The sequence below is a fragment of the Aureimonas phyllosphaerae genome, assembly GCF_900113065.1.
In the GTDB taxonomy this organism is placed as follows: domain Bacteria; phylum Pseudomonadota; class Alphaproteobacteria; order Rhizobiales; family Rhizobiaceae; genus Aureimonas; species Aureimonas phyllosphaerae.
The window spans coordinates 112,044-167,231 of record NZ_FOOA01000004.1 but is presented as its reverse complement, the minus strand read 5'-3'; the positions used below and the strand labels follow the sequence as shown (position 1 = coordinate 167,231).

The following is a 55,188-nucleotide window of genomic DNA, read 5'->3' as shown; positions in this document are numbered from 1 at the left end:
TGCGGGGCGCCTGACCATGGCGCCGCGCATCACGGTGGTGGAGGACGAGGAGGCGCTCTCGATCCTCCTGCGCTACAACCTGGAGGCCGAGGGATATGCCGTCGACACGATCGCGCGCGGCGACGAGGCGGACCTCCGGCTCAAGGAGCAGGTGCCCGACCTCCTCCTCCTCGACTGGATGCTGCCCGGCCTTTCGGGCGTCGAGCTCTGCCGGCGCCTGCGCGCGCGGCCCGAGACCGAACGGCTGCCGATCATCATGCTGACGGCGCGGGGCGAAGAGTCCGAGCGCGTGCGCGGCCTGTCGACCGGTGCCGACGACTATGTCGTGAAGCCCTTCTCGACGCCGGAGCTGATGGCCCGCGTGCGCGCCATGCTTCGCCGGGTGAAGCCGGAGCGGATCTCCTCGCAGCTCGTCGCCGGTGACATCGACCTCGACCGCGAGACGCATCGCGTTCGCCGGGCGGGCCGCGAGCTGAAGCTCGGGCCGACGGAGTTCAAGCTTCTGGAATTCCTGATGCAGTCGCCGGGCCGCGTGTTCTCGCGCGAGCAACTGCTCGACGGCGTCTGGGGCCGCGACATCTATGTCGACGAGCGCACCGTGGACGTCCATGTCGGACGCCTGCGCAAGGCCGTGAACCGCGGTCGCCAGCGCGATCCGATCCGCACCGTCCGCGGCGCGGGCTATGCGCTGGACGAGACGTTCACGGCCGCCGCGCCGCGCGCGTCGAGCGTTCGCCCGGAAGCCGTCTGACGGCTCGACGAGGCAGTTCGGCGGGCGGCCGGGTTCCGGCCGCCCGCATCGGATCGTCAGGCGGCGTCGCCCTTCAGGAAGGGCTCCACGGTCCCTTTCAACTTGAGGAGGATCGGCTTGCCCTTGCGGTCGCGCGCCGTGCCGGCCGCGACCTTGATCCAGCCTTCGCTGACGCAATACTCCTCGACATTGGTCTTCTCGGAGCCGTTGAAGCGGATACCGATGCCCTGCGACAGGAGTTCCTCGTTGTGGAACGGGCTGTCGGGATCGATGGCGAGGCGGTCGGGGAGGGTGTCCTGGGTCATGGGCGCCCCCATAGCGCAAGCGCCCCGCGCACGCCAGTGCCGGACAACGGCTGTTCCACCCTCCGCCGAAAACGAAAAAGGCCTCGTGCGAAGACGAGGCCTTTCTCGATGTCGCACCCTTGCCGCATCAGCGGACGCGGCGGCGCTCCGAAACGGGCTGGAAGGCGATGCGCGCGTGATACTGGCAATAGGGCGAAGCGTCCGGCGCGTGGTTGCCGCAGAAGCGGAACTCGTCCGACAGCGGATCGCCGAGCGGCCACTTGCAGGTGCGGTCCGACAGCTGGACGAGCGTCAGGTTGCGCGAGATCGGTACCACCTCGCCGGGGCCGTGGGCCACTTCGGCGCGGCCGACGATCTCGACCTGCTCGTCCGGCTCGACCTCGATCTTCAGCGCGGTCGCGCCGAGGGTCGCCGAGCGCACGGGGCGCGGCGCCGCTGCGACGGCCGGCGTGATGACGGCGACGGTCGGGGTCTGGACCGGCAGGACGCGCTGTGCCGGCACCTCGTCCGGCATCGCCTCGACGAGAACCGGCCGGACGGCACGCGGGGCGACCACCGCCTCGAGCGGTGCGGACGCCTTGAGGCGGCTGTCGAGCTTCAGGCGATGGACCTTGCCGATCACGGCGTTGCGGGTCACCCCGCCCAGTTGCGCGGCGATCTGGCTGGCGCTCAGCCCATCGCCCCACAGTTGCTTCAGAAGATCGATCCGCTCGTCGGTCCAGCTCATGAACTGACTCCTAACTCTTGACCCATGCGACGCATCGCCGATCCGCGCAGCATGAAAGAGGATGATCCTCGAACCACCAGATCTGGTAGACAGCCGGTCTCGTCGCACGAAATATGGTGTCCAGACCCAACTTAACGCGTGGCGGGGCGCTGTGGCAAGGTGCGCACAGTGTTGCACGAATCGCTTTTGCGGTTTTTCAACAGGTCAATGCATCGGCGCGAGCGGGCGAAACGGCCGCAAATCCGGGGTTTCGATTGACAATCCCGCGTTGCGACATGGTATAGCGGGCCGCTGCCGCGGGCCCGTTTCAAGGGCCCGTCCACCGTGAGGGCGGCACGGCGGCAAGCCCCCATGCGGGCCGCCATGTGCCGTCGCCCCGAACCCGTTCCGGGAAAACCGAAGAAGTCAGCCCCATGTCCGAGCACGACAACCCGCTTTTCGCCACCTTCGCCCGTGCGGACCTGCGCGTCGAGCGAGGTGAGGGCGTGTGGCTCGTGACCGAGGACGGCCGGCGGTTCCTCGACTTCACCGGCGGCATCGCCGTCAATTCGCTGGGCCATGCGCACCCGCATCTCGTGGCCGCCTTGAGCGAGCAGGCCGCCCGGCTCTGGCACGTCTCGAACCTCTTCCAGATCCCGGGGCAGGAGCGCCTGGCCGCGCGTCTCGTCGAGGCGTCCTTCGCCGACAAGGTGTTCTTCACCAATTCGGGCGCCGAGGCGCTGGAGTGCGCGATCAAGACCGCGCGGCGCTACCAGTACGTCTCGGGGCATCCCGAGCGCTTCCGCATCGTGACCTTCGAGGGTGCCTTCCACGGCCGGACGCTCGCGACCATCGCGGCCGGCGGCCAGAAGAAGTATCTCGAGGGCTTCGGCCCGAAGGTCGAGGGCTTCGACCAGGTGGCCTTCGGCGACATCGAACTGGTGCGCGCGGCCGTCGGGCCGGAGACGGCCGGCATTCTGATCGAGCCGATCCAGGGCGAGGGCGGCGTGCGGTCCGCTGCGCCGGAGTTCCTCCGCCAGCTTCGCGCGCTCTGCGACGAGCAGGGCCTGATGCTGATCTTCGACGAGGTGCAGACCGGCGTCGGGCGCACCGGCCGCTTCTTCGCCTACGAGAACGCAGGGGTCGAGCCCGACATCCTGGCCTCGGCCAAGGGCATCGGCGGCGGCTTTCCGCTCGGCGCGTGCCTTGCCACGGCGGAAGCCGCCAAGGGCATGACGGCCGGCACCCACGGCACCACGTTCGGCGGCAACCCGCTCGGCATGGCGGTCGGCAATGCCGTGCTCGACGTCATCCTTGCCGACGGCTTCCTCGACGAGGTGCGCCACACGGCGCTTCTCTTCAAGCAGAGCCTCGCCTCGCTGAAGGACCGCTTCCCCGATATCGTCGAGGAGGTGCGCGGCGAGGGGCTTCTCATCGGCCTCAAGCCCCGCGTGCCGAACGGCCAGTTCGTCGAGACGCTGCGCCGCCATCAGATGCTGGCGGCCCCCGCCGGCGACAACGTCGTGCGCTTCCTGCCGCCGCTGGTCGTCAGCGCGGACGAGGTGCGCGAGGCGATGAACCGGATCGAGGCGGCCTGCGCCGAACTGTCGGCCGGCTCCAGCGAAAGCTCCGCGGCATGAGCGCCCTGATCCAGTCGCCCCGGCACTTCCTCGACCTGTCGGCCATGTCGGCGGGGGATCTGCGCGCCATCCTCGACGATGCGGGCGAGCGCAAGACGCTCGGCCGCGCCGGGCCGAAGCCGCTCGACGGGCGGGTGCTCGCCATGATCTTCGAGAAGCCCTCGACGCGCACCCGCGTGTCGTTCGACGTCGCCATGCGCCAGCTCGGCGGCGAGACGCTGTTCCTCTCGGGATCGGAAATGCAGCTCGGCCGCGCCGAGACGATCGCCGACACGGCCCGCGTCCTGTCGCGCTATGTCGACGCGATCATGATCCGCACCACCGAGCACGCCCGCCTTCTGGAAATGGCCGAGGCGGCGACCGTGCCGGTGATCAACGCTCTGACCGACGACACACATCCCTGCCAGATCATGGCCGACCTCCTCACCTTCGAGGAGCATCGCGGGCCGGTCAAGGGCCGGACCTTCGCCTGGACCGGCGACGGCAACAACGTCCTCAACTCGCTGATCGAGGCGGCGGGCGCCTTCGACTTCTCGCTGCGCATCGCGACCCCCGAGGGCTCCGACCCTGATCCGCGCTACGTCGAGCGCGCGCGCGCCGCCGGCACGCGCCTGCACCTCACGCGCGACCCCGAGGACGCCGTGTCGGGCGCCGACTGCGTCGTCACCGACACCTGGGTCTCGATGGGCCGCGAGGCCGAGGCGCGGGGGCACAACGTCTTCATGCCCTATCAGGTCAACGCGGCGCTGATGAGCCGCGCCAACCCGCAGGCGCTCTTCATGCACTGCCTGCCCGCCCACCGCGGCGAGGAGGTGACCGACGAGGTGATCGACGGACCGCAGTCGGTGGTCTTCGACGAGGCCGAGAACCGCCTCCACGCACAGAAGTCGATCCTGGCCTGGGCCTTCGGCGAGGTGGCCGCGCATGGCTGACCATAGCCCCGAACTCGGCGAATTCGGCTTTGCCGGCGACGACGCGGTTGTGCCGTTCGCAGTCGAGGCGCTCGATGCGCGCGGGCGTGCCGTGCAACTCGGCTCGATGGTCGACGCGATCCTGGCGCGTCACGACTATCCCGAGCCGGTCGCCCGGCTTCTCGCCGAGATGATCGTCCTCACCGTCCTTCTCGGCACCTCGCTGAAGTTCGACGGCAAGTTCATCGCGCAGACGCAGACCGACGGGCCGGTCGATCTCCTCGTGGTCGACTTCACCATGCCGTCGAGCGTGCGAGCTTATGCGCGCTTCGATGCCGATCGCCTCGCGCAGGCGATCGAGGCGAAGCGGGTCGAATCCGCCGAGCTTCTCGGCAATGGCATTCTTGCCCTGACGATCGACCAGGGCCCCCACATGCAGCGCTACCAGGGCATCGTGGAACTGTCCGGCGCCTCGCTGGAGGCGGTGGCGGAGACCTATTTCCGCCAGTCCGAGCAGATCCCGACCACGGTTCGTCTGGCGGTCGCGCGCATCGCGCGCCGGCAGGACGGCGGCGGCTTCTCGCAGGGCTGGCGCGCCGGCGGCCTCATCGCGCAGTTCCTGCCCGAGGCCCCCGAGCGCATGCGCATGGCCGATCTGCCGGGCGGCGACGCGCCGGAAGGCGCCGAGGTCGAGGCCTATGCCGAGGACGACGCCTGGACGGAGGTGCAGGCGCTCGTCGGCACCGTCGAGCCCTCGGAACTCGCCGATCCCGATGTGGGGGTCGAGCGTCTCCTGTTCCGCCTGTTCCACGAGCGGGGCGTACGGGTCTTCCCGGCGACGCCGGTGCGCGACGATTGCTCGTGCAACCGCGAGAAGATCCGCGGCGTGCTGCAGGGCTTCTCGGCCGACGACCTTGCCCACAGCACGCAGGACGGCCGCATCCAGGTGACGTGCGAGTTCTGCGGCGAGGCCTACGAGTTCTCGCCCGACGAGTTCGAGCCGCAGGCCTGACGGGATCGGCGGGCTAGAGCCCGCCGTAGCGCTGCAGAAGGTCCCACGCCCCGATCGCAAGCGCGATTGTCGCAAATCCGCCGCCTACCACCATCGCCGTCAGCAGAAATGCCGTGGTGAGGCGGTCGCGCGGGCTTTCTTCCGGGGTGGTGCGGGTCTCGTCCGTCATGCCGGAGTTACGATCGAAGCGGCCGGCCGGTTCCGGCCGATCGCCTTGCCGATGTGGGCGCTTCGCATCATCCTTGCGTGATCGCACCATCCGAGGGATCAACGCATGGATGCCGACACCTTGCGCGGGCGACCGATCCGTCTCACCGCCTTCGATTGGGTCCCGCGCTTCGCGCAAGGTCATGTACGCGACCTTCGGCTGCGCTGGGCGCTCGAGGAGACCGGGCTGCCTTACGAGGTGGATCTCGTAGCGCAGGGCAGCCAACGGCAGGCCGAGAACCTCGCCCGTCAGCCCTTCGGTCAGGTTCCGGCCCTGACCATCGGCGCCGACACCCTGTTCGAGACCGGCGCCTGCGTCTGGCGCATCGCGGCGGCGAGCGACGCCCTTCTGCCTCAGGCGCCCGGCGACCGCGACGACTGCCTCGCCTGGGTCTTCGCCGCGACCGATACGGTCGAAAAGCCGATCGCCATGCTGGCGATGCTACGCTTCTTCACGACGGACAAGGCGGCCGCCGCGGGCATCGAACCCGACATCCAGGCGCTTCTCCACGAGCGGCTGGGTCGGTTGTCGGACGCGCTGGGCGACGCTCCGCATCTCGTCGCCGACCGCTTCACGGTTGCCGACCTGATGATGACCTCTGTGTTGCGCGATGCGGAAGCCGAAGACCTCGACCCGTTTCCGCAGCTCGCCGCCTATGTCGCACGGCACGAGGGACGCCCGGCGTTCCAGCGGGCGCTCGCTTCGCAGCTTGAAACGTTCGAACGCCATGCGGACCGCTATCGCCGACCGAAACCATAGGTTGGCTCGCTCGCAGGCAATAGCGCCATTGGCAAACCGGATCCACTGGCATACTAGTATACCAGATAACCGTCCTGCTGTTACCGTCTCATGGCGTCCGATCCTCCCGTCTCTCCGTTGAATGAAAGCACCGCAGTTGCATCGCGACCGGCGCGACGGGTCACGTCCGCGACGCAGGTCTTCGAGACGCTTCGGGGGGAGATCGTCGCCGCACGGCTGCCGCCGGGAACGCCGCTCGCAGACCGCGGCCTCGTCGAGCGCTTCGGCGTCAGCCGCACGCCGGTGCGCGAGGCGCTGATCCGTCTGGCCGAGATCGGACTGGTCGACGTGCGGCCGCAGTTCGGGACCTTCGTGTCGCGCGTCGCGGTTTCGGCGATTCCCGAAGCGGTGCTGATCCGCAAGGCGCTGGAGGGCGTGACGGTGGAGAAGGCGGCCGAGCGGACGGGCACCGGGCGCCTCGATACCCTCGAGCACGCGATCCGCCGCCAGAAGGCCTGTGCCGCGGTCGGCGACAACGACGGGTTCCACGAGGCCGACGAAGCCTTCCATGCGGCGATCGCCGATCTCGCGGGGCATCCGGGCATCTGGGCGCTGGTGACGCAGGCCAAGATCCAGCTCGACCGCGCTCGCCGCCTGACGCTGCCGATCCTCGGCAGGGCCGAGCAGGTGATCGTCGAGCACGAGGCGATCCTTGCGCGGATCGCGGCCGGCGATGCGGCGGGCGCGCGGAGCGCGATGGAAGGGCATCTCGGCGCCGTCATTCCGGATGTCGCCGAGATACGCAGCCGCCATCCCGACTTTTTCATCTGAGGACTGCCGGCATCGCGCCGGGCAAGGGGGAGTATCGATGCGCCAGGGCTGGAGATGGTTCGGACCACGGGCCAACGTGACGCTGGACGAGGTGCGGCAGGTGGGGGCGACAGACATCGTTTCCGCCCTGCACGAGGTGCCGATCGGCGCGGTCTGGACGCGCGAGGCCGTCGAGGCGCGCCGCGACATGATCGAGACGACGCCTGCCGGCCGTGCGCCGCTCTTGTGGTCGGTGGTCGAGAGCATCCCGATCCCCGATGCCGTCAAGCGCACCGGAGGCGCTGCGAAACCCGAGATCGAGGCTTGGATCGCCAGTCTCGAGAGCGTTGCCAAGGCGGGCATCGGCATCGTCTGCTACAACTTCATGCCGGTGGTGGACTGGTGCCGCACGGACCTCGACTTCGTGACCGACACCGGCGCGACGGCGATGCGTTTCGACTTCGAGACCTTTGCCGCGTTCGAGTTGCATATCCTCCAGCGGCAGGGCGCCGAGCGCGACTACACGCCGAAGGAGCAGGCGCGGGCCCGCACGCGCTTCGATGCGATGGGCGAGGGCGAGGTCGCCGATCTCACGCGCAACATCGCGAGCGCTCTGCCGGGCTCGACCACCGAGCCGATGACCATCCCGGCCTTCCGCGACAAGCTCGACCAGTACCGGGACGTCGACGCCGCGCGTCTGCGCCGTCACCTCGTCGAGTTCCTGGAAGCGGTGACGCCCGCAGCCGAAGCTCTGAAGGTAAAGCTCACGCTGCATCCCGACGATCCGCCGCGCCCGCTCTTCGGCCTGCCGCGCGTCGCCTCGACGCAGGACGATTACGCAGCCCTTTTCGACGCCGTGCCGTCCGCCGCCAACGGCATGTGCTACTGCACGGGAAGCCTCGGGGTGCGCGCCGACAACGATCTGCCGGTGATCGCCCGCCGTTTCGCGTCGCGCATCCACTTCGCCCATCTGCGCGCCACCAAGCGCGAGGCGGACCCGCGTACGTTCCACGAATCGGCCCATCTCGAGGGCGACGTCGACATGGTCGCCGTCCTCACGGAACTCGTCGCCGAAGACCGCCGACGCGACAAGGGCGCGACGATCGTGTTCCGCTCCGACCACGGGCACCGGATGCTGGACGACCTGCGCAAGGACGTAACGCCCGGTTATCCCGCGACGGGGCGGATGCGGGGCCTTGCCGAACTGCGAGGCATTCTCCACGCCCTCGGCCATCCGCCGGAGCGCCCCGCCGCCTGAGCCCGGTTGTGCTCGGGCCCCGCCAGCCTCTACACGTCGTCGGATCGATGAGAGGAGCGGGACGGGCATGACGGAATTGGCGGAGCGGCTGGCGAAGATCCTTGGGCCCAAGGGCTGGATGCCGGCGGCCGAGGCCGGGCCCTTTCAGCGGGACTGGCTGGATCGCTACGGGGCGCCGCCGTTCGGCGTCGCGCGGCCCGCCTGCACCGCCGAGGTCTCGGCGGTACTGGCAGCGGCGCATGCCGCCGGCGTCGCCGTCGTCCCGCAAGGGGGAAATACGGGCCTTTGCGGCGGCGCTGTGCTGGGCAGCCCCGGCGGCGTGATCCTATCGCTCGGGCGCATGAACGCCTGCGGCGTGCCCGATGCGGCCTCGGGTTCGATCGAGGTCGAGGCGGGGCTGGTGCTGCAGATGCTGCACGATCGTCTCGACGGGTCCGGCCTGATGTTCCCGATGCATCTCGGCGCCGAAGGCAGCGCGCAGGTGGGCGGGCTGATCGGCACCAACGCCGGGGGCAGTCACGCCTTCCGCTTCGGCATGATGCAGGATCTGGTGCTCGGCCTCGAAGTGGTGCTGGCCGACGGCACGGTCTGGAACGGCATGCGCGCGGTCCAGAAGGACAATGCGGGCTACCAGCTCCGCCGTCTCTTCTGCGGCTCGGAAGGCACGCTCGGCATCGTCACGCGGGCCGTCCTGAAGCTTCATCCCGCGCCCCGCCAGCGCGCCACCGCGCTCCTCGTCCTGCCGGACGAGGCGGCGGCCGTCGCCTTCGGCACACGGCTTCGCGCCGAGGCCGGCGAGGTGCTCACGGGGCTCGAATTCTTCTGCGAACTCGGCCTCGACCTCGCGCTGCGTCACGTGACCTCGCTCGGTTATCCGCTCGAGACGCGCGGCGGCACCTATCTCCTCGTCGAGATCGCCAGCGCTTCGGCGCGGATGCCGTTGGAGGACATCCTTACCGCGACGCTCGAATGGGGCATGGAGGAGGGCCTCGTTCTGGACGGAACGATCGCGGCCTCGGACGCGCAGCGCGGCGCCTTCTGGCGGCTGCGCGAGGAGCAGCCGGAGGGCCAGCGGCTCGAGGGCGCGCAGCTCAAGCACGACGTCGCCGTGCCGCCCGGCCGGATCGCGGAGTTCGTCGCGGCGGCCGGTGCCCGCTGCGAGGCGATCCTGCCCGGCGTGCGGATCAACCCGTTCGGGCATCTCGCCGACGGCAATATCCATTACAACCTGTCGCCGCCGGAGGAGGCCGCCGACTTTGGCGGCAAGGCGCAGGAGCTCGGGCTGGCCATCGCGGGCCTTGCGACCGAGATGAGCGGCAGCTTTGCCGCCGAGCATGGTCTCGGTCAGGCCAAGATCGCGCTTGCCGACGCGCTTCGCTCGCCCGTCGAGCGCCAGCTCATGCGCTCGATCCGCCGGGCGCTCGACCCGGCGGCCGTCCTGAATCCATGGGCCGTGGCGCCGGCGCGCGACTAGTCGAGCGCGGCAGCGACCGCGTCGAAGAAGACCAGCGGGTCCACCGGCTCCTTGCCGGTGGGCTTGGGCTGCGCGCCGAAGGTGACGATGACGACGTTGCGCTTCGGGTTGATGTAGATGTTCTGGCCCTGGATGCCGATCGCGGCGAACGCCCCATCGGCGATCGAGGGCTCGGTCCAGCCGGTCCACCACATGTAGCCGTAGTCGAGCTTCGAGCCGTCCTTGAGCGTCGTCGGGCCGGCCGCTTGCCGGACCCAGCCGTCTGGCAGGATGGACGCGCTGCCGATCACCCCGTTCTCCAAAAAGAACTGGCCGAAGCGCGCGAAGTCACGCAGTGTCGCCGACAGGCCGGAGCCGCCGATCTCGTGGCCGTCCGGCGAATCCAGCCACCAGTTGGCGTCGGCCTCCATGCCGTAGGGCACCCAGATCGTCTCTGAGAGGTATTCGGCGAGCGGCTTGCCGACCGCGCCGCGCACGATCTCACCGAGCACCTGCGTCTCGCCGGTCGAGTAGTTGTTGACCGTGCCGGGCTCGGCGGCGCGCGGCAGGCTCGCCATCAGCTTCATCGCCGAGCCCGGCTCCTGCGAGATCTGCGCCTTCAGAAGAGCGCGCCGGTCGGAGGTGGGGTCGGTGTAGGTCTCGTTCCAGCGCACGCCTGAGCTCATCATCAGGATGTCGCGCAAGGTGACGCCCTCGTAGGCGCTGCCCTTCAGCGCCTCGACATATTGGGTAACCGGCGCGTCGAGGCCCGAGAGCTTGCCCTCCTTGATGGCGATCGCGGCGAGCGTCGAGGTGATCGACTTGGCGACCGACATCGACATCCAGCGCGTTTCCGGCGTGTTGCCGCGCTGGTAGGTCTCGTAGGCGACCTTGCCGTCCTTCAGGACGATCATCGCGGTGAAGCTGTCGAGCGCCATGACGTCGTAGAGGTCGTAGGTCTCCTCGCCTAAGCGGAAGCTGACCTCGCCGAGCGGTTTGTCCGCCGGCCGCAGCTCGCGCACCGTACCGCCGGCCCGGATCGTGCGCGTCGGGAAGAGGCGGTCGATGTTGCGAAAGGTCGAGACCGCGTCATCGGGCAGGAGCTTGCCGTCGTAGATCTGCGAGACGGTCCCGATGCGCTCGCCGCCGTGAGGATTGTCGGCGGCGTCGGCCGGCAGGGCGGCCATCAAGGCCGAGACCGCGGCAAAGGCAATGCCCGTCGTTGCAAACCGTTTCGTCATGGAACGTCTCCCCAAATCAGTCGGGGGAGTGTTTCGCGAGAGGACCGGCGGGGCAACCCGTCCGATGGCGATTTGGCTATTGGACCAGCGTCAGCCGGCCGTCGGAGACCTCGAACCGCGACAGGCGCGTCAGGAAGCTCATGCCGAGAAGCGTCACGCCGGGACCCTGGCCCTCAAGGACCATGACGTCGACATCGGCGGCCTCGACCGGGCCGATCGACAGGCGGCGGACCTTGGCGAGCGCGGCGCGCACGGTCCCTTGCGCGGTCTGGGCGCGATGCACGAAGTCAGACGGGTCGACGCGGACGCCGAGCCGGCGCGCGGTTTCCTGCCCGAGCGCGACATAGGTCGCTCCCGTGTCGACCAGGACCTCCTCGTTCCGTCCGTCGAACCGTGCCTCGACGCGAAAATGACCGTCGGAGCCGGCGGGAAGCCGGACCATCCGGCCGCTCGGTCGGGGAACGGCGGCCTCCACCACTGCGACCGGCGGCTCCAGGCGCTCGACCTCGCCCTCGGACACGAGGCTCGCCCGGTAGCGCTCGAAGGCGGAGGGGAAGACGAGCGCGACGGCCGTTGCGCCAATCAGGAGGGGAAGGAGCTTCGTCATCGGCCGGCATCCGGAAGGAGCGCGACGGAACGAGGCGCCGGAAACAGCCTGACGGAGCCGGGTTGCGAAAGGGTTGAAGAGTGGAAAACGAAAGAACCCCGCCAAGGCGGGGTTCGGAAACGGCTACTTGCCGCGCGGATCGTGGGTGTGGTGGCTGTCCTGCTCGCCGCCGCCACCCGACACGCGGGCCTGCGGGCCGTTGGTCGGCTGGCCGGGTTTCGGTCCGCGGCCTTCGGTCGGGTCGGGCCGATCGGCTCGCTGATGGCTGGAGCCGGGGCCGCCGTGATGGCGGTTGGTTTCCTCGATCTTGGATGAACTCGACATGGCGCTCACCGATCCTGCTGAAAGCCCTGATGCGTCGTGTTCTGCTTGATGTTGCCCTGTCGGTCCTGCTCGTCGAGATTGCCGGGAACGCCTCCGGCCGAGACCTGCGACATGTCGGCAACGGCGGGTTCGCCGGTGCCCTTCGGGCTGCGGTTCTCGGCCGGGACGGGGGGTGCCTTGGCACTCATGGGTCTCTCCTCGATGGGGTGTCGAGAGGTGAACCCGTGCGGAATCGGCCGGTTCCTCGGCGTAGAGACGGCTTCGATGGACGGCTATTTGGTGCCGTACATGCGGTCGCCCGCGTCGCCGAGGCCGGGGATGATGTAGCCCTTCTCGTTCAGCCCCTGGTCGATCGAGGCGGTAAAGACGGGAATGTCGGGATGGGCCTCGCGGAAGCGCCGGATACCTTCCGGGGCGGCGAGGAGGCACAGGAAGCGGATGTTGCGCGCGCCGCGGTTCTTCAGCATGTCCATCGCGGCGACGGCCGAATTGGCCGTCGCCAGCATCGGGTCGACCACGATGATGAGGCGGTTCTCGAGGTCTTCCGGCGCCTTGAAGTAGTATTCCACCGGCTGCAGCGTCTCGTGGTCGCGATAGAGGCCGACATGGGCGACGCGCGCCGCCGGCACAAGGTCGAGCATGCCCTCCAGTAGCCCGTTGCCGGCGCGCAGGATCGAGGCGAAGACGAGCTTCTTGCCCTCGAGGATCGGTGCCGACATCGGCCCCATCGGCGTCTCGATGTCGATCGTCGTGATGTCGAGATCGCGCGTCACCTCGTAGCAGAGGAGCGTCGAGATCTCGCGCAGGAGGCGGCGGAAGCTCGCCGTCGAGGTCTCCTGCTTTCGCATCAGGGTCAGCTTGTGCTGGACCAGCGGATGATCGATCACGGTGACGCCGTCCATGCGGGCAGTTCCTTCGGCTGATATCGTGGCAGAGCGTGTAGTGCCTGGCGACGCCGCCGCCAAGATCACGGGCGCGAAGCTCTAGAGAAAGCTTGTTCCGTGCGGGCCAGGCGCGAGCCCGAGATGGGCCGCGACGCTTTCCCCAATGTCGGCGAAGGTCGGGCGCAGGCCGATCGCCGACGGGGCGATGCCGGGGCCGAAGCCGAGGACGGGCACGCGCTCGCGCGTGTGGTCGGTGCCGGGGAAGGTCGGGTCGCAGCCGTGGTCGGCGGTGAGGATCACGAGATCGCCGGGCTTGAGGTACGCGGCGAGTTCGGGCAGGCGCGCGTCGAAGGCTTCGAGCTCGGCGGCGTAACCCGCGACGTCGCGCCGATGGCCGTGCAGCGTGTCGAAATCGACGAAGTTCGCGAACACGAGATCGCCGTCGCGGGCATCCTCGACCGCGCCGAGGAGCTTGTCAAACAGCGCCATGTTGCCGTCGCCCTTGCGCACCTCGCTGATGCCGCGATGGGCGAAGATGTCGCCGATCTTGCCGACCGCGATGACGCGGCCGCCGGCGTCGATCGTCCGGTCGAGGACGGTCGGTTCGGGCGGCGGCACGGCGTAGTCGCGCCGGTTGGCCGTGCGCCGGAAGCTTGCGGCGTCGCGGCCGACGAAGGGCCGCGCGATGACGCGGCCGATGGCGAGCGCATCGACATGGCGCCGTGCGATTTCGCAAAGGGCGTAGAGGCGTTCGAGGCCGAACGCGTCCTCGTGCGCGGCGATCTGCAGGACACTGTCGGCCGAGGTGTAGAAGATCGGCCGGCCGGTCCGGATGCTCGCCTCGCCCTCGGCCGCGATGATCTCGGTGCCGGAGGCATGGCGGTCGCCGAGAATGCCGGGAAGGCCTGCCTCCTCGACGATCGCGGCGACGAGTTCGGCGGGAAAGCAGGGCTGCGTGCGCGGGAAGTAGCCCCAGTCGAACGGGACCGGAACGCCCGCGATCTCCCAGTGACCCGACGGAGTGTCCTTGCCGCGGCTGGTCTCCTCGGCCGAGCCGAACAGGCCGCGCGGATCAGGCCCGCCGTCGATGCCGGCCACGGCCAGAAGCCCGAGGCCTTCCAGGAACGGGATGCGGAGAGGACCCTGCCGCAGCCCGGCGCGATCGGCGTGTCCGATCGATGCGGCCCCGCGGATGTGCCCGAACGTGTCGGCCCCCTCGTCGCCATAGGCTGCCGCATCCGGCGCGCCGCCGATTCCGAAGCTGTCGAGCACGATCAGGATGGCGCGGGGCAAGCATGTTCTCCTCTGGACGCGGCTCTTTCTGTCACGAAAAGGCGGCGAGCGGGAGGAGGGGCGTCGTAGCTGTCAGTTGCTGGACTGAGAGAGCGCGTCGTGCCTCTGCACCTGCAAAGTGGTGCTTTCAAACGTAATCGGATCATCGCCGATCGTCACCTTCGGCTCGCAGGTCGGGGCGCAGGCGAAGGTCTGGCGCGATCCCTGACGATAGACCCGAAGCGAATGGTCCTCGACCGTCGAGACCATGACGCTGTCGTCGAGCACCACATCGCCATTCGTGTCGAGAACGACAAGGTTGGTCAGGCCGTACGAGCGACCGGTCAGCACCAGCGTCCGCGCGTCATGGATCGTGATGTCGGCGATCGAGGGATTGCCGATGATGACGCTTCCGGCCTGCCGCGGGATGCGCAAGATGCGAGCCTGATCGATCGGGACGGTCAAAGGATCGGCGCTGTCTGCCAAGGCAAGGGACGGGGAGCCGAGAGCCAGGATCGAGGCAAGAACGAGGTGACGCATCGAAAGAACTCCGCCGGAACCACGCAGCCGGCCGCCATTCTTAATTTGCGGATGCTTAAAGGAAAGTTGCCGGTTCCTGTTTGCAATGCATTCACCCTAAGTTGGATGTCGCCGACTTAATCGATCGTTAGGGCTGTTCCTTAAGCCGCCGGCAAACGCTCCTCTGTAATTTGAAGACCACCGAACGACGGACGATGTCGGGTCGTCGGGACGGGTTTCCATCGAACGGGCAGGAGTTTCCATGTTCAAGCTCATCAAGCGTTTTCGCAAGAACGAGTCCGGCGCGACCGCGATCGAGTACGGCCTGATCGCCGCTCTCGTCGGCATCGCCATCATCACCGGCGCGTCGGCCCTCGGCACGCAGCTCGGCTCGACCTTCAACTTCATTTCCGGCGAGTTGAAGGACGCTACCAAGTAAAGCAGGTTCGTAGTCTGCGGAAACCCGGAAATCGGCTCGCGGCGAAGGGGGATCGGTTCCATGGCGATGGTCCTCCTTCTCGCGTTCCCGCTGGCCATGGTCGCCGCTGCGGCGAGCGACCTTGCGTCGATGACGATCTCCAACCGGCTGGTCGTGCTTCTTTCCGCGGTCTTTCCGCTCTTCGCCTTCGCCGCCGGCATGCCCCCTGGTGCGATCGCGCTCCATGGGGCGGCCGGATTGGCCGTTCTCGCGATCACCTTCGGGTGCTTTGCCGCCGGCTGGATGGGGGGCGGCGATGCCAAGCTTTTGGCGGCAGCGAGCCTGTGGCTCGGACCCACGCCCCTTCTCCTGACCTTCGTCGTTTGGACGTCGATCTTCGGCGGCGCGCTGACGCTCATGTTTCTTCTGGCGCGCGCTTGCCTTTCTCCCACCACCGGCCGTCCGGCGGTCGATCGCCTGCTCGAGCCTTCCACGGGCATTCCTTACGGCGTCGCGATCGGCCTTGCGGGCCTCGCCATCACGCCGGCCCTCATCGCGTCCATGACAGCCTGACAGCGATGGTTTCCGGATTCTGACGCACGGGAAGCCCTCGGCAGGAAACCGTTAACCATGCCTTGAGGATTTATCCTCCATAACGCCTCATCGGTCGATTTCCAAAGGACCGCAGGAGGAGTTGAGAGGATGCAGGCTTCGCGCTTGGCGATCTTCGGCGTCGCAGCCGTGGCAGCAGTGGGTGCCGGCTTCCTCGCGCTGCATTTGGGCGGGCCTGCGTCCGAGCCGATCATCATCTCCGCCCAGCCTGTGCAACCTCCGATCAAGCTCGTCGAGGTGCTCGTCGCCTCGCACGACATCGGCATGGGCGCGGGCACCGAAGGTGGCCTCGACTGGATGAAGTGGCCCGAGGACGGCGTTTCAGCGACGCTGATCCGCCGCGACCAGCGCCCCGACGCCATCGCAGAATTGAAGGGCACCATCGCTCGCCAGAGCTTCTTTGCCGGCGAGCCGATCCGCGAGGCCAAGCTGATCCGCTCCGATCGCGGATTCATGTCGGCCATCCTGCCATCGGGCAGCCGCGCGGTCGCGGTCCAGATTGCACCCGATACATCGGCCGGCGGCTTCATCCTTCCGAACGACCATGTCGACGTCATCATGACGCGTGCCCGGCCGCCGGTCGAAGGGCAGGCGGTGACCTACGACACGCAGACCGTCCTCAAGAACCTGCGCGTCCTCGCCATCGACCAGTCGGTGGAGGAGAAGGAGGGCGAGCGCGTCGTCGTGGGCACGACCGCGACGCTCGAAGTCGACGCGGCACAGGCCGAGGCGCTGACGGCCGCACAGCGCATGGCCGATCGGTTGGTCCTGTCGCTCCGTTCGCTCGCCGATTCCGTACCCGGCTCGCCGGGCTACGCGGCCTTCCTCCTCGAGCAGCAGAAGCGAACCACGAACACCGAAATCCGCCTCGTCCGCTACGGCAAGACGACCAATCTGACCGCGGGGAACTGACCATGGCGACACGCATCCTGCGCCCCCTGGCCCATCTCGCGCTGGCCGTCACCGCCGCGGGGCTGCCCGAGATGGCGGTCGCTGCTTCGAACGACGCGATCATTTCGGTCACCCGCCTCAATCAGTCGGTCCCGCTCGGGTTGAACAAGTCCAAGGTCATCGACCTGCCGCGCGACGCCCATGACATCGTCGTCGCCGATCCTTCGGTCGCCGATGCGGTGACGCGGACCGCGCGGCGCATCTATCTCTTCGGCAAGCGGGTCGGGCAGACCAACATCTTCGTCTTCGACGCGGCAGGGCGCGAGATCGCGGTCCTCGACCTGCGGATCGAACGCGACATCGCCGGCCTCGCGGCCACCATCCGCCGTTTCATCCCGACCGCCGACGTGAAGGCGGAGATGCTGAACGACAACGTGATCCTGACCGGCACGGTGGAGAATGCCCAGGACGCGGCCCGCGCCGTCGATCTCGCCACGATCTACACGCGCGGCGGCGAGGCGACCACCGGCCAGTTCGTGCAGACGGCAACCTCGAGCAGCGGCAGCGGGACCAATTCGTTCAATTCGGTCTCGCAGATCAGCCCCTCGCTGCAGCGCAGCCAGATCGTCAATCTCCTCCAGATCCAGGGCGAGGATCAGGTCACGCTGAAGGTGACGGTCGCCGAGGTCCAGCGCTCGGTCGTCAAGCAGCTCGGCCTCAGCGGCTCGATCGGCGGCACGAGCGACGGCGTCAGTTTCTTCGGCGGTGTGGACAACCCGTTCGCGCTCGGGAAGGCGCTGTCGACGTCAGGTATCGCAGCCGCTGGTGCGGTCGGCGATGTGAACTTCGACGCGATGCTGTCGGCCATGGAGCAGGCGGGTGTCATGCGCACGCTGGCCGAGCCGAGTCTCACCGCGATTTCGGGCGAGAGCGCCAGCTTCAAGGTCGGCGGCGAGTTCTCGGTCCCGACCGGCCAAAGCTACAGCTACGGCGAGCCGGAGCGGCGTGAGTTCAAGGGGTACGACGGCAGCGGCCAGCCCATCTACGAGACCATTCCGGCCACCCGCGACCAGCGCACCATCCGGTCGAAGGAGATCGACTACGGCATTGGTCTCGACTTCACTCCCGTGGTGCTGTCACCGGGCCGTATCAGCCTGAAGATCCGGACAGCGGTTTCAGAGCCGACCTTCGAGTCTCCGCTCAACATTCCTGGCGGCAGGGATGGCGGCGTCGGCTCGGTCGGCATCCGCAAGCGCCTGGCCGACACCACGGTCGAGCTGCCGTCCGGTGGCTCGATGGTGATCGCCGGCCTCGTGCGCGACGAGATGCGGCAGGTCATCTCGGGCTATCCGGGCCTCTCCAAAATCCCGGTGCTCGGCACGCTGTTCCGCTCGCGCGACTTCCAGCGCTATGAGACCGAACTCGTCGTGATCGTCACGCCCTACCTCGTGCGGCCCGTGGCGCGGCAGGACCTCGCCCGGCCCGACGACAACCTCGCCTTCACCTCGGATGGCTCCGGCAATCTCCTCGGCCGGATCAACCGCGTCTACGGCCAGTCCGAAACCGCCCTTCCGTCCGGCCGCTACCACGGCACCGTTGGATATATCTACAAATGAGCGTGCTCGCGAATGCCCCCGCCGCCCGCCGCTTCGCCACGGCCGGCCTGATCCTCGCGACCCTCGGTCTTGCCGGCTGCGCCGAGCGGCCGGACGCCCGGCTGAACTTCGTGCCGGACGACTACCGGTCGCGCCACCCGATCATCGTGGCCGACGCGACGCAGGACCTCGACATCCTCCCGTCCTCGTCCGAAACGCGGCTGACCCATGCCGACTCGACGCGCGTAGAAAGCTTCGCGGCGCGCTTCCGGGCGTCGCGCGCCGGCGCGATCAGCGTCCAGGTGCCGGTGCGCACCCGCAATGCCGCCGCCGCCAGCCTCGTGGCCAAGGACACGCTGCGCGTCCTCCATCGCGAGGGCGTGCCGCGCTCGCGCATCGTCTTCTCCTCCTACGAGGTCGCGGGCGGCGACGACGCCTACCCGATCCGGCTGTCCTATACCGGCCTTGCCGCCGGTCTCGACCATCCGTGCGGGCAGTGGCCGAGCGATCTCGGCGACACGTACCAGAACCGCAACTACGAGAACTTCGGCTGCGCGACGCAGGCGAACCTCGCCGCGCAGATCTCGGACCCGCGCGACCTCCTGGGGCCCCGTGGCATGAGCGAGATCGACGCCGAGCGCCGGACGACGGTGATCAACGACTACCGGCAAGGCAATGCGACGGCTTCCCAGCGCAGCCGCACCGAATCGAACTACGACTGGTAGGAAGGCTGATAACCGATGTCTCTCCTGTCCCATCCCGAGACTACCTACCACCTCGACGACGAGACGCTGCGCGAACGGCTCGAGGCCTTGCGGCCGATCCCGCGCATCTCGATCCAGGCCTTCTGCGAAACGCCCGAGGTTGCGGGTGCGATCGAGGCGGCAGGCTCCGATCGGCGCATGGCCAAGGCGCACCTGCGCGTCCACACCGGCGGCATCCGCGCGGCTGCCGAGCACTACGCCTCGGCTCCGACGCCCAATCTCGTGATCCTGGAATCGCAGTTGACGCCGACCGAGCTTCTGGCGGAACTCGACACGCTGGCGGACGTCTGCGATCCCGGTTCCAAGGTCGTGGTGGTCGGCCACTGCAACGACGTGTCTCTCTACCGCGAGCTGACGCGGCGCGGGATCTCGGAATACGTTCTGGCACCGCTGACCCTGTCCGAGTTCATCGGCCTCGTTTCCCAGCTCTTTGCCGCGCCCGATGCCGCCCCGCTCGGCCGGTCCGTCGGCTTCGTCGGCGCCAAGGGCGGCGTCGGTGCCTCCACGATCGCCCACAACGTCGCCTGGTCCATCGGCAAGCTGTTTTCCTCCGACGTGATCCTCGCGGACTTCGACCTGGCCTTCGGCACAGCCAACATCAACTTCGACAAGGACCCGCCGCAGGGCATCGCCGAGGCCGTGTTCTCGGCCGACCGGCTCGACGACGTGTTTCTCGACCGCCTTCTGGCGAAATGCGCCGACCATCTGTCGCTCCTGGCCGCGCCGTCGACGCTCGAGCGGACCTACGACTTCTCGGCGGAGGCCTTCACGCCGCTGATCGAGGCCGCCCAGCGGGTGACGCCCTCCGTGGTGCTCGACCTGCCGCATACATGGAACGACTGGACGCGCGACGTGCTGCAGCGGATCGATGAGATCGTGCTCGTGGCGACGCCGGATCTGGCGAACCTTCGCAACGCGAAGAACCTCGTCGAGACGCTGAAGCGGTTGCGCCCCAACGATGGGCCGCCACGGCTGGTGCTCAACCAGACGGCGATGCCCAAGCGTCCCGAGATCGACATCGCCGAGTTCTCCGAACCGCTGGGCCTCACGCCGCTCGCGACGATCGCCTTCGACCCCGCCGTGTTCGGCGCCGCCGCCAACACGGGCCGGATGGTCTGCGAGGCCGAGCCCAAGCACCCGTCGGTCGAAGCCTTTGCCGCCATCGCCCATGCCGTGACGGGACGCGCGTCCGCAAAGCGCGCCCCGAAGTCCGTGCGGTCGGGCCTGTTCGGCCTGATGCGCCGCCGTTAGTCCCGGAGGGAACATGTTCGGAAAGCGCGGACCCGATACACCGGCCAAGGCTCCCGCGCCGGCCGTCGCGCTCGCAGCCGTTCGCGCGCCGGTCGCAGCGCCGACAACCCCTGCCGCCGCGCCCGCTCCCATGCGACGCGCACCGGAGGCGGCGCCCGCGCCGGCGCCGGCCGCCAAGGTTCGGCCCGACAGCTACTACGAGACGAAGAGCAAGGTCTTCGCGGCGCTGATCGACACGATCGATCTCAGCCAGCTCGCGCGCCTCGAGACCGAGGCGGCGCGCGAGGAAATCCGCGACATCGTCAACGACATCATCGCGATCAAGAACTTCGCGATGACGATCGCCGAGCAGGAGGACCTGCTCGCCGACATCTGCAACGACGTCCTCGGCTACGGCCCGCTGGAGCCGCTTCTGGCGCGCGACGACATCGCCGACATCATGGTCAACGGCGCCCGCCAGACCTTCATCGAAGTCAACGGCAAGGTGCAGGAAGCCGGCGTGCGCTTCCGCGACAACCAGCAGCTCCTCAACATCTGCCAGCGCATCGTATCCCAAGTCGGGCGACGCGTCGACGAATCCTCGCCGATCTGCGATGCGCGCCTGCCGGACGGCTCCCGCGTCAACGTCATCGCGCCGCCGCTCGCGATCGACGGCACGGTGCTCACCATCCGTAAGTTCAAGAAGGACAAGCTCACCCTCGACCAGCTGGTCGGCTTCGGCGCGATCTCGCCGGAGGGCGCGGAGATCCTCCAGATCATCGGCCGCGTGCGCTGCAACGTCGTCATCTCCGGCGGTACGGGCTCGGGCAAGACGACGCTCCTCAACTGCCTGACGCGCTATATCGACGAGGACGAGCGCATCATCACCTGCGAGGACTCGGCCGAACTCCAGCTCCAGCAGCCCCACGTCGTGCGCCTCGAAACGCGCCCGCCCAACATCGAAGGCGAGGGCGAGATCACGATGCGCGACCTCGTCAAGAACTGTCTGCGCATGCGCCCCGAGCGGATCATCGTCGGCGAGGTGCGCGGCCCGGAGGTCTTCGATCTCCTGCAGGCCATGAACACCGGCCATGACGGATCGATGGGCACGATCCACTCCAACTCGCCGCGCGAGTGCCTCAACCGTATCGAATCCATGATCGCCATGGGCGGCTTTTCGCTCCCCTCGCGCACGGTGAAGGAGATCGTGACCGGTTCGATCGACATCATCGTCCAGGCCGCGCGCCTGCGCGACGGTTCGCGCCGCATCACCCACATCACCGAGGTGCTGGGCATGGAAGGCGACGTCATCACCACGCAGGACCTCTTCGTCTACGACATCCTCGGCGAGGACTCGCGCGGCAAGCTTCTCGGCCGGCACCGCTCGACCGGCGTCGGCCGTCCCGCCTTCTGGGACCGCGCGCGCTACTACGGCGAGGAGCAGAGGCTGGCCCGCGCGCTCGACGCCGCCGAGGTCAAGGGCGCGGGGCCGCAATGATCGTCGGCCTTCTCTTCGCGCTTCTCGTCGCCGTCTCGCTCGGTGCCCTGACCTATGCGATCCTGGAGCCGAGGCTCCAGACCGAGAAGAACGCCCGCAGCCGTCTCGGTCTCTACAAGCAGAGCGAAAGCGAGGCGAACGCCAAGCGGGTCGCGCGTGATCGCCTCCAGGAAGTGGCCAAGCGCCGCAAGTCGATCCAGAGCTCGCTCGACGAGCTTGACGGCAAGCAGAGGGCCCGCAACCGCCACACCCGGAACCTGTCGATCGAGCGACGCATGACGCAGGCCGGCCTGAAGCTGTCGATGCGCAGCTTCGTCCTGGCGAGCATCGGGCTCGGCTTCGTCATGATGCTGGTCACGCTCATTATGGGCGCGCCGCTTCTTCTGGCCGTCGGCCTCGGCTTCGTCGGCGGCTTCGGCGTGCCGCGATGGGCCCTGACGTTCCTGCGCAAGCGCCGGCAGAAGAAGTTCACCGAGGAGTTCGCCAACGCCGTGGACGTCGTGGTGCGCGGCATCCGATCCGGTCTGCCTTTGAACGACACGCTGCGCATGGTCGCCTTCGAGACGCCCGAGCCCGTCCGTTCCGAGTTCGCCCGTGTCGTGGAAGGTTTGCAGATGGGCCTGTCGATGACCGAGGCGGTGGAGCGGCTCTACCAGAACATGCCGCTGCCCGAGACGAACTTCTTCGCCATCGTGGTCTCGATCCAGAGCCAGGCGGGCGGCAATCTCGGCGAGGCGCTGTCCAACCTGTCGCGCGTTCTTCGCGAGCGCAAGCGCATGAAGGGCAAGATCCAGGCGATGTCGATGGAGGCCAAGGCGTCCGGCGCGATCATCGGCGCCCTGCCGTTCATCGTCGGCTTCCTCGTCTACCTGACGTCGCCCGACTACATCTCGATCCTGTTCACGACCTCAATGGGCAACGTCGTCCTCGCATGTGCCGGCTTCTGGATGTCGATCGGCGTCATGGTCATGCGCAACATGATCAACTTCGACTTCTGACGCTCGCACCCGGCGCCGCTCGCGGCGCTGCGCGACGCTCCGTTTTCCCGCAAGGTGCAGCGCCCATGGACGCAGTCCTGAAACTTTTCGGTCTCTCGCCGGAGGCAGCGCTCGGGCTCCTCGTCGCGGTCGCCGTGTTCGCGACCTTCCTGTCGATCGCCCTTCCCCTGATGAGCGGGCGCGAGATGAAGACGCGCATGCGATCGGTGGCGCTGGAGCGGGACGAGCTGCGCGCTCGCGAGCGCGCGCGCATGGCGAGCGAGCGCGATGCCGGGCGGGGCAAGGGGCTTCGCAAGGAGCAGGACCGCTCCTTCGCCGCGCGCGTCGTCGAGAAGCTCGAGCTGCGCAACGCGCTGCTCGACGACGCGATGCTCACGAAGCTCAAGGTCGCGGGCCTTCGCACGCAGCGCGCCACCACGCTCTTCCTGTTCTGCCGCGTGGCGCTGCCGCTGGTCTTCGGCCTTCTGGCCGCCTTCTACATCTTCGGCCTTGGGCTGATGGACGGCTACAAGCTGCCGGCCCGCATCTTCGCCTGCATCTCGGCGGCCTATGCCGGTTTCTACGCACCGAATTTCTATGTGAAGAACCGGGCAGCCAAGCGCGGGCAGTCGATCGGCCGCGCCTGGCCGGATGCGCTCGACCTTCTCCTCATCTGCGTCGAATCGGGTAATTCCATCGAGGCCGCGTTCCGTCGCGTCGCCGACGAGATCGGCATCCAGTCGATCGAGCTCGCCGAGGAACTGGTGCTGGTCTGCGCCGAGCTGTCCTATCTGCCGGAGCGCCGGCAGGCCTACGAGAACCTCGTCTCGCGCACCGGCATGGAATCGGTGCGCTCGGTCTCGACCGCGCTGATCCAGGCCGAGCGCTACGGCACGCCGCTCGGCGTCGCGTTGCGCACCATGTCGCAGGAAAGCCGCGACATGCGCATGATGGCCGCCGAGAAGAAGGCGGCGGCCCTGCCGCCCAAGCTCACCGTCCCGATGATCCTGTTCTTCCTGCCGGTGCTCTTTGCCGTGATCATCGGCCCCGCCGTGATCCAGATCATGCAGCGCTGAAGCCCGACGACGAAAGGCCCGCCTCCTTGCGGGAGCGCGGGCCTCTTCATCTCGTCTTCAATTCGGTTGGTCGACCGCCTAGCCGCGATCCTCGGCAGCCAGTTCCGACCACGTGTTCTTCTGCGACAGCATCTGGCGGAGATAGGCGACGTTGGCCTTCGCCTCGTCCGGGCTGAGCACGGCCGACGCCGTGCGCTCGGCTTCGTCGAAGCGACCCTGAAGACCCATCACCAGCGCCAGGTTCTGGCGCACGCGTGCATCCGCGCCCGGCAGCTTCACGGCGCGTGCGAGATAGGTCTCGGACTTCGGCAGGTCCTTCGACAGGAGGTAGGACATGCCGAGGTTGGAGAGGATCGAGGGCTCGTTCGGCTGAAGCACAAGGGCTCGCTCGTAGAGGACCCGCGCCTTCTCCGGCTGGCCGAGCTGATCGAGGATCGCGCCTTCCGTCGACATGAGGCGCCAGTCCGGACGGTCCGGCGTCTGGGCCCGGCGGACGGTTTCCAACGCCTTCGGCAGGTCGCCGGCCGCGGCCAAGGCCTTGCCGTAGGCCGCAAGCACGTCGCGATCGTCGGGATGGGCGATCGCCACCTGGCGCATCACGGCCAGCGACTGCTCGTTGCGCCCGGTCATCTGCAGCGCCGAGGCGAAGGCGAGGCCGTTCGCCTTGTCCTTCGGATTGCCCTCGTAGCGCGCGCCATAGGCGCGCACCGCATTCGCCAACTGGTCGGTCGTCATTTCCGACAGGGACGGCTCGCCGCGCGGCGCGGTGGTGGTGCTGGAGGCAGTCGATGGGCCGATCGAGCCCGTGTGCATGCGCGACGTCTGGTTGCATCCGGCAAGGAGCGCCAGCGTCAGGAAACCGCCTGCCAGCGCCAGACGCCTTGCGCGAGTGCCGGAGCGGGCGTAGGCCCCAGCCTCGAGCGAGGCGGCGGACCGGTTGGAAGGTTCGAAGGCGCGCATGGGTCCCGATCCGGCTGTGCTGTCTGTCGTCAAAGCCATAAATCGTTAACCTTACCGCTCCCTTAATCCTCTGGAGCGCACGCGAGGAACCGTGTGAGATGACCGATCGCCTCCTGTCCGCCGCTCACGACCCCCGCCCCGTCCATCCGGTGGGGGAGGGCGACCTCGGCAGCCTGCCCGCGCCGCTCGGGTCCTGGGCGCAGGCGATGGGCTGGAAGGGGGGCGCGGGCGGCGTCCTCGTGGCGCCGGGCGCTGAGGGTGTACCCGGCTCCGCCGCGCTCGGCCTCGGCGGTGCGGGCGCGAGCCCGGCCGAGCGTGCGCTTCTCGTGGGCGCGCTCGCGAACGCGCTGCCGGCCGGCGACTGGGCGCTCGCCGACGGGCACGGGCTCGACCCGGACCTTGCCGCTCTGGGTTTCCTGATGGGCGCCTATCGCTTCGATCGTTACCGTTCCAAGCCCGGCGAAGAGGGCGCGCGTCTGGCGCTGCCCCAAGGCGCCGACGAGGCGCGGGTGCGCCTGCATGCCGACGCCGTCGCGATGGTGCGCGACCTCATCAACACCCCGACCAACGATCTCGGACCCGACGGGATCGAGGCGGCCGCCCGCGCGCTGGCCGAGGAGTTCGGCGCCGCGGTGTCGGTGATCACCGGCGATGCGCTGCTGGCCGAGAATTTCCCAATGATCCATGCGGTCGGCCGCGCGAGCGCCGTCGCCCCGCGCCTCATCGACATGACCTGGGGCCCGGCCGACGGCCCACGTGTGACGCTGGTCGGCAAGGGCGTCGCCTTCGATACGGGCGGGCTCGACATCAAGCCGGCGTCCGGCATGCTTCTGATGAAGAAGGACATGGGCGGCGCGGCGAACGCCCTCGGCCTCGCGCGCATCGTGATGGGCGAGAAACTGCACGTCCGCCTTCGCGTCCTGATCCCCGCCGTCGAGAACGCGATCGCCGGCAACGCCTTCCGTCCCGGCGACATCCTGCGCTCGCGCAACGGCAAGACGGTCGAGATCGGCAACACGGACGCGGAAGGGCGGCTGATTCTGGCCGACGCCCTGTCGCTCGCCGACGAGGAGGCGCCCGAGGTTCTGATCGACATGGCGACGCTGACAGGGGCCGCACGCGTCGCGCTCGGGCCGGACCTGCCGCCCTTCTATACCGACGACGAGGCGCTGGCCGCTGCGATCGCCGATGCCAGCGCCGCCGTGCACGATCCGCTCTGGCGCCTGCCGCTCTGGAAGCCCTACACGAAGAACCTCGCCTCCAAGATCGCCGACATCAACAACGTCACCACCGACGGGTTCGCCGGTTCCGTGACCGCCGCCCTGTTCCTTCAGGGCTTCGTCTCGCAGGCGAAATCCTGGGTGCATTTCGACGTCTTCGGCTGGCGACCGCAGGCCGGGCCGACGGGACAGGCGGGCGGCGAGGCGCAGGCGATCCGCGCGCTCGCGAAAGTTCTGCGCGAGCGCTATCCGTCCTCTTGAAACGGCCTTAATTCCTCTGTCCTGTGACCGAACCGGCTCCGAAACGAGGGCCGGTTCGGGGTGGGGACCGAGAATGGGTATCGAAATCCGGCCGGCGCAGGCGCTTCGGCTGTTGCATGGCAACGCATTAAAGCAGGCGCGCGACGCGGGGCCTGACCTCACGACGCGGCAGACCGCCATTCTCCTCACCGTCTATCTCGAACCGCCCCCGCACACGGTGCGCGGCCTTGCCGACCGGCTGAAGGTGACGAAGCCTGTCGTCACGCGCGCGCTCGACACGATGGGGCGCCTCGAACTTCTGGAGCGCCGCCGCGACCCGGCCGATCTTCGCAACGTTCTCGTGCGGCGGACGGTGAAGGGCAGCCTGTTCGTATCGCAGATGGCCGACCGGCTGGTCGACGAGGCCGGAGGACTGGCGCGATGACCGTGGCTCTCGATCGGCGCCTCCACGCGGCGCGGCCGGACCTTGCCGACGAACGCCTGCGCGGGCGCGTCGAGGCCGACCGCTTCGTGGCGGGCGAGCCGGCTCATGTCGATGCACCGCTCGCAGACCTGCGCCGCCATCCTTCGCCCGACGCCCCGCTCGAAACGCAGGCGCTGCACGGCGAGGCGGTGACGATCTTCGAGGAGACGCCGGAGGGCTGGTGCTGGGTCCAGCTGGAGCGCGACCGCTATGTCGGCTGGATGCCGACGGCCGCGATCCTCTCCGGCCCGGCACCCAAGGCGACCCATCGCGTCTGCGTGCCCCGCACCTTCGTGTTTCCGGGACCGGACATCAAGCGCCCCCCGATGCGCGAGCTGATGCTCGGCGCGAGCGTCGCCGCGCAGGGCCAGGCGACCGACCCCAACGCCATCTACACGCTGATCGCACCGTTCGGCGCGATCGTCTCGCAGCATCTTAAGCCGATCGACGCCGTCGCGCCCGATTTCGTTTCGGTGGCGGAAGGGTTTCTGCGGGTGCCCTATCTCTGGGGCGGCAAGTCACCGTCCGGCATCGACTGCTCCGGTCTCGTGCAGCTTTCGCTCCAGCTGTCGGGGATCGAGGCGCCCCGCGACACCGATCTCCAGGCGGCGTTGCTCGGGCATGCGCTCGGCCCCGACGAGCCTCTGCGCCGCGGCGATCTCGTGTTCTGGCGCGGCCATGTCGGCATCATGCTGGATGCGGAAACGCTGCTCCACGCCAACGCCCATCACATGATGACGGCTGCCGAGCCGCTGGCGTCGGCCGAGGCGCGGGCGCTCGCCAAAGGCTCGCCCGTCACCGTCCGGCGGCGTCTCGGCTGATCAGTAGCCCGCGCTGCGGTCCACGATGTTGTGAAGGCTCTCGCCGCGCCGATGCGCAGCGATCTGGGCCATGATGATCGGCGCCAGCGCCGCCGGGTCGGAGGAGGCCGCCGCGTGCGGCGTCACGAAGACGCGCGGGTGGCGCCAGAGCGGGCTGTCGGACGCCAGCGGCTCGCGCTCGAAGACGTCGAGCGAGGCTTCCATCAGCCGCCCGTCGTTCAGGGCACGCAGGATCGCGGAATCCTTCTGGAGGCCACCGCGACCCGCATTGATCAGCGAGGGCGTACCGAGCGGCGTCTCGCGCTTCAGCTTCGACAGGAAGCCGTCGTTGATCATGCCTGTCGTGTCCGGGGTCAGGGGCAGAAGCACGACGAGGATGTCGGCGCGCGAGAGGATTGCATCGAGGCCCGTGTCGCCGTCGAAGCACTCGACGCCCTCGATCGACTTCGGCCGACGGCTCCAGCCCGCGACCCGAAAGCCCAGCGCCTTCAGCTTCTCGGCGGCGTCGCGCCCGAGTTCGCCGAGCCCGAGGATACCGACCTCGATCTCGGACGCCGCCGGTTGGCGCCGCTCGTTCCAGATCCGGACCGCCTGCTGCGCGCGGTAGGTCATCCCGCGGCGATGATGGTCGAGCACGCGCCAGACGACGTATTCGCTCATGCGCGCGGTGAGGTCGTCCGCCACGATGCGCAGGATCGGAACGTCCGGCAGGGTCTTGTCCCGCAGGATGTGGTCGACGCCCGCGCCGAGCGAGAAGACGGCGCGGAGATTGGGCAAGTTCGACAGGACGCCCGGCGGCTGCTTCCAGACGACGGCGTAGTCGATGCTGTCGTCCGCCGCGCTCGCGGGGCGCAGCACGATCGTCTCGTCGGGCGCGGCGGCGAGCAACGCCTCCGTCCAGCGCGAGGGATCGAAACCGGTGACGGAAAGAAGGATGCTCACGTGTCTCAGTCCGTTTGCGTCGAATCGGCGAGGAGCTTCGCATGGGCGCGGCCGTGGCGCGCGAACCAATGTGTCGCTGCGACGAGGAACCCGTTCTGCACGGCGCCGCGGTCGACCGCGGCCAAGAGGTCCTCGAAGGGGGCGGCTATGGCGAGGATGTCCTCGTCCTCATCGGCCTTGCCGCCGCGGCCGGAGAGTTGTCCGGTATCGACGATCGCAAGGAAGATCATGGCGAGTTCGTCGGTGAGGCCGGGCGTCGACAGGATCGAGAAGCAATGGGCGACCGCGCGCGGCACCAGCCCCGTTTCCTCCGTCAGCTCGCGGGCCGCGCCGCTCGACGGGTCCTCGCCCTCGTCGATGCCGCCGGCCGGCAGTTCCAGCGGCGCGGCGTGCGGGGTGGCGAGCGCCGCGCCGATGCGGAACTGGCGAATGACCACGATCGCGTCGCGCGCAGGATCGTAGGGGATGACCACCGCACAGCGCCCGCCGCGCACGAGTTCGCGTCGCACGCGGGCGCCTTGCGCGTCGCCGAGCGGCTCGTGGCTGAGCGTCAGGACGTCGAGCGGCCGGAAGCCGTCGAAGACGCGCCGTTCCTCGCTGACGGTGAAGTCCAGCGCCTGGTCCTCTAGGCGGGAGCGGTAGGTCGGCACGCTCACTGGGCGACGTCCTCGCCGGCAGCCGTCTCGATGCGGAAGGCGGCAGCCATCAAGGCCTTGGTGTAGTCGGTCTTCGGTCGCTCGAAGATCTCTTCCGAAGGCCCCCGCTCCACCACCTCGCCGCCCCGCATCACGATCACCTCGTTGGCGAGCGCGCGCACGACCTTGAGGTCGTGGCTGATGAAGAGATAGGCGAGGTCGTGCTTCCGCTGGAGGTCGCGCAGGAGGTCGACGACCTGCGCCTGTACGCTCATGTCGAGCGCCGAGGTCGGCTCGTCCAGCATCACGAAGCGCGGATTAAGCACCATGGCGCGAGCGATGGCGACACGCTGGCGCTGGCCCCCAGAGAACTCGTGCGGGTAGCGGAAGCGCGTCGCGGGGTCGAGACCCACTTCCTCCAGCGCCGAGACGACGCGCGCGTCGCGCTCCGCCTTCGACAGTTTCGGCTGATGCACCTGCAGGCCTTCCGCCACGATGTCGGCGATGGGCATGCGGGGGCTGAGCGAGCCGTAGGGGTCCTGGAACACGATCTGGATACGGTCGCGCCAGTCGCGCATCTCGCGCGACGACTTGGTGTCGATCCGGGTCCCGTCGAAGCGGATCTCGCCCTCGCTCGCGATCATCCGGCAGAGCGCGAGGCCGAGCGTCGTCTTGCCCGAGCCGGATTCCCCGACGACGCCGACCGTCTGCCCCGCGCGCACGGCGATGTCGATGCCGTTCACCGCCTTCACATGGTCGGTGACGCGCCGCATCAGGCCGGTGCGCACCGGGAACCAGACCTTCACGCCTTTGCCTTCCATGACGAGCGGCGCATTGGCGTTGGCTGCGGGTGGGCGGCCCTTCGGCTCGGCCGCCAGAAGGTGCCTGGTGTAGGCGTGCTGCGGGTTGGCGAAGATTTCGGCCGTCGGCCCGGTCTCGACGATCTCGCCGCGATACATCACGCAGACGCGGTCGGCGATGCGTCGGACGATGCCGAGATCGTGGGTGATGAAGAGGAGGCCCATGTCCCGCTCGGCCTGCAGCCGCTTCAGGAGCTCCAGGATCTGCGCCTGCACCGTCACGTCGAGCGCCGTCGTCGGCTCGTCGGCGATGAGAAGGTCCGGCTCGTTGGCGAGCGCCATCGCTATCATCACGCGCTGGCGCTGGCCGCCCGACAGCTGGTGGGGGTAGGAACCGAGCCGCTTTTCCGGCTCGCGGATGCCGACCTGATGCAGAAGCTCCAGCGTGCGCTCGCGCGCGGCCCGGTCGGACAGGCCGCGGTGGATTTTCATCACCTCGCCGATCTGCCGCTCGATCGTGTGAAGCGGATTGAGCGAGCTCATCGGCTCCTGGAAGATCATCGAGATCTTGTTGCCGCGAACGCCGCGCAGCGCCTTGTCGTCGGCGGCGATGAGATCCTTCCCCTCGAAGACCACCGTGCCGTCGGGATGGCTGGCGGACGGATAGGGAAGGAGCTTCAGGATCGACAGCGCCGAGACGGACTTGCCAGACCCGGACTCGCCGACGAGCGCCACCGTCTCGCCCTTGTGGATCGCGAAGGACACGCCTTTGACGGCAAGGCTCGTCTCGCCGTTCTGGTGGAAGGCGACCTTCAGGTCGCGCACGTCGAGAAGCGGTGCGCTGGCGTCGGGGCGGGGAGCGATCTGGCTCAAGCGGCTCTCATCCTCTCAGGCCGGACGGGGCAGGGTGCCATGGGCGTGGTCGTGCCCGTGATGCCCATGGTCGTGACGATGTCCGTGGTCATGGGCGTGGTGATGGTGCGCGTGGTTATGACCCGCGTGGTCATGACCCGCGTGGTCATGGACGTGGTCGCCGCCGCAGGCGCTTCCGGCATCGGCGCAGTGCCCATGCTCGAGTTCCACCGTCGCGTGCTCGATCCGGAAATCGGCGCTCAGCATCGCCTTCACGCGGCGCACCACGGCCGTCCCGTCGGCGCCCTCGGGCACGCAGACATGCAGCGTCGCGGCGCGCCGGCGCGGCGTGATCATCCAGACATGGACGTGGTGGACGTCCTCGATGCCGGGAATCGCGGCACGTAGATGCCGACCGACCTCCTGGCCGTCGACGCCGGCCGGTGCGCCTTCCAGGAGGACGTGCGCGGATTCGCGAACCAGCCGCCAGGCGTTGGTGAGGATCAGCAGGCAGACGAGAACGGAGAGGATCGGATCGATCTGCGTCCAGCCGGTGGCCAGAATCACCAGCGAGGCGACGATCGCGGCGACCGAGCCGAGAAGGTCGCCCAGGACATGCAGCAGCGCGCCGCGCATGTTGAGGTCTTCCTTGTCGCCCCCGTGGAGCACATAGAAGGCCGCGATGTTGACGAGGAGACCGGCGACGGCGACGACCAGCATCGGGCCGGCGAGGATCTCGACGGGCTCCGTGAACCGCCGCCACGCCTCGTAGACGATCACGGCGGTGATGCCGAAGAGCACGAGGCCGTTGGAATAGGCGACGAGGATTTGGAACCGGTCGTAGCCGTAGGACCGCTTGGCGTCGGCCGGCCGAAGCGCGAGGCGCGCGGCGGCAAAGGCGAGCACGAGGCCTGCGAAGTCCACGAACATGTGCCCGGCGTCAGCGAGAAGCGCAAGTGAGCCGGAGATCAGACCGCCCGCGATCTCCGCCAGCATGAAAAGGCCGGTGAGGGCCGCCGCGATGCCGAGCCGCTTGTGGCTCGCATGCGCGGCATGGTCGTGGTGATCGTGGTCGCCGTGATCGTGCGAATGGCCGTGATGGTCGCTCATGACGCGGTCACCGGAAGCTCTTGCGGGGGTCGAACGCATCGCGCACCGCCTCGCCGACGAAGACGAGAAGCGACAGCATCAGGGACAGGACCACGAAGCCGGAGATGCCGAGCCAGGGCGCCTGCAGGTTGTTGCGCCCCTGCGCCAGGAGTTCGCCGAGCGAGGGGGAGCCCGGCGGCAGGCCGAAACCGAGGAAGTCGAGCGAGGTCAGCGTCGTGATCGAGCCGTTCAGGATGAACGGCAGGAAGGTCAAGGTCGCGACCATCGCGTTGGGCAGGAGGTGTCGGCCCATGATCGTCCAGTCGCCGACGCCGAGCGCCCGCGCTGCGTTGACGTATTCGAAGTTGCGCGCGCGCAGGAACTCGGCCCGCACGACGCCGACGAAGGCGACCCACGAGAACAGGAGCATGATGCCGAGAAGGATCCAGAAGCCGGGCGGCAGGATCGCGGCGACGATGAGGAGGAGGTAGAGGACCGGGATCGAGGACCAGATCTCGATGAAGCGCTGGAAGAGAAGGTCCACCCAGCCGCCGAAATAGCCCTGCACGGCACCCGCGAAGACCCCGATCACCGCCGAGGCGGCGGTCAGGATCAGGCCGAACAGGACCGAGATGCGGAAACCGTAGATCAGGCGAGCGAGGACGTCGCGCGCCTGGTCGTCGGTGCCAAGCCAGTTCCAGTTGCCGACCGTGCAGTTGGGGTCGTTGACGCCTTGGCTGTAGCGCGCGCAGCGCTCCTCCTTGGAGAAGGTCCAGGACGGCGGCGACGGGGCGGGCGTCGGAATCTCGTTGTTGACGCTCTGGTAGGAGTAGCGGATCGGCGGCCAGATCATCCAGCCGTTGGCGGCGATCTCGTCCTGGATGAACGGGTCGCGGTAGTTCGTGACCGGCAGGAACCCGCCGAAGACCTCCTCCGGATAGTCGGTGAAGATCGGCGCGTAGTACTCGTTCTTGTAGGAGATCAGGATCGGCTTGTCGTTGGCGACGAACTCGGCGAATAGCGTCACGACGAAGAGGATCGCGAAGATCCAGAGCGACCACCAGCCGCGCCGGTTGGCCTTGAAGTTCTGCCAGCGGCGCTGATTGAGCGGCGACAGGCGGGAGGGCGTGCCGATGGCAACGACCGGCGGCGCGTTCTGGGCCACGCCGCTCGCGCCCCCTTGCGCCTCGCGCAGCGTCGCGGGCTCGGGCGGGCGATCCTTCGCGTTGCGATCCTCGATGGTGTCGGTCATCGGATCAGACCTCCCGCCGCTCGAAGTCGATGCGCGGATCGATCCAGGTGTAGGTGAGGTCGGAGATCAGCGTCGTCAGCAGTCCGATGAGCGAGAAGATGTAGAGCGTGGCGAAGACCACCGGGTAGTCCCGCTTGTAGATGCTCTCGAAGGAGAGGAGGCCGAGCCCGTCGAGCGAGAAGATGGTCTCGATCAGCAGCGAGCCGGCGAAGAAGGCCGAGATGAAGGCGCCGGGAAAGCCCGCGACGATGATCAGCATGGCGTTGCGGAAGACGTGGCCGTAGAGGACGCGGCGCTCGGTCAGCCCCTTGGCGCGCGCGGTCGTCACGTACTGCTTGCGGATCTCGTCGAGGAACGAGTTCTTCGTCAGCAGCGTCGTCGTGGCGAAGGCCGAGAGCGACAGCGCGATCAGCGGCAGCGTCAGGTGCCAGAAGTAGTCGACGATGCGCTCCGGCCAGGAGAGCTGCGCCCAGTTGTCGGAGGTGAGCCCGCGCAACGGGAACCAGTCGAGGAACGAGCCGCCCGCGAAGAGGACGATCAGGAGCACCGCGAAGAGGAAGCCGGGGATGGCGTAGGCGACGATGATGACGGCGCTCGTCCAGGTGTCGAAGCGCGAGCCCTCGTGGAGTGCCTTGCGGATGCCGAGCGGGATCGAGATCGCGTAGGACAGGAGCGTGATCCAGAGGCCGAGCGAGATCGAAACCGGGAGCTTCTGGATGATGAGGTCGACGACCGTGGCGTTGGAGAAGAAGCTCGTGCCGAAGTCGAAGCGGGCGTAGTTCCAGATCATCTCGCCGAAGCGCTGCCAGGCCGGTTTGTCGAAGCCGAATTGCTCGTTGAGCCGCTGGATGAACTCGGGGTCCAGCCCCTGCGCTCCGCGATAGCCCGACGTGTCGCCGCCCTGCGCGGCCATGTCGCCCCCGCCGCCGCCGAGGCGATCGGCCGCGCCGCCGCCCTGGCCCTGCAGCCCGGCCACGATCTGCTCCACCGGCCCGCCCGGTGCGAACTGGATGACCACGAAGGACACGGCCATGATGCCGAGCAGGGTCGGGATCATCAGGAGCAGACGTCGGAGGATGTAGGCTGCCATTCAGCGGTCCCGTTGTGCGAAAGCGTCGGTGGGCGCGGTCAGGCCCGCCCGGCCGCCTTGGCCTTGGATTCGTCGTACCACCAGAGCTGTTCCACCGGGAAGCCGTAATCGGGCTTGGTGACGGGCATGCCGAACATGTCCCACCAGGCGACGTTGTGGCCTTGGGCGTGAAGGTTGGGGATCCAGTCGAGCCGCCAGCGCAGCACGCGGTCGAGCGCGCGCATCAGGACGGTCAGCTCGTCGCGCGTCTTCGCCTCGCCGATACGGTCGAGAAGCGCGTCCACCGCCGGGCTCGCCATGCCGGGATAGTTGTAGGACCCCGGCCGGTCGCGGGACGTGGAGCCGAAGAAGCTCGTCAGGCTCTCGCGCGTCGGGGTGCCGTTGAGGCCGAAGCGGCAGAGGATCATGTCGAAGTCGAAGCGGCTGAGGCGGTCCTGGTACTGGGCGGCATCGACGACGCGCATCGAGGCGTCGACGCCCAAGAGCTTCATGTTCTCGACCATCTTGCCGTAGACGCGGCCCTGCTCGGGGTCGTTCAGGAGGTATTCGAGCCGGAACGGCTGGCCGGCGCCATCGACGAGCGCCGAGCCCCGGCGCGTCCAGCCGGCAGCGGCGAAGAGCTCGGAGGCTTCCCGCAGGATGCGCCGGTCGCGCCCCGACGCGTCGGTGACGGGTTGCGTCCAGACCTCGCCGAAGACTTCCGGCGGCAGGTCGGCGCGCAGCGGCTCCAGCACGGCGAGCTCTTCAGGAGAGGGCGCGCCGGTCGCGACATAGTCCGACAGTTCGAACGGGGACTGCGAGTGCAGCCGCAGGCCGAACAGGAGATTGGCGTTGGTCCACTCGAAGTCGAAGCACAGGTTGATCGCGCGGCGCACCCGCGCGTCGGAAAACTGCGCGCGGCGCTGGTTCAGCGCCCAGCACTGGAAGTTCGGCCACTTCTCTTCCGGGAACGTGTCGCGCTTCACCGGGCCGTCCTGGATGGCGGGGAAGTTGTACTCGCTCGCCCAGGCTCTCGTCGTGAACTCCTCGCGATAGGTGACGTCGCCCTTCTTGAAGGCCTCGAGCGAGGCCTGCCGATCGCGGAAGCACTCGACGCGGATCGTCTGGAAATGTCCGAGCCCCTTGGCGAACGGCATGTCGCGGCCCCAGTAGTCCGCGCGCTTCTCGTATTCGATGTAGCGGCCGGCGGCGTAGCGCCCGACGCCCCAGGCACCCGAGCCGGGGATCACGTCGAAGCCGCCCTGACCGAACGGGCGGTTCTGGAAGAACGCGGCGGGGACGATCGGTATCGAGAGGGTGGCGAGAGCGGTCGGCACGGTCTGGCGCCCGGAAAAGACGATCCGCACCGTGCGCTCGTCCTCGGCCACGACCTCTCGCACCTCCAGAAGCTGGATTGCGAGGCTCGGATGGCCCTCCCGCTTCAGCGTCTCGTAGGAGAACACGACGTCGGCCGCGGTGACCGGCGCGCCGGTCGAGAAGCAAGCTTCGGGCCGCAGCCGGAAGGTGAAGCGGTTGCCGTCGGGTGAGATCGACACGCTTTCGGCGAGCAGGCCGTAGAGCCCGTCCGGTTCGTCCAGCGTCGAGAGCATCAGGCCCTCGTAGAGCATTTCCATGCGCGGCGGAGCGTTGCCCTGCAGGACGAGCGTGTTGAACGTGTCGAACGTGTCGGGCGACTGGTTGAAGTACCAGGACGGCACGGTGAAGGTGAACCGCCCGCCCTCCGGCGCGTCCGGCGTTGCATAGTCGAACTGCGTATAGCCGGCCGGGTATTTCAGATCGCCGAACGCCGAGAGACCATAGAGCGGTGTGTCGGCCGGGTTGTCGGCGAAGGATAGGCGGGGGAGGGCGGCGCTGGCCGCAGCGCCGAGCGCCAGCTTGCCGAAATGGCGGCGGCTGATGCGGATGAAGCTTTCGGTCACGCGCCGCGCCTCACGGCCGCTGCGGCGGAATGGCAGGGGCGGTAGCCGGGTCGGGCGCGCCCGCGGCCGCCTGGTCCTCCGGCGTGTTCACGGCGACCTCGCCTTTCACCCACCACGAGAAGGGATCGATGCCCGCATAGGCCGGGCGCGTCGCGGGCATGCCGAACTTGTCCCACCAGGCCAGCCAGATCGACGGGTTGTGGTACTGCGGCACGACGTAGAAGTTCCAGAGCAGCACCCGGTCGAGCGCATGGGTCGCGGCGACGAGGCTGTCGCGGTCGGGCGCGTAGATGATCTTCTCGATGATCGCGTCCACCGCAGGATTGCGGATGCCGGCCGCGTTGCGGCTGCCCGGCTGGTTCGCCGCCGCGCTCGACCAGAAGTCGCGCTGCTCGTTGCCCGGCGAGAGCGACTGCGCCATCACGTCGGTGACGATGTCGTACTCGAAATTGTTGGTCAGCGCCTGATACTGCGAGGCGTCGACGATGCGCGTCGAGGTCTCGATGCCCAGGCGCTTCAGCTGGTTGGCGAACGGGTCGATGACGCGGCTCGACGAGGGGTCGGCCGCCAGGAACTCGATCCGGAACGGTTCGCCCTTGGCATTCACCAGCTGCGAGCCCTGTCGCTTCCAGCCGGCCTGCGTCAGGAGCTCGAAGGCCTGCCGGAGATACGTGCGCTCGGCGGCCGGGTCCGAATAGTCCGGCAGCGTGAAGGGCGTCGTGAAGACCTCGGGCGGGACCTCGCCGCGCAGCGGCTCGAGGATCTTCAGCTCCGCCTCGCTCGGCAGGCCCGACGAGGCGAGCTCGGTGCCCTGGAAGTAGCTCGTGGTGCGCTTGTACTGGCCGTAGAACAGCGACCGGTTCATCTCCTCGAAATTGTAGACGAGCGTCAGGGCCTGGCGCGTGCGCGGGTCGGCGAACTTGTCGCGCCGCGTGTTCATCACGAAGCCCTGCATCGGCTCGCCGGTCTCGGACGGGAAGGCCTCCTTCTTCACCCGGCCGTCGCGAAAGGCGGGAAAGTCGTAGCCCTGCGCCCAGCGACCGGCGCTGTTCTCGGAGCGGTAGTCGGCAAAGCCCCCGCGCTTGAAGGCTTCCCAGCCCGCGCTCTGGTCGCGGAAGTAGGTGTAGCGGATCTCGTCGTAGTTATAGCGCCCGACGCGAGGGCCTTTGGATGCGGCCCAGTAGTCCGGCACCCGCTCCCAGGTGATGGTCGAGCCCGGCTGGTAGGCCTTCACGCGATAGGGGCCGGAGCCGACGGGGATCTCCAGCGTCGGATTGTCGATGTCGCGCTTGGCGCCCTGCGCGTCCGTGCCCTCCCAGAAATGCTTGGGCAGCACCACGAGATCGCCCATGATGTTGGGCAGTTCGCGGTTTCCCGTCTGGTTGAAGCGGAAGGTCACCTCGCGCTCGCCGGTGACCTCGGCGCCCGTCACGTTGTGATAGTAGTTGGCATAGAGGGGCGACAGCCGCGTCACGGTCTGGAAGGTCCAGACGACATCCTCGGCGGTGATCGGCTGGCCGTCGTGGAACTTGGCTGCCGGGTCGAGGCGGAAGGTCACGGACGAGAAGTCGGCGGGATAGCGCATCGCCTCGGCGATCAGCCCGTGGCTGACGCCCGGCTCGTCCAGTGCCTGATCCATCAGGGTATCGTAGGCGATGCCGCCGCCGAATGCGGCAAAGCCCGCAGCTGGCGTGCCGCGCACGGGGAACGGATTGAAGCTGTCGAACGTGCCCGCCGCCTGCAGATTGAGGCGGCCGCCCTTCGGGGCATCCGGGTTCACGAAATCATAGTGCCGGAAGTCGTTGCCGTATTTCGAGGGCCGGATCAGCGACGACCAGCTGCGCCATTCCCCCGCTTCCATCCCGGCCGGTGCCGCCGCGCCAGCGGGAGCGGCTGGGGCGGTTTGGTCCTGCGCCGCTGCGAACGGAATGCCGACGGCCAGGAGAGCGGTCAGGGTCAGGGCGGTCAGGGCGCGCGAGACTGGCGGCAAATCGATCTCCATCTGGCAGGGCCGGCGCGGCGCGCGCACCGGATGCCCGGACCCCGCCCGAGCTTTGTGGCCTTCCTCGGGCAAAAGGCCGTGGTGACGAAAGTGTAAGCTTCACCTCGCCCCTGTCCAGAGAGCCGGCCGCGTTCGCAGGGCCCGGAACGACGAAAGCCGGACCTTGCGGCCCGGCTTTCATGAAGGGTTGCGGTCTTGGACGGCCTTACTGGGCCGGTGCCGGCGCGGGAGCCGCGTTGTTCGCCGGAGCGACCGGAGCGACCGGAGCGACCGGAGCGACCGGAGTGGCTGGAGCCGGAGCTGCCGGCGCCGGAGCCGGGGCGGCGGGGGGCGCCGGAGCGGGCGCGGCAGGCGCCGGAGCTGCGGGCTCGGCCGGAGCGGGCGCAGCCGGTGCCGCGGCGGGAGGGGTGGAAGGCGCCGGGTTCTCCTGCGGAGCCTGCGTGCCGGGCTGCGAGGGCGCGGCCTGTCCGGGCTCGGTCGGCGGCACGGGCGCGCCGGCGGGGCGGTTCTCGGCGTTGGTGCCGGTGGCCGGAACCGTGCCGGACGCCGGCGCGGTCGGCGCTGCGCCGGTGGTCTGGTCGGTCGTGCCGGCGCCCTGGGGCTGCGTCACCGCGTCGTTCGGCAGGGCGTTGGTGTTGGTCGTGGCGTTCGGGGCGGTCTCGGCCGGAGCCGCCGCCGCTTCACCGCCGGCCGGCGCGCCGGCGTCCGGTGCGGGCGGTGCGGGCGGGTTGTCCGACAGGGTGCCGAGATAGGCGAGGAGGTCGGCGCGCTCCTGGTCCTTCGCGATGCCGGCAAAGCCCATCGCCGTGCCCTTGATGTACTGCTTGGGCCCATGCAGGAAGTGGTTGAGGTGATCCCAGTCCCAGACCACCGTCTTGCCCTGCGAGAACTCGGTCATCGCGGCCGAGTAGCTGAAGCCCTCGTGCGAGGCGATCGGGCGGTTCACGACGTCCCACAGATCGGGACCGACCTTGTTGGGTCCGCCCTTCTCGCCGGAATGGCACGCCTGGCAGCGCTTGAAGATCGCGGCGCCCGCCTCGGCATTGGCGTTCTGCATCAGCTGGCCGACCGGCGTCACCTCGTTGGCTGCTGGCGCGGCGCCCCCGCCGGCGGGAGCATCGGGCACGGCGATCGCGAAGCCGGGCTGCTCGGGCGCCTCGGCATGGAAGATGCCTTCGGCCAGAAGGCTGCCGCCGAACAGAACGAACACGGTGCCGAGGAGGGCACCGAAGATCTTGTTGGCCTCGAACGAATTCATGATAAAGGGCGGCTCCCTCTGCAGCCGGCGCAAGGGGCCGACGACACGCGCTTTCGACGTTCCACGGACACGGAGCGCGGCCCGCCGGTTCCCGGCAGCCTGGCTCAAGCCCGTCAATTGGAAGCGTTCTGACATTCCGATCGGAATCGATCAAGCGCCCTCCTGTCACAGCTTCGCCTAAATTTCCTGCGGCCGCACCAGAGTCCCGACCCATGTCCACCCTGATCCTGATCCCGTCCCGGCTGGCCTCGACCCGGCTTCCCATGAAGCCCCTGGCCGACATCGGCGGACGTCCGATGATCGTGCGCGTGGCCGAGCGGGCCCGCGATGCCGGTATCGGTCGCGTCGTGGTGGCGTGCGACGACGCGGCGATTCGCGATGCGGTCACGGCTGCGGGTTTCGATGCGGTGATGACGGGCTCGCACCACCAGTCCGGCTCCGACCGCATCTTCGAGGCGCTGGAAGCTCTCGATCCCGCGGGCGAGGTGGAGACGATCATCAACCTGCAGGGCGACCTGCCGACGATCGAGCCGGAGACGATCCGGGCCGTGCTGCGCCCCTTCGCCGATCCCGCCTGCGAGATCGCGACCGTTGCCGTCGAGATCGAGAACCCCGCCGACCGGGCCGACCCGAGCGTCGTCAAGCTGATCGGCACGCCGCTCGCCGAGAACCGGCTGAACGCGCTCTACTTCACGCGCGCGACCGCCCCGACGGGCGACGGGCCGCTCTATCACCATGTCGGCATCTACGCCTATCGCCGCACGGCGCTCGCGCGCTTCGTGGCGCTGCCGCCGTCGCCGCTGGAGACGCGCGAGAAGCTCGAGCAGCTGCGCGCGCTCGAGGCCGGCATGCGGATCGACGCGGAGATCGTCGAGGCCGTGCCGCTCGGCGTCGACATGCCCCACCAGCTGGAGGAAGCCCGCCGCTTCTTCGAGCCGGCGACGCGCTCGAACCGGATCTCGTTCCAGGGCGAGCCGGGTGCCAACTCCGACACCGCCTGCCGGACGATGTATCCCGGCCTCGAGCCGCTGCCGTGCCCGACCTTCGAGGATGCGCTCGCCGCCGTGACGCGCGGCGAGGCGGACCTTGCGATGATCCCGATCGAGAACACGATCGCCGGCCGCGTCGCCGACATCCACCACCTCCTGCCGGTGTCGGGCCTCCAGATCGTCGGCGAGTTCTTCCTGCCGATCCGCTTCCAGCTGATGGCCAAGCCCGGCACGGGCCTTGCCGACATCCGCGAGGTGCACAGCCACATCCACGCGCTCGGCCAGTGCCGCGGGATCCTCCGGCGCAACGGCTGGAAGCCGGTCATCTCCGGCGATACGGCGGGTGCGGCGCGCATCATCTCGCAGATGGCGGAACGCGACGTCGCAGCGCTGGCGCCCCGGCTGGCCGCCGAGCTCTACGGGCTCGACATCCTCGCCGAGAACGTCGAGGACGCCGAGCACAACACGACGCGTTTCGTGGTCCTGTCGCGGCCGGGCCGCGGCGAGGATCTCTGGGCGCCGCGGTCCGGCGAGATGGTGGTGACGACCTTCGTCTTCGAGGTGCGCAACCTGCCGGCCGCGCTCTACAAGGCGCTCGGAGGCTTTGCCACCAACGGCATCAACATGACCAAGCTCGAGAGCTACCAGCTGGAGGGCAAGTTCGTGGCGACGCAGTTCTTCGCCGATATCGAGGGGCATCCGAACGACCCCGGCGTCGCCCGCGCGCTTGACGAGTTGCGCTTCTTCTCCAAGCGCGTCTCGATCATGGGCGTCTATCCCGCCTCGCCCGACCGACCGACGCATCCCGGCGCCGCGGAGTAGGGCGCCAACGAAAAAGGCCCCGCCAGAGCGGGGCCTTTTTCATGTTCGGTGCGGTGTCTCGGTTCAGCGACCGATGCGAACCATGCGCTCGATGTCGCCGCGCATCACGCCGATGTCGCTCAGCATGCGGTCGTCCATGCTGTTGAGTTCGATGACGGTGCGGCGGTGCGAGCGGAAGGACTGAAAACGCTTGGCAATGGAGTTGAGCATGGGAGCCTCGGGGAGCAACAGAATTCGTTGACCCCGATATACGCCTCGCAGGTGCCTAAAAGGAGAGCAGGTTTAGCACGTCTGTTGTGCAGCGCGTGCATAACTCAGCCAATTTGTCGTTCATGAAATCTTAATGCCTTGGTTCAAGGCAGCTCGTTGCCGCTTGCGAAGGCAGCCAGAAGATGGTGGGCGATCGCAAATCGGGCAGGTGCGACGAGGCCGTCGGGATGCCGGTGCTCCAGCATCGCCTGAACCTCGGTCCGGTCGAACCAGCGGCAGGCTTCGAGCTCGGCCGCATCGAAGGTGATCGGCGCCTGCGGAGCCTCCGCCATGCAGCCGATCATCAGCGAGCCGGGGAACGGCCAGGGCTGCGAGGAGTGGTAGCGCACCGCGCCGACCACGAGGCCGGCTTCCTCCAGCGTCTCGCGGCGCACGGCATCCTCCAGCGTCTCGCCGGCTTCGATGAAGCCGGCCAGGCACGACCACATGCCCGGCGCAAAATGCGGCTGGCGACCGAGCACGCAGCGCCCCTCGCCGTCGTGCACGAGCATGATCGAGACGGGATCGGTGCGGGGGAACACGACATGCTCGCAGCCCGTGCAGCGGCGGCGGAAACCGGCGGCCTCAGACACGGTCGGGGTGCCGCATCGGCCGCAGAAGCGGGCCGAGGCGTGCCAGTTCAGAAGATGAGCGCCCTGAGCGAGTTCGCCTTCCATGTCGGGCCGCAGAAGCTCGCGCATGCCGAGCGTGCGCAGGTCCCAAAGGGCGATCCCTTCCGGCGGCTCGAGCGCGTCGATGCCGGCCACCAGCCTCGGCACGCCGGCGTCGTCGTGGCCGAGAAGGATCTCGATCGGCGAGGACCCGAGAATGGCCTGCGCCTCCGCGACGGTGAAGACGGGATTGGGGGCGTCGCCGCCGCGGCACAGCCACTGACCCTTGGAGGCCAGATAGACGCGCGCCTGCGGGTGGTCGAGCGCCTCCTCGAGCGAGGCGTCGGTCCGCAACTCGCCGTCGCGGCGCAGGGCGTTGGCGGCAAACCCGAGGCGGATGGGGGCGTCGGACATCAGCGGAGGCCTTGCTTGACGGAGCGGATCAGCGCCTCGTCGGCGCCGGAGCCATAGGGGAGGGCGCTCTCGAAGCCCCAGACCGGCCTTGGCCAGTTGGGATCGCCGGACGAGCGCGCGACGACATGCAGATGGAACTGCCGCACCACGTTGCCGAGGGCGCCGATGTTGATTTTCTCCGGGCGCGTCGCGGCATCGAGCGCCCTGGCCACCGCGTTCGCCTCGTCGAGGAGCTGCCCGCGGTCGGCGTCGTCCAGATCGAAGAGCTCCACAAGACCGACGCGCTGCGGCACGAGGATCAGCCAGGGCCAGCGCGCGTCGCGCATCAGGAGGAGCCGGCACAGCGCGAGATCGCAGACCGGTGTCGTGTCCGCTTCCAGGCGGGGATCGAGCACGAAGGCGGACGGTTCGGCTTGCATTTCGATGCGTTCTCCACGATATGGACTGCGGGAGGTTGGTGGTGGACGAGCCGCTCGCCAACCGGGTCAGGTCCGGAAGGAAGCAGCCCCAACGAATCCGGCACGGGTCATCGTGCCAGCCTCCCACCCCTTCGTCCCGTCTCCGGTGCTTGATAGCGATTCGCCTGTCATAGGCGATGCGCCGCCCGGCTGCGAGGTCTCCAAGCCTTCGCCTGGGCGCTGCGACATCGACTCTCCGGGGCTCCCCGCCGATTGCATTCAGCGAAAAGCCGCGTAGGGTCGCGCCGGCGCGCCCGGTGGCCCGGATCGCCGCGCCCCGCATTCGAATGGAGCCGATGGCCGAGGACCCCCATCCCCAGACCGCCGCGACGCCCTACCGGGTCCTCGCGCGTAAGTATCGTCCCCGTTCCTTCGACGACCTGATCGGCCAGGAGCCGATGGTGCGCACGCTGACCAACGCCTTCGAGGCCGGCCGCATCGCGCAGGCCTGGATGCTGACGGGTGTGCGCGGCGTCGGCAAGACGACGACCGCCCGCATCCTGGCGCGCGCCCTGAACTACGAGACCGACACGATCCACCAGCCGACGATCCACATGATCGAGCCCGGCATCCACGATCAGGCGATCATGGAAGGGCGGCATGTCGACGTTGTCGAAATGGACGCCGCCTCGCACACCGGCATCGACGACATCCGCGAGATCATCGCGCAGGTGCGCTACCGGCCGGTCTCGGCGCGCTACAAGGTCTACATCATCGACGAGGTCCACATGTTGTCGACGCAGGCCTTCAACGGCCTGCTGAAGACGCTGGAGGAACCGCCCGAGCACGTGAAATTCGTGTTTGCGACCACCGAAATCCGGAAGGTCCCGATCACGGTCCTGTCGCGCTGCCAGCGCTTCGACCTGCGCCGCGTCGATCCCTCGACCATGATCGCACATCTGCGCCGCGTGCTCGGTGCCGAGCATGTCGAGGCCGACGACGACGCGCTGCGCCTCCTCGCTCGCGCCTCCGAGGGCTCGGTGCGCGACGCGCTGTCACTGACCGACCAGGCGATCGCCCACGGTGCGGGCCATGTCGACGCCGGGACGGTGCGCGACATGCTGGGGCTCGCCGACCGGGCGCGCATCGTCACCCTGTTCGAGCTTCTGATGCGCGGCGACGGGGCGGCGGCACTGCGCGAGTTCGCCGGGCAGTACGACTTCGGCGCCGACCCGCTGGTGGTGCTGACGGACCTCGCCGACTTCACCCACCTCGTGACCTCCCTGCGCTTCGTGCCGGAGACGGCGGGTGACGCGTCGCTCTCGCCGGTCGAGGTCGAGCGCGGGCGCGACTTCGCCGAGCGCCTGTCGGTGAAGACGCTGTCGGAGGTCTGGCAGATGCTCCTGAAGGCGATCGAGGAGACGCGTGCCGCCGCCTCGCCCCGGCAGGCCGCTGAGATGGCGCTGATCCGCATCGCCTACGCCGCGACGATGCCCTCGCCGGAGGACCTGGCGCGTCTTCTGGCCGGGGCGGGCGGGCTCCCTTCGGCCCCGGCCCCGAACGGATCGGCGATGTCCTCGCGCGGCGATGCGCCGTCCGGCGCGGCGCCTTCGCCGCCGCCGGTCTTGGCGTCCGCCGTTCCGGCCGCCGGCGTCCCGCAGATGCGCTCCTCCGGCCCGTCGCTCGCCGCCCGCATGGTGGCATCCTCACCGCAGCCGATGGCCCCGACCGCCGCACCCGCGCCGACGATCGAGGCGGACGCGATGCCCGCGTCCCTGCGCGATCTCGAGAAGCTCGCGGGCGAACGCCGCGATTCGCGCATGAAGGCCTGGATCCGTCGCTACCTCCGCCTCGTGCGCATGGAGCCCGGCCGCATCGAAATCGAGCTGGCCGGCGGCGCGCCGGTCACGCTGTCGGGCGAACTCACCAAGAAGCTCTTCGACTGGACCGGTCTGCGCTGGGTGGTGACGGTCGCCGGCAAGGGCGGCGGCCAGACGCTGGAGGAGGTCGATGCCGCACGCCGGGCGCAGCTGATCGCCGAGGCCGAGGCCGATCCCGAGGTCGCCGCGATCCTCGCCGCGCTGCCGGGCGCCAAGGTCCGCGAGGTGCGCCTTCGCGGCGAGCCCGAGCCCGAGGCGGCGGACGACGACGGCCCGCCGCTTGCCGAGGACGACGGCCTGCCGGAGCGCATCGACATCGACCCGTCCGACCTTGGCTTTGGTGGCGAGGATGACGACATGGGGGAGGGCGTCGCCTTCGATGCCGACGCCGAACCCGACGACGATTGATCGCAACAGCTGAAGGACCGCGCGCGTGAAAGACATCATGGGCATGATGAAGCAGGCCAAAGCCATGCAGGAGAAGATGCAGGGGCTGCAGGCCGAGATCGCCGAGACGACGGCGAGCGGCCAGGCCGGCGGCGGCGTCGTGTCCGTCACCCTGAAGGGCACGGGCGAGCTTGTCGCCGTCGAGCTCGATCCCTCGCTCTTGAAGGCCGACGAGAAGGACATTCTGGAAGACCTCCTCGTCGCCGCTCATGCCGATGCCAAGCGCAAGCTCGACGCCGTGATCCAGGACAAGACGCAGGCGCTTACCGCCGGCCTGCCGCTGCCTCCCGGCATGAAGCTGCCGTTCTAGACCTTCCTGCCGTTCCGAAAGGCCGGGCGCCCTGCGCCCGGTCCCGCTTGCCCCGAGGCCGCCTTCCATGTCCAAGACCATCGCCGGCCCCGAGATCGAGCGGCTGATCCAGCTCCTGTCGAAGCTGCCGGGGCTGGGGCCCCGCTCGGCCCGGCGCGCGGCGCTCCATCTCGTCAAGCGGCGCGAGCAGATCCTCCGCCCCTTGGGCGACGCGATGGCGGAAGCGGCCGAGAAGGTGCGCATCTGCTCGAACTGCGGCAACATCGACACCCGCGACCCCTGCACGATCTGCTGCGATCCGGCCCGTGACCAGACCACGGTGATCGTGGTCGAGGACGTGTCCGACCTCTGGGCGCTGGAGCGGGCGAAGGCGCTGAACGCCGCCTATCACGTCCTCGGCGGCGTCCTGTCGCCGCTGGAGGGCGTCGGCCCCGACGACCTCACGATCCGCCGCCTCGTCGAGCGCGTGGCGGAAGGGACGATCCGCGAGCTCGTGATCGCCGTGAACGCCACGGTCGAGGGACAGACGACGGCTCATTACATCATCGACCAGCTCACCGACTTCGACGTGTCGGTGACCCGTCTCGCCCATGGTGTGCCCGTCGGGGGCGAACTCGACTATCTCGACGAGGGCACCCTGTCGGCCGCCATGCGCTCGCGCACGAAGATCTGACCGCTCCCGCCACGAGATCGGCGCAAGGTCGCTCCTATAGCCTTCCGGCAGGACGAGATCTGCCGGGGGTGCGGAAGATGAAGACGATCGCGTGGGCGCTGGCGGCGCTCGTGGCCGGCAGCGGCCTGGCGCAGGCGCAGGACGTGCAGGCCGGCTTCCGCACGTTTCTCCAGAACGACATCTGGCCGGAAGCGCGCGCCGCCGGCGTCTCGCGCCAGACATTCGACGCCGCCTTCGACGGCGTGAAGGCCAACACCAAGCTCCCGGACCTCCAGCTTCCCGGCGACAAGGCCAAGGTCGAGGAGGTGAACCGGCAGGCCGAGTTCCAGAGCCCGACCGCCTATTTCGACGAAGCCAAGATGGCCGCGACCGCCGCCAAGGGCCGCGCGATGCTCCAGCAGTATGCCGGCCCCATCAAGCGGATCGAGGCGCGCTACGGCGTGCCGGGGCCGATCCTCGTCGCCGTGTGGGGGCGCGAGTCCGGCTACGGGGCGGCCAAGATTCCCTACGACGCCTTCGAGGTGCTCGGCACCAAGGCCTATCTCGCGCGTCGCAAGGAGATGTTCCGCGCCGAGCTGATCGCGGCCCTCCAGATCGTCGAGGACGGGGATCTCACACCGCAAGAGATGAAGTCGTCCTGGGCCGGTGCGCTCGGGCAGCCGCAGTTCATGCCGACGAAGTTCCGGAAACTGGCGGTCGACTTCGACGGCGATGGCCGCCGCGACATCTGGAACTCGGTGCCGGACACGCTGGCGTCGATCGCGAACTACCTCCGCCAGTCCGGCTGGCAGCCGGGCCGCGACTGGGGATACGAGGCGAGCGTCCCCGCGTCCGTCTCATGCACGCTGGAGGGGCCGGATCAGGGGCGCCCGATCGCCGATTTCGCCAAGGCCGGCGTGACACGCGCGTCCGGCCGCGCCTTTCCGGCGGGCGAGACGCGCGCCACCGGCCATCTCCTGATGCCTGCCGGCCGTTTCGGGCCGGCGTTCATTGCGACGCCGAACTTCTACGTCATCAAGGAATACAACAACTCCGACCTCTACGCCCTGTTCATCGGCCATCTCGCCGACCGGATGGGCGGCGCGGGTCCGTTTTCTGGCGACTGGCGCAAGGTCTCCGGGCTGACGCGCGGCGACGTCGCCCGGCTTCAGGAAAAGCTTGTCGCGCGCGGCTACGACGTCGGCCGGCCGGACGGGCTGGCGGGCTTCAAGACGCGTCGCTCGATCGGCGCGGTCCAGGAAAAGGCAGGCCAGCCGGCGACCTGCTGGCCGACCAAAGAGCTCGCGGCCAGCATCCGCTGAGGCGCAAACGGAAAAGGGGGCCGCGAGGCCCCCTTTCGTCATCTTGTCGGAGCGCGATGGCTCAGGCGTTTTCCTGGCCGACCGGCGTCGGGTTCTTCTCCGACTCCTTGGCGTTGTCGTAGCGCTTGACCGCCTCACGGATCATCTGCTTGGCTTCGGCGGAACCCGCCCAGCCGCCGATCTTCACCCACTTGCCGGGCTCCAGATCCTTGTAGTGCTCGAAGAAGTGCTCGATCTGCTTCAGCGTGATCTCCGGCAGGTCGGTGTGCTCGAAGACCTTGGTGTAGCGCTGCGTCAGCTCGGGCGAGGGGACCGCGATCACCTTCTCGTCGAGGCCCTTGTTGTCCTCCATCTTGAGGACGCCGATCGGGCGGCAGTTGATCACGCAGCCGGGGAAGAGCGGGCGGGTCGAGCAGACGAGCACGTCGATCGGGTCGCCGTCGTCCGAGAGCGTGTGCGGCACGAAGCCGTAGTTCCCGGGATAGGTCATCGGCGTGTAGAGGAAGCGGTCGACGAAGAGCGCGCCTGAATCCTTGTCCATCTCGTACTTGATCGGATGGCCCCCGACCGGCACCTCGATGATGACGTTGATGTCCTCGGGCGGGTTCTTGCCGCGAGCGATGGCGTCGATGCGCATGGGGATCTCCGAGTTGAACTCGGCGGTTCCTAGCCAATCGTCGCGCCAGAGGCAATCGAGCTCGGACGGAAGGGTGAACGCCGCGTTCGGACGTTCGAAATGCTTCACATGAAGCAGTAGGCGACCTTGTGGAGGGCGACGCCCTCGAACGTCTCCGATCCCGTCGCCACGTCGACGCCGCCAGACGCCTCGTAGAAGCGCACCGCGTTCTCGTTGTCGGCGAGCGACCAGACCGCGACGCCCTTGAGCCCGCGGGCGCGCAAGAGCGTGCGGCAGGCGTCGAACAGGCGGCGACCGAAGCCGACCCCCTGGAACTCGGGCTTGAGGTAGATCTCGTAGACCTCGCCGTCGACACTGAGCCCTCGGGTGCGGTTGCGCCCGACCGTGGCGTAGCCGACGATCTCGCCGCCATATTCCATGACGAGGATCGTCGCCCGGTTGGCGATCGCCCGCGACCACCAGTCCGGTCCCCGGCGCTCCACCATGGCGGACAGGGCCTTGTGGGGGATCAGCCCCCGATAGGCCGCCGTCCAGGCGGCGGCGTGGACGATCGACAGCGCGCCGGCATCGGCGGCCTCGGCAAGTCGGACATCTGCGGCGATCGTCTTCATATCGCGTTAACTATGAACGCTGCGGGACGATCCATCGAAGGCGACGAAAATGTGGACCGGATGTGTCGATGCCATGCCATGCGGCGGGTCGTAACCCGAGGGGGCGGAGACCCTCAATGCCCGCCGCGCATTTCGACGGCTCCATTCACAGGCGGGATCACCCCCGCCCGAGGACGCCGAGCGCCAGCGCCTTCTGGATTCCGGCAAGGTTGGTGCCGCGCGACAGGTTCTGCAGGAAGGGCTGCGGCTGCCCGGAGACCCAGATGCGCAACTCGGCGTCGGTGTCGAAGGAGCCGGCGGTCTCGACCGAGAACATCGTGATCGCGCGGAAGGGAATGGAGTGGTAGGCGCGCTTGCGCCCCGTCATGCCCTGCTTGTCGACGAGGATGATGCGGCGGTCGGTGAAGACCATTTGGTCGCGCAGGATCTGGAAGGCGACCTCGATCGTCTCGTCCGGCAGGAGCACGGGGTCGAGTTCGCGCGCGAGCGCGCCGACGTCGAGGTCGCTGGCAAGGCCGAGAAGTCCGGACAACAGTCCCATCATGAGGCTCCTTCACGCGCGGCCGGCCAGCCGGCGATGACGGTCTTGCCGAGCGTGCGCCCGGTCTTGACGAGGCGATGCGCCTCGCGCACAGTTTCGGCCGAGATCGGCCGGAGGGTACGCGTGCGCGTCGTGCGGATGCGCCCGGCGTCGACAAGGCGCGAAACCTCGGCGAGCAGGCGATGCTGTTCGATCATGTCGGCCGTCTGGAACACCGGCCGCGTGAACATGTACTCGAAATGCAGCGAGACGGATTTCGTGCGGATCGGCGCGAGGTCTAGGTCGGCGCTGTCGATCACGCAGAGATGACCGAACGGCCGGATCATAGCGCCGATGTCGGCCATGTGGCTCGGGGTCTGGGTGACGCCGAAGACGTAGTCGACCGGCCCGAGGCCGAGCGCCTCGATCTGCGGCGCCATCGGCTGCGCATGGTCGACGACGTGGTGGCAGCCGTGATCGAGCGCAAACGCGCGCGTCTCCTCGCGCGAGGCGGTGCCCACCACCGTCAGGCCGGTCAGCTCGCGCGCGAGCTGCGTGGCGATCGATCCGACGCCGCCCGCCGCGCCGATGACCAGCAGCGTGCCCTTCTCGCTGAGGTCCGGCTGGATGCTGAAGCGATCGAACAGCGTCTCCCAGGCCGTGATCGCCGTCAGCGGCAGAGCGGCGGCATCCGCGAAGTCGAGGCTCGCCGGCTTGCGCGCCACCAGCCGCTCGTCGACCAGCTGGTACTCCTGGTTCGAGCCCGGCCGGTCCACCGCGCCGGCATAGAACACCGCGTCGCCCGGCCGGAACAGCGTGGCGTCCTCGCCCACCGCCTCGACGGTGCCCGCTGCGTCGAATCCGAGGACGCGCGGAATGCGAGCAGGGTCGGCTACCGGGCCGCGCTGCTTCGTATCCACCGGATTGACCGACACCGCCTCGACGCGCACCAGGATGTCGCGCCCGGCGGGCCTCGGGCGGGGCAGGTCGAGGTCGACGAGATGGTCCACCGACTTGTCGGGAGGCGATGCCGCGTATCCCACCGCTCTCATGGATCACCTCCGCCCCGTTGTGCCAGGCTGACCTAAGGCATCGGCCGCCGGCATCAAGATCGCGAGAGACCGGCCTCCGGCGCGCGGCGCCCTATGTCCCTCGTGTTGACGGTGGGGACCGTCTGCCGCACACGCGGCGAGGATACGCAAGCAGGAGGGACCATGAGCGATCTCAAAAGGGGAGGGCACGGCTCCGCAGCCGATCTCTTCCCGACCCATGTGCTGGGCCGGCCGGAGGTGCGCGAACTGCCGCCTGCGCCCGATAACACCGCCAAGCTCATCGGGCCGGGCATCGTGGCCGCCGGCGTCGGCCTGTCGTCGGGCGAGTTCATCCTCTACCCCTACATCGCCAGCCAGGTCGGCATGGCCTTCGTCTGGGCCGCGCTCGTCGGCGTCATGACGCAGTTCTTCCTGAACATGGAGATCGAGCGCTACACGCTGGCGACCGGCGAGACGGTGCTCACCGGCTTCAGCCGCTTCTGGCGGCATTGGGGTCTCGTGTTCGCGCTGATGACCTGTTTCGCCAACCTCTGGCCGGGCTGGGCGACGAGCTCGGCGACCATGCTGTCCTACATCGTCGGGGGCGAGCCGCGCTGGATCGCGATCGGCATGCTCGCCTCCATCGGCCTCATCCTGACGCTCGCGCCTGTCGTCTATGTCATGCTCGAGCGGCTGCAGATGGTGAAGGTCGCCGCCGTCGGCGTCCTGATCCTTATCGCCGCCTTCTTCGTGATCACGGCGGAGGACTGGGCGGCGTTGCCGCAGATCGTGACCACAGCGACGATTCCGACCGAACTCGGCTTCGCGCTCCTGCTCGGCGCGCTGGCCTTCGCGGGCGCGGGCGGCGGTCAGAACCTCTGCCAGTCCAACTGGATCCGCGACAAGGGCTTCGGCATGGGCAAGTACGTGCCACGGATCATGAGCCCGGTCACCGGTCAGCCGGAAGCTGCCCCCTCGACCGGCTTCGTGTTCGAGCCGACGCCTGAAAATATGGCACGGTGGCGGCGCTGGTGGGGCTTTGCCAATATCGAGCAACTCGTCACCTTCGTGCTGATCACATTCATCACGATCACCTTCACCTCGCTTCTCGCTTACGCCACGGTCTACGGGCAGGAGGGCCTTCCGAACTCGGTGGCCTTCGTGCAAAGCGAGGGGCTCGTGCTCGCCGACAAGGTCGGCGGCTGGTTCGGCGCGCTGTTCTGGTTCATCGGCGCCTTCTCGCTCTTCGGGGCGGCGACCGGCATCGTCGACTATACGGCGCGCCTCGCCGCGGACGTCCTGCGCACGACCTACGTGCGCGGCGCGAACGAGAGCCGTCTCTACTTCTGGATCGTGTGGGGTCTCGTCGCGATCGGCATCGCGGTGCTGCTCTTCGGGCTGACGCAGCCGCTGGTGCTGCTCGTCATCTCGGCCTGTACGGGCGGCCTGATGATGTTCATCTACTCCGGCCTCCTGATCCTCCTCAACCGGAGGCTTCTGGTCCCGGAGCTTCGTCCCGGCGTCGGCCGCATCGCGGCGCTCGCCTGGGGCTTTCTCCTGTTCGGCTTCCTGTCGATCCTGACGCTCGGCCAGCAGATCCCGAAGCTCTGGGGCGCCGGCTGACATGACAAAAGGGCGGCGCCGGTTCCGGCTCCGCCCTTCATAAGGCCTCCCGCACTCGTGCGCTGCGGGCGATGATCAGCTCGTGCTATCGGCAAGCCGCAGAGGCTGCGCGCTCAGAGCTTGGCGTGTGGGTGGCGCAGGCGCGGCGGCTGGCGGAAGAGCCAGGGCATGCCCTGCGTCGGCTGGAGGGACGGATCGGACCCGTGCGTGTTGAGCATCGAGGTCCAGGCGTCACGGTTCATGTCCGTGGGTTGGCGGTCGTTGCTGGCGGTGATCTCGCGGCCTTCGGGCGACAGGTACGACATGGCGCTTCCTCCTTGTCGCAAGAACGGAAGGCAGCAGTCGCCGTTCCTCGAAATGATGAAGGAATCATCAAAATGATGAAGTCGTGAACAGCCATCACGACAAAGGGGACGCGGTCGCCCGCGTCCCCTTCGAATTTGTTCGTCTCGTTCGTCCGCCGGTCAGGCAACCTTGCGGCTCTTCTCGAAGCGCTTGCGCTCGTTCGGGTCGAGATAGAGCTTGCGCAGGCGGATGTTCTTCGGCGTCACCTCGACCAGCTCGTCGTCCTGGATCCAGGAGAGGGCGCGGTCGAGCGTCATGCGGATCGGGGTCGTCAGCTTCACCGCCTCGTCCTTGCCGGCGGCGCGGATGTTGGTGAGCTGCTTGCCCTTGAGGACGTTCACCTCGAGGTCGTTGTCGCGGCTGTGGATGCCGATGATCATGCCCTCGTAGACCTTCACACCCGGATCGATGATCATCGGGCCGCGGTCCTCGAGGTTGAACATCGCGTAGGCCACAGCCTCGCCGGATGCATTGGCGATCAGAACGCCGTTGGTGCGGCCCGCCAGCGCGCCCTTGTAGGGAGCGTAGGAGTGGAACAGGCGGTTCATGATCGCCGTGCCGCGGGTGTCGGTCAGAAGCTCCGACTGGTAGCCGATGAGGCCGCGCGTCGGCGCGTGGAACACGAGACGCTGGCGACCGCCGCCCGACGGGCGCAGCTCCTTCATCTCGCCCTTGCGCTCGCTCATCTTCTGCACGACGACGCCCGAATGCTCCTCGTCGACGTCGATCACGACCTCTTCGATCGGCTCCAGCGTCTCGCCGGTCTCCTCGTTCTTCTGCATCACGACACGCGGACGCGAGACGCCGATCTCGAAGCCCTCGCGGCGCATGGTCTCGATGAGGACGGCGAGCTGCAGTTCACCGCGGCCCGACACGAAGAAGGAGTCCTTGTCCTCCGATTCCTCGATCTTCAGCGCGACGTTGCCCTCGGCTTCCTTGAGGAGACGGTCGCGGATCACGCGGCTCGTCACTTTGTCGCCCTCGGTGCCCGCGAGCGGGCTATCGTTGACGATGAAGCTCATGGTCACGGTCGGCGGGTCGATCGGCTGCGCCTTCAGCGCTTCCGTCACCGACGGATCGCAGAACGTGTCGGCGACGGTGCCCTTCTGCAGGCCCGCGATGGCCACGATGTCGCCGGCCTCGGCGTAGTCGATCGGCGTGCGCTCGAGACCGCGGAAGGCGAGGATCTTGGAGATGCGGCCGGTTTCCAGCTGCTGGCTTTCGCCGTTCAGGACCTTGATGGTCTGGTTCGGCTTGATCGAGCCGGACTGAATGCGGCCCGTGATGAGGCGGCCGAGGAATGGGTTGGCCTCGAGGATCGTGCCGATCATCTTGAAGGGCTCGTCCTTGCCGGCGGTGTCCGGCTCGGGAACGTGCTTGACGATGAGGTCGAAGAGGGGCTCGAGGCCCTTGTCCTGCGGGCCGTCCGGGGCTTCCGCCATCCAGCCGCCGCGGCCCGAGCCGTAGAGGACCGGGAAGTCGAGCTGCTCGTCGGTGGCGTCGAGGTTGACGAAGAGATCGAAGATCTCGTTCAGCACTTCCTCGTGGCGCTCGTCCGGACGGTCGATCTTGTTGATCGCGACGATCGGCTTCAGGCCGACCTTGAGGGCCTTGCCGAGCACGAACTTCGTCTGCGGCATCGGGCCTTCCGAGGCGTCGACGAGGATCACCGCGCCGTCCACCATGTTCAGGATGCGCTCCACCTCGCCGCCGAAGTCGGCGTGGCCCGGGGTGTCGACGATATTGATCCGCGTGTCCTTCCACTCCACCGAGGTGGCCTTGGCGAGGATCGTGATCCCGCGCTCCTTTTCGAGGTCGTTGGAGTCCATCGCGCGCTCTTCGGTGCGCTGGTTCTCGCGGAACGAACCCGACTGGGCGAGGAGCTTGTCGACCAAGGTCGTCTTGCCATGGTCAACGTGCGCGATGATCGCGATGTTGCGGAGCTTCATGTGTCAGGTCACCGAAAGGGGTTGAAACGCGTTTGGAGGCGCGTCTCGAAAGAAACGGCCCAAGGACGTCGCGGTCATTGGGCCGTCCATAACGAATTTTTCGCGATTGCGAAAGGTGCCCCTTGTCAGGCGGCGAAACCGCGCTTGCGCATCAGGGCGTCCGGGTCCGGCCCACGGCCCCGGAAACGCTCGTAGAGCGCGGCCGGATCGTCCGAATTGCCGGCGGCGTAAACATTTTCGCGCAGGCGACGCGCGGTCTCACTGTGGAACGGATCGCCGGCCTCGCCGAACGCCTCGAACGCGTCGGCGTCGAGAACCTCCGACCACATGTAGGAGTAGTAGCCCGCCGAATAGCCGTCGCCCGAGAAGATATGGGCGAAGTGCGGCGAGCGGTGGCGCATGACGATCTGCCTGGGCATGCCGAGCCCGTCGAGGATCTCGGCCTCGCGCGCCATCGGATCGGTGGGCGCCTCGCCCTCCCGGTGGAACAGAAGGTCGACGAGCGCGGAGGCGGTGAACTCCACCGTATCGAAGCCGGCGTCGAAGGTCCGAGCGGCCTCGAGCTTCTTCACCTCTTCGGTCGGCAGCGGCTGGCCGGTCTCGGCATGCAGCGCGTGGCGCTCGAGGATCGCGGGCACCGTCAGCCAATGCTCGAAGAGTTGCGAGGGCAGCTCGACGAAGTCGCGAGCCACCGCCGTCCCGGCGAGCGAGGGGTAGGTGACGTCCGACAGGAGCCCGTGCAGCGCGTGGCCGAACTCGTGGAACAGGGTGCGCGCGTCGTCCACCGACAGGAGCGCCGGCTGGCCCCGGGCGGGCTTGGCGAAGTTGCACACGTTGTAGATGACGGGCGTCTGACCGCCGTCGAGCCTGTGCTGCGAGCGAAGCGCGCTCATCCAGGCGCCCGAACGCTTGGAGGTGCGGGCGAAATAGTCGCCGATGAAGAGGCCGCGCGCCGCGCCGTCCCGGTCGCGCACCAGCCAGACGCGCGCGTCCGGGTGCCAAGCGCGTACATCCGGCAGCGGCTCGAAGGTGAGGCCGAAGAGGCGACCCGCGACGTCGAAGGCGGCATCGATCATCCGGTCGAGCTGGAAGAAGCTCTTCAGCGCGCCCTCGT

Annotated in this window: 57 protein-coding genes, 1 other RNA gene and 1 pseudogene (2 of these 59 running past the window's edge); 29 read left to right on the top strand and 30 right to left on the bottom strand. The window is 68.4% G+C overall.

Annotated features, from left to right (window positions below; translation table 11 throughout):
• Positions 1-14, top strand: the 3' portion of a protein-coding gene (gene phoU, locus BM175_RS08005) for a phosphate signaling complex protein PhoU (protein WP_090961730.1). 709 nt of this gene lie to the left of the window's left edge; 14 of the gene's 723 nt are visible here — the last part of the coding sequence; the start codon falls outside the window, past its left edge; the stop codon is at positions 12-14.
• A gap of 2 nt (positions 15-16) precedes the next feature.
• Entirely contained in the window at positions 17-751 is a 735-nt protein-coding gene (gene phoB / locus BM175_RS08000) for a phosphate regulon transcriptional regulator PhoB (RefSeq protein ID WP_090961727.1), read from the top strand.
• Positions 752-807: 56 nt separating this feature from the next.
• Here phoB and BM175_RS07995 read toward each other — a convergent pair whose 3' ends face one another.
• The gene (locus BM175_RS07995; protein WP_090961724.1) at positions 808-1,056 is read right to left on the bottom strand and encodes a DUF3297 family protein; all 249 of its coding nucleotides are present in this window, start codon (positions 1,054-1,056) and stop codon (positions 808-810) included.
• Positions 1,057-1,183: 127 nt separating this feature from the next.
• A complete protein-coding gene (locus BM175_RS07990; protein ID WP_090961721.1) occupies positions 1,184-1,783 on the bottom strand; it encodes a GcrA family cell cycle regulator in 600 nt (199 codons plus the stop codon).
• 413 nt (positions 1,784-2,196) lie between these two features.
• Between BM175_RS07990 and BM175_RS07985 the strand changes: the two genes are divergently transcribed.
• Genes BM175_RS07985 through BM175_RS07975 form a run of 3 tightly spaced genes read left to right on the top strand, consistent with a single transcriptional unit; the run spans position 2,197 to position 5,325 of the window.
• Complete coding sequence (locus BM175_RS07985) at positions 2,197-3,402, top strand: aspartate aminotransferase family protein (protein ID WP_090961718.1); 1,206 nt, start codon at positions 2,197-2,199, stop codon at positions 3,400-3,402.
• Positions 3,399-4,334 carry an ornithine carbamoyltransferase gene (gene argF, locus BM175_RS07980; protein ID WP_090961716.1) on the top strand — a complete coding sequence of 312 codons (936 nt, stop codon included), beginning with the start codon at positions 3,399-3,401 and terminating at the stop codon, positions 4,332-4,334. Before BM175_RS07985 ends, argF begins: the two co-directional genes overlap by 4 nt.
• Positions 4,327-5,325: an Hsp33 family molecular chaperone gene (locus tag BM175_RS07975; RefSeq protein WP_090961714.1), complete on the top strand. Its 999-nt coding sequence runs from the start codon at positions 4,327-4,329 to the stop codon at positions 5,323-5,325. Before argF ends, BM175_RS07975 begins: the two co-directional genes overlap by 8 nt.
• Positions 5,326-5,338: 13 nt before the next feature.
• On the opposite strand, the gene BM175_RS22680 is transcribed toward BM175_RS07975, so the two are convergent.
• Positions 5,339-5,494 (bottom strand): hypothetical protein, encoded by a 156-nt coding sequence (locus BM175_RS22680; protein ID WP_175526795.1) that lies wholly within the window; start codon positions 5,492-5,494, stop codon positions 5,339-5,341.
• 105 nt (positions 5,495-5,599) lie between these two features.
• Here BM175_RS22680 and BM175_RS07965 point away from each other — a divergent pair, with 105 nt between their 5' ends.
• The 4 genes from BM175_RS07965 to BM175_RS07950 all read left to right on the top strand — a co-directional run bounded on the left by BM175_RS07965 (position 5,600) and on the right by BM175_RS07950 (position 9,813).
• Complete coding sequence (locus BM175_RS07965; RefSeq protein WP_090961710.1) at positions 5,600-6,292, top strand: glutathione S-transferase family protein; 693 nt, start codon at positions 5,600-5,602, stop codon at positions 6,290-6,292.
• A gap of 90 nt (positions 6,293-6,382) precedes the next feature.
• Entirely contained in the window at positions 6,383-7,102 is a 720-nt protein-coding gene (locus BM175_RS07960; RefSeq protein WP_090961707.1) for a GntR family transcriptional regulator, read from the top strand.
• A 37-nt stretch (positions 7,103-7,139) separates the two neighbouring features.
• Entirely contained in the window at positions 7,140-8,339 is a 1,200-nt protein-coding gene (gene uxuA / locus BM175_RS07955) for a mannonate dehydratase (RefSeq protein WP_090961704.1), read from the top strand.
• A 67-nt stretch (positions 8,340-8,406) separates the two neighbouring features.
• On the top strand, positions 8,407-9,813 hold the full coding sequence (locus BM175_RS07950; protein WP_090961701.1) for an FAD-binding oxidoreductase: 1,407 nt from the start codon (positions 8,407-8,409) through the stop codon (positions 9,811-9,813).
• Here BM175_RS07950 and BM175_RS07945 read toward each other — a convergent pair.
• The 7 genes from BM175_RS07945 to BM175_RS07915 all read right to left on the bottom strand — a co-directional run bounded on the left by BM175_RS07945 (position 9,810) and on the right by BM175_RS07915 (position 14,660).
• Positions 9,810-11,033, bottom strand: a complete 1,224-nt coding sequence (locus BM175_RS07945) for a serine hydrolase domain-containing protein (RefSeq protein WP_090961698.1) — start codon at positions 11,031-11,033, stop codon at positions 9,810-9,812. The genes BM175_RS07950 and BM175_RS07945 overlap by 4 nt on opposite strands.
• A 76-nt stretch (positions 11,034-11,109) precedes the next feature.
• The gene (locus BM175_RS07940; RefSeq protein WP_090961696.1) at positions 11,110-11,640 is read right to left on the bottom strand and encodes a retropepsin-like aspartic protease family protein; all 531 of its coding nucleotides are present in this window, start codon (positions 11,638-11,640) and stop codon (positions 11,110-11,112) included.
• A 123-nt stretch (positions 11,641-11,763) separates the two neighbouring features.
• Positions 11,764-11,964 carry a hypothetical protein gene (locus tag BM175_RS07935; RefSeq protein WP_090961693.1) on the bottom strand — a complete coding sequence of 67 codons (201 nt, stop codon included), beginning with the start codon at positions 11,962-11,964 and terminating at the stop codon, positions 11,764-11,766.
• Between the two features lie 5 nt (positions 11,965-11,969).
• Positions 11,970-12,152 carry a hypothetical protein gene (locus BM175_RS07930; RefSeq protein ID WP_090961691.1) on the bottom strand — a complete coding sequence of 61 codons (183 nt, stop codon included), beginning with the start codon at positions 12,150-12,152 and terminating at the stop codon, positions 11,970-11,972.
• A gap of 84 nt (positions 12,153-12,236) precedes the next feature.
• Positions 12,237-12,866 carry a uracil phosphoribosyltransferase gene (gene upp / locus BM175_RS07925; protein ID WP_090961688.1) on the bottom strand — a complete coding sequence of 210 codons (630 nt, stop codon included), beginning with the start codon at positions 12,864-12,866 and terminating at the stop codon, positions 12,237-12,239.
• 81 nt (positions 12,867-12,947) lie between these two features.
• Positions 12,948-14,141, bottom strand: a complete 1,194-nt coding sequence (locus BM175_RS07920; protein WP_090961685.1) for a phosphopentomutase — start codon at positions 14,139-14,141, stop codon at positions 12,948-12,950.
• Between the two features lie 72 nt (positions 14,142-14,213).
• Positions 14,214-14,660 carry a pilus assembly protein N-terminal domain-containing protein gene (locus BM175_RS07915; RefSeq protein WP_090961683.1) on the bottom strand — a complete coding sequence of 149 codons (447 nt, stop codon included), beginning with the start codon at positions 14,658-14,660 and terminating at the stop codon, positions 14,214-14,216.
• A gap of 241 nt (positions 14,661-14,901) precedes the next feature.
• Between BM175_RS07915 and BM175_RS07910 the strand changes: the two genes are divergently transcribed.
• The 9 genes from BM175_RS07910 to BM175_RS07870 all read left to right on the top strand — a co-directional run bounded on the left by BM175_RS07910 (position 14,902) and on the right by BM175_RS07870 (position 23,700).
• A complete protein-coding gene (locus tag BM175_RS07910) occupies positions 14,902-15,078 on the top strand; it encodes a Flp family type IVb pilin (RefSeq protein ID WP_090961680.1) in 177 nt (58 codons plus the stop codon).
• A 60-nt stretch (positions 15,079-15,138) separates the two neighbouring features.
• Entirely contained in the window at positions 15,139-15,630 is a 492-nt protein-coding gene (locus BM175_RS07905; RefSeq protein WP_090961679.1) for an A24 family peptidase, read from the top strand.
• Between the two features lie 129 nt (positions 15,631-15,759).
• Positions 15,760-16,581, top strand: coding sequence for a Flp pilus assembly protein CpaB (cpaB, locus tag BM175_RS07900; protein WP_090961678.1), 822 nt, complete (start codon positions 15,760-15,762; stop codon positions 16,579-16,581).
• 2 nt (positions 16,582-16,583) lie between these two features.
• Positions 16,584-18,176, top strand: a complete 1,593-nt coding sequence (locus BM175_RS07895) for a type II and III secretion system protein family protein (protein ID WP_090961676.1) — start codon at positions 16,584-16,586, stop codon at positions 18,174-18,176.
• Positions 18,173-18,880, top strand: coding sequence for a CpaD family pilus assembly protein (locus BM175_RS07890; RefSeq protein ID WP_090961673.1), 708 nt, complete (start codon positions 18,173-18,175; stop codon positions 18,878-18,880). Before BM175_RS07895 ends, BM175_RS07890 begins: the two co-directional genes overlap by 4 nt.
• A 15-nt stretch (positions 18,881-18,895) precedes the next feature.
• Positions 18,896-20,170, top strand: a complete 1,275-nt coding sequence (locus BM175_RS07885; protein ID WP_090961671.1) for a CpaE/TadZ family protein — start codon at positions 18,896-18,898, stop codon at positions 20,168-20,170.
• Between the two features lie 13 nt (positions 20,171-20,183).
• Positions 20,184-21,647, top strand: a complete 1,464-nt coding sequence (locus BM175_RS07880; RefSeq protein ID WP_090961669.1) for a TadA family conjugal transfer-associated ATPase — start codon at positions 20,184-20,186, stop codon at positions 21,645-21,647.
• Positions 21,644-22,645, top strand: a complete 1,002-nt coding sequence (locus BM175_RS07875) for a type II secretion system F family protein (protein ID WP_090961666.1) — start codon at positions 21,644-21,646, stop codon at positions 22,643-22,645. Before BM175_RS07880 ends, BM175_RS07875 begins: the two co-directional genes overlap by 4 nt.
• Positions 22,646-22,710: 65 nt before the next feature.
• Positions 22,711-23,700, top strand: coding sequence for a type II secretion system F family protein (locus BM175_RS07870; protein WP_090961663.1), 990 nt, complete (start codon positions 22,711-22,713; stop codon positions 23,698-23,700).
• A 78-nt stretch (positions 23,701-23,778) separates the two neighbouring features.
• Here BM175_RS07870 and BM175_RS07865 read toward each other — a convergent pair whose 3' ends face one another.
• Positions 23,779-24,660 carry a tetratricopeptide repeat protein gene (locus BM175_RS07865; protein WP_090961660.1) on the bottom strand — a complete coding sequence of 294 codons (882 nt, stop codon included), beginning with the start codon at positions 24,658-24,660 and terminating at the stop codon, positions 23,779-23,781.
• Between the two features lie 98 nt (positions 24,661-24,758).
• Between BM175_RS07865 and BM175_RS07860 the strand changes: the two genes are divergently transcribed.
• The 3 genes from BM175_RS07860 (at position 24,759) to BM175_RS07850 (ending at position 27,425) form a co-directional block, all read left to right on the top strand.
• The gene (locus BM175_RS07860) at positions 24,759-26,141 is read left to right on the top strand and encodes a leucyl aminopeptidase family protein (protein ID WP_090961658.1); all 1,383 of its coding nucleotides are present in this window, start codon (positions 24,759-24,761) and stop codon (positions 26,139-26,141) included.
• Positions 26,142-26,214: 73 nt separating this feature from the next.
• On the top strand, positions 26,215-26,565 hold the full coding sequence (locus tag BM175_RS07855) for a MarR family transcriptional regulator (protein WP_090961655.1): 351 nt from the start codon (positions 26,215-26,217) through the stop codon (positions 26,563-26,565).
• Positions 26,562-27,425, top strand: a complete 864-nt coding sequence (locus BM175_RS07850) for a C40 family peptidase (RefSeq protein WP_090961652.1) — start codon at positions 26,562-26,564, stop codon at positions 27,423-27,425. Before BM175_RS07855 ends, BM175_RS07850 begins: the two co-directional genes overlap by 4 nt.
• Here BM175_RS07850 and BM175_RS07845 read toward each other — a convergent pair whose 3' ends face one another.
• The 9 genes from BM175_RS07845 to BM175_RS07805 form a co-directional block, all read right to left on the bottom strand.
• Positions 27,426-28,367, bottom strand: a complete 942-nt coding sequence (locus BM175_RS07845) for a 2-hydroxyacid dehydrogenase (protein ID WP_090961649.1) — start codon at positions 28,365-28,367, stop codon at positions 27,426-27,428.
• Between the two features lie 5 nt (positions 28,368-28,372).
• On the bottom strand, positions 28,373-29,023 hold the full coding sequence (locus BM175_RS07840; protein WP_090961646.1) for an NUDIX domain-containing protein: 651 nt from the start codon (positions 29,021-29,023) through the stop codon (positions 28,373-28,375).
• Positions 29,020-30,675 (bottom strand): ABC transporter ATP-binding protein, encoded by a 1,656-nt coding sequence (locus BM175_RS07835; protein ID WP_175526794.1) that lies wholly within the window; start codon positions 30,673-30,675, stop codon positions 29,020-29,022. The genes BM175_RS07840 and BM175_RS07835 overlap by 4 nt, the downstream gene beginning before the upstream one ends.
• 15 nt (positions 30,676-30,690) lie before the next feature.
• Positions 30,691-31,764 (bottom strand): cation diffusion facilitator family transporter, encoded by a 1,074-nt coding sequence (locus BM175_RS07830; protein ID WP_090961643.1) that lies wholly within the window; start codon positions 31,762-31,764, stop codon positions 30,691-30,693.
• Between the two features lie 7 nt (positions 31,765-31,771).
• Positions 31,772-32,995 carry an ABC transporter permease gene (locus BM175_RS07825; protein WP_244545919.1) on the bottom strand — a complete coding sequence of 408 codons (1,224 nt, stop codon included), beginning with the start codon at positions 32,993-32,995 and terminating at the stop codon, positions 31,772-31,774.
• Between the two features lie 4 nt (positions 32,996-32,999).
• Positions 33,000-34,085, bottom strand: a complete 1,086-nt coding sequence (locus tag BM175_RS07820) for a microcin C ABC transporter permease YejB (RefSeq protein WP_090961640.1) — start codon at positions 34,083-34,085, stop codon at positions 33,000-33,002.
• Positions 34,086-34,123: 38 nt separating this feature from the next.
• Positions 34,124-36,004 (bottom strand): extracellular solute-binding protein, encoded by a 1,881-nt coding sequence (locus BM175_RS07815; RefSeq protein WP_090961637.1) that lies wholly within the window; start codon positions 36,002-36,004, stop codon positions 34,124-34,126.
• A gap of 10 nt (positions 36,005-36,014) precedes the next feature.
• Positions 36,015-38,006: an extracellular solute-binding protein gene (locus BM175_RS07810; protein ID WP_175526793.1), complete on the bottom strand. Its 1,992-nt coding sequence runs from the start codon at positions 38,004-38,006 to the stop codon at positions 36,015-36,017.
• 205 nt (positions 38,007-38,211) lie between these two features.
• On the bottom strand, positions 38,212-39,264 hold the full coding sequence (locus BM175_RS07805) for a c-type cytochrome (protein ID WP_090961634.1): 1,053 nt from the start codon (positions 39,262-39,264) through the stop codon (positions 38,212-38,214).
• Between the two features lie 212 nt (positions 39,265-39,476).
• Here BM175_RS07805 and BM175_RS23050 point away from each other — a divergent pair.
• Both BM175_RS23050 and BM175_RS23045 read left to right on the top strand, forming a co-directional pair.
• Positions 39,477-40,187: pseudogene (locus tag BM175_RS23050) on the top strand (3-deoxy-manno-octulosonate cytidylyltransferase); the annotation flags it as partial.
• Complete coding sequence (locus tag BM175_RS23045; protein WP_090961893.1) at positions 40,161-41,075, top strand: prephenate dehydratase; 915 nt, start codon at positions 40,161-40,163, stop codon at positions 41,073-41,075. The pseudogene BM175_RS23050 and the gene BM175_RS23045, both read left to right, overlap by 27 nt.
• Before the next feature lie 63 nt (positions 41,076-41,138).
• On the opposite strand, the gene BM175_RS07795 is transcribed toward BM175_RS23045, so the two are convergent.
• The 3 genes from BM175_RS07795 to BM175_RS07785 all read right to left on the bottom strand — a co-directional run bounded on the left by BM175_RS07795 (position 41,139) and on the right by BM175_RS07785 (position 42,768).
• On the bottom strand, positions 41,139-41,285 hold the full coding sequence (locus tag BM175_RS07795) for a DUF1127 domain-containing protein (RefSeq protein ID WP_082505848.1): 147 nt from the start codon (positions 41,283-41,285) through the stop codon (positions 41,139-41,141).
• A gap of 143 nt (positions 41,286-41,428) precedes the next feature.
• On the bottom strand, positions 41,429-42,349 hold the full coding sequence (nudC, locus tag BM175_RS07790) for an NAD(+) diphosphatase (RefSeq protein WP_090961630.1): 921 nt from the start codon (positions 42,347-42,349) through the stop codon (positions 41,429-41,431).
• The gene (locus tag BM175_RS07785) at positions 42,349-42,768 is read right to left on the bottom strand and encodes an HIT domain-containing protein (protein ID WP_090961627.1); all 420 of its coding nucleotides are present in this window, start codon (positions 42,766-42,768) and stop codon (positions 42,349-42,351) included. The genes nudC and BM175_RS07785 overlap by 1 nt, the downstream gene beginning before the upstream one ends.
• A gap of 30 nt (positions 42,769-42,798) precedes the next feature.
• Between BM175_RS07785 and ffs the strand changes: the two genes are divergently transcribed.
• From ffs to BM175_RS07760, 5 genes are all read left to right on the top strand, one after another.
• Positions 42,799-42,895: signal recognition particle sRNA small type (gene ffs, locus BM175_RS07780), an RNA gene on the top strand.
• A gap of 208 nt (positions 42,896-43,103) precedes the next feature.
• Positions 43,104-45,035, top strand: a complete 1,932-nt coding sequence (locus tag BM175_RS07775; protein ID WP_090961890.1) for a DNA polymerase III subunit gamma/tau — start codon at positions 43,104-43,106, stop codon at positions 45,033-45,035.
• A 25-nt stretch (positions 45,036-45,060) separates the two neighbouring features.
• A complete protein-coding gene (locus BM175_RS07770; protein WP_090961625.1) occupies positions 45,061-45,384 on the top strand; it encodes a YbaB/EbfC family nucleoid-associated protein in 324 nt (107 codons plus the stop codon).
• A 67-nt stretch (positions 45,385-45,451) separates the two neighbouring features.
• Entirely contained in the window at positions 45,452-46,057 is a 606-nt protein-coding gene (gene recR, locus BM175_RS07765) for a recombination mediator RecR (protein ID WP_090961623.1), read from the top strand.
• A 77-nt stretch (positions 46,058-46,134) separates the two neighbouring features.
• Positions 46,135-47,358, top strand: a complete 1,224-nt coding sequence (locus tag BM175_RS07760; protein ID WP_090961620.1) for a lytic murein transglycosylase — start codon at positions 46,135-46,137, stop codon at positions 47,356-47,358.
• Positions 47,359-47,419: 61 nt separating this feature from the next.
• On the opposite strand, the gene ppa is transcribed toward BM175_RS07760, so the two are convergent.
• From ppa to BM175_RS07740, 4 genes are all read right to left on the bottom strand, one after another.
• Positions 47,420-47,995, bottom strand: a complete 576-nt coding sequence (gene ppa, locus BM175_RS07755) for an inorganic diphosphatase (RefSeq protein WP_090961888.1) — start codon at positions 47,993-47,995, stop codon at positions 47,420-47,422.
• 104 nt (positions 47,996-48,099) lie between these two features.
• Positions 48,100-48,606 (bottom strand): GNAT family N-acetyltransferase, encoded by a 507-nt coding sequence (locus BM175_RS07750; RefSeq protein ID WP_090961617.1) that lies wholly within the window; start codon positions 48,604-48,606, stop codon positions 48,100-48,102.
• 157 nt (positions 48,607-48,763) lie between these two features.
• Positions 48,764-49,147 (bottom strand): PH domain-containing protein, encoded by a 384-nt coding sequence (locus BM175_RS07745; RefSeq protein WP_090961615.1) that lies wholly within the window; start codon positions 49,145-49,147, stop codon positions 48,764-48,766.
• Entirely contained in the window at positions 49,147-50,178 is a 1,032-nt protein-coding gene (locus BM175_RS07740; protein WP_090961612.1) for a zinc-binding alcohol dehydrogenase family protein, read from the bottom strand. The genes BM175_RS07745 and BM175_RS07740 overlap by 1 nt, the downstream gene beginning before the upstream one ends.
• Positions 50,179-50,340: 162 nt before the next feature.
• On the opposite strand from BM175_RS07740, the gene BM175_RS07735 reads away from it, so the two are divergent.
• The gene (locus tag BM175_RS07735) at positions 50,341-51,780 is read left to right on the top strand and encodes an Nramp family divalent metal transporter (RefSeq protein ID WP_090961609.1); all 1,440 of its coding nucleotides are present in this window, start codon (positions 50,341-50,343) and stop codon (positions 51,778-51,780) included.
• A gap of 113 nt (positions 51,781-51,893) precedes the next feature.
• Here the strand turns inward: BM175_RS07735 and BM175_RS07730 are convergent, their stop codons facing one another.
• From BM175_RS07730 to BM175_RS07720, 3 genes are all read right to left on the bottom strand, one after another.
• Positions 51,894-52,085 (bottom strand): hypothetical protein, encoded by a 192-nt coding sequence (locus BM175_RS07730; RefSeq protein WP_090961606.1) that lies wholly within the window; start codon positions 52,083-52,085, stop codon positions 51,894-51,896.
• 159 nt (positions 52,086-52,244) lie between these two features.
• Positions 52,245-54,074: a translational GTPase TypA gene (gene typA / locus BM175_RS07725; protein ID WP_090961604.1), complete on the bottom strand. Its 1,830-nt coding sequence runs from the start codon at positions 54,072-54,074 to the stop codon at positions 52,245-52,247.
• 125 nt (positions 54,075-54,199) lie between these two features.
• Positions 54,200-55,188, bottom strand: the 3' portion of a protein-coding gene (locus BM175_RS07720) for a M3 family metallopeptidase (RefSeq protein ID WP_090961601.1). The gene runs 1,060 nt beyond the window's last position; the window shows 989 of its 2,049 coding nt (coding positions 1,061-2,049); the start codon falls outside the window, past its right edge; the stop codon is at positions 54,200-54,202.

Coding starts and splice junctions, on each gene's coding strand:
- BM175_RS07895 (WP_090961676.1), top strand. CDS start 16,584: ATGGCGACACGCATCCTGCGCCCCCTGGCCCATCTCGCGCTGGCCGTC.
- BM175_RS07995 (WP_090961724.1), bottom strand. CDS start 1,056: ATGACCCAGGACACCCTCCCCGACCGCCTCGCCATCGATCCCGACAGC.
- BM175_RS07945 (WP_090961698.1), bottom strand. CDS start 11,033: ATGACGAAACGGTTTGCAACGACGGGCATTGCCTTTGCCGCGGTCTCG.
- BM175_RS23045 (WP_090961893.1), top strand. CDS start 40,161: ATGCCCCACCAGCTGGAGGAAGCCCGCCGCTTCTTCGAGCCGGCGACG.
- BM175_RS22680 (WP_175526795.1), bottom strand. CDS start 5,494: ATGACGGACGAGACCCGCACCACCCCGGAAGAAAGCCCGCGCGACCGC.
- BM175_RS07950 (WP_090961701.1), top strand. CDS start 8,407: ATGACGGAATTGGCGGAGCGGCTGGCGAAGATCCTTGGGCCCAAGGGC.
- BM175_RS07880 (WP_090961669.1), top strand. CDS start 20,184: ATGTTCGGAAAGCGCGGACCCGATACACCGGCCAAGGCTCCCGCGCCG.
- BM175_RS07805 (WP_090961634.1), bottom strand. CDS start 39,264: ATGAATTCGTTCGAGGCCAACAAGATCTTCGGTGCCCTCCTCGGCACC.
- BM175_RS07830 (WP_090961643.1), bottom strand. CDS start 31,764: ATGAGCGACCATCACGGCCATTCGCACGATCACGGCGACCACGATCAC.
- BM175_RS07960 (WP_090961707.1), top strand. CDS start 6,383: ATGGCGTCCGATCCTCCCGTCTCTCCGTTGAATGAAAGCACCGCAGTT.
- BM175_RS07795 (WP_082505848.1), bottom strand. CDS start 41,285: ATGCTCAACTCCATTGCCAAGCGTTTTCAGTCCTTCCGCTCGCACCGC.
- BM175_RS07810 (WP_175526793.1), bottom strand. CDS start 38,006: ATGGAGATCGATTTGCCGCCAGTCTCGCGCGCCCTGACCGCCCTGACC.
- BM175_RS07730 (WP_090961606.1), bottom strand. CDS start 52,085: ATGTCGTACCTGTCGCCCGAAGGCCGCGAGATCACCGCCAGCAACGAC.
- BM175_RS07915 (WP_090961683.1), bottom strand. CDS start 14,660: ATGCGTCACCTCGTTCTTGCCTCGATCCTGGCTCTCGGCTCCCCGTCC.
- BM175_RS07860 (WP_090961658.1), top strand. CDS start 24,759: ATGACCGATCGCCTCCTGTCCGCCGCTCACGACCCCCGCCCCGTCCAT.
- BM175_RS07760 (WP_090961620.1), top strand. CDS start 46,135: ATGAAGACGATCGCGTGGGCGCTGGCGGCGCTCGTGGCCGGCAGCGGC.
- argF (WP_090961716.1), top strand. CDS start 3,399: ATGAGCGCCCTGATCCAGTCGCCCCGGCACTTCCTCGACCTGTCGGCC.
- BM175_RS07775 (WP_090961890.1), top strand. CDS start 43,104: ATGGCCGAGGACCCCCATCCCCAGACCGCCGCGACGCCCTACCGGGTC.
- cpaB (WP_090961678.1), top strand. CDS start 15,760: ATGCAGGCTTCGCGCTTGGCGATCTTCGGCGTCGCAGCCGTGGCAGCA.
- BM175_RS07785 (WP_090961627.1), bottom strand. CDS start 42,768: ATGCAAGCCGAACCGTCCGCCTTCGTGCTCGATCCCCGCCTGGAAGCG.
- BM175_RS07820 (WP_090961640.1), bottom strand. CDS start 34,085: ATGGCAGCCTACATCCTCCGACGTCTGCTCCTGATGATCCCGACCCTG.
- BM175_RS07850 (WP_090961652.1), top strand. CDS start 26,562: ATGACCGTGGCTCTCGATCGGCGCCTCCACGCGGCGCGGCCGGACCTT.
- BM175_RS07930 (WP_090961691.1), bottom strand. CDS start 12,152: ATGAGTGCCAAGGCACCCCCCGTCCCGGCCGAGAACCGCAGCCCGAAG.
- BM175_RS07935 (WP_090961693.1), bottom strand. CDS start 11,964: ATGTCGAGTTCATCCAAGATCGAGGAAACCAACCGCCATCACGGCGGC.
- typA (WP_090961604.1), bottom strand. CDS start 54,074: ATGAAGCTCCGCAACATCGCGATCATCGCGCACGTTGACCATGGCAAG.
- BM175_RS07890 (WP_090961673.1), top strand. CDS start 18,173: ATGAGCGTGCTCGCGAATGCCCCCGCCGCCCGCCGCTTCGCCACGGCC.
- BM175_RS07910 (WP_090961680.1), top strand. CDS start 14,902: ATGTTCAAGCTCATCAAGCGTTTTCGCAAGAACGAGTCCGGCGCGACC.
- BM175_RS07985 (WP_090961718.1), top strand. CDS start 2,197: ATGTCCGAGCACGACAACCCGCTTTTCGCCACCTTCGCCCGTGCGGAC.
- ppa (WP_090961888.1), bottom strand. CDS start 47,995: ATGCGCATCGACGCCATCGCTCGCGGCAAGAACCCGCCCGAGGACATC.
- BM175_RS07750 (WP_090961617.1), bottom strand. CDS start 48,606: ATGAAGACGATCGCCGCAGATGTCCGACTTGCCGAGGCCGCCGATGCC.
- upp (WP_090961688.1), bottom strand. CDS start 12,866: ATGGACGGCGTCACCGTGATCGATCATCCGCTGGTCCAGCACAAGCTG.
- BM175_RS07870 (WP_090961663.1), top strand. CDS start 22,711: ATGGACGCAGTCCTGAAACTTTTCGGTCTCTCGCCGGAGGCAGCGCTC.
- BM175_RS07875 (WP_090961666.1), top strand. CDS start 21,644: ATGATCGTCGGCCTTCTCTTCGCGCTTCTCGTCGCCGTCTCGCTCGGT.
- BM175_RS07855 (WP_090961655.1), top strand. CDS start 26,215: ATGGGTATCGAAATCCGGCCGGCGCAGGCGCTTCGGCTGTTGCATGGC.
- BM175_RS07740 (WP_090961612.1), bottom strand. CDS start 50,178: ATGAGAGCGGTGGGATACGCGGCATCGCCTCCCGACAAGTCGGTGGAC.
- recR (WP_090961623.1), top strand. CDS start 45,452: ATGTCCAAGACCATCGCCGGCCCCGAGATCGAGCGGCTGATCCAGCTC.
- BM175_RS07975 (WP_090961714.1), top strand. CDS start 4,327: ATGGCTGACCATAGCCCCGAACTCGGCGAATTCGGCTTTGCCGGCGAC.
- BM175_RS07940 (WP_090961696.1), bottom strand. CDS start 11,640: ATGACGAAGCTCCTTCCCCTCCTGATTGGCGCAACGGCCGTCGCGCTC.
- BM175_RS07990 (WP_090961721.1), bottom strand. CDS start 1,783: ATGAGCTGGACCGACGAGCGGATCGATCTTCTGAAGCAACTGTGGGGC.
- BM175_RS07905 (WP_090961679.1), top strand. CDS start 15,139: ATGGCGATGGTCCTCCTTCTCGCGTTCCCGCTGGCCATGGTCGCCGCT.
- BM175_RS07745 (WP_090961615.1), bottom strand. CDS start 49,147: ATGGGACTGTTGTCCGGACTTCTCGGCCTTGCCAGCGACCTCGACGTC.
- phoB (WP_090961727.1), top strand. CDS start 17: ATGGCGCCGCGCATCACGGTGGTGGAGGACGAGGAGGCGCTCTCGATC.
- nudC (WP_090961630.1), bottom strand. CDS start 42,349: ATGTCCGACGCCCCCATCCGCCTCGGGTTTGCCGCCAACGCCCTGCGC.
- BM175_RS07965 (WP_090961710.1), top strand. CDS start 5,600: ATGGATGCCGACACCTTGCGCGGGCGACCGATCCGTCTCACCGCCTTC.
- BM175_RS07865 (WP_090961660.1), bottom strand. CDS start 24,660: ATGCGCGCCTTCGAACCTTCCAACCGGTCCGCCGCCTCGCTCGAGGCT.
- BM175_RS07735 (WP_090961609.1), top strand. CDS start 50,341: ATGAGCGATCTCAAAAGGGGAGGGCACGGCTCCGCAGCCGATCTCTTC.
- BM175_RS07885 (WP_090961671.1), top strand. CDS start 18,896: ATGTCTCTCCTGTCCCATCCCGAGACTACCTACCACCTCGACGACGAG.
- BM175_RS07825 (WP_244545919.1), bottom strand. CDS start 32,995: ATGACCGACACCATCGAGGATCGCAACGCGAAGGATCGCCCGCCCGAG.
- uxuA (WP_090961704.1), top strand. CDS start 7,140: ATGCGCCAGGGCTGGAGATGGTTCGGACCACGGGCCAACGTGACGCTG.